The organism is Sporofaciens sp. St.21A7, assembly GCF_059728535.1.
On record NZ_BAAGFN010000002.1, the window covers coordinates 286,635 to 342,447 of the forward strand.

At 42.6% G+C, this 55,813-nt stretch carries 59 protein-coding genes and 2 pseudogenes; 7 read left to right on the top strand and 54 right to left on the bottom strand.

Features of this window, described 5'->3' with window-relative positions:
* Positions 1–86 precede the first annotated feature (86 nt).
* Positions 87–800: a hypothetical protein gene (locus AC6I3O_RS28040; RefSeq protein WP_497854087.1), complete on the bottom strand. Its 714-nt coding sequence runs from the start codon at positions 798–800 to the stop codon at positions 87–89.
* A gap of 572 nt (positions 801–1,372) precedes the next feature.
* On the opposite strand from AC6I3O_RS28040, the gene AC6I3O_RS28045 reads away from it, so the two are divergent.
* Positions 1,373–1,741, top strand: a complete 369-nt coding sequence (locus AC6I3O_RS28045) for a helix-turn-helix domain-containing protein (RefSeq protein ID WP_125126797.1) — start codon at positions 1,373–1,375, stop codon at positions 1,739–1,741.
* Positions 1,742–1,953: 212 nt separating this feature from the next.
* On the opposite strand, the pseudogene AC6I3O_RS28050 reads toward AC6I3O_RS28045, so the two are convergent.
* From AC6I3O_RS28050 to AC6I3O_RS28080, 7 genes and pseudogenes are all read right to left on the bottom strand, one after another.
* Positions 1,954–2,127: pseudogene (locus AC6I3O_RS28050) on the bottom strand (AraC family transcriptional regulator); the annotation flags it as partial.
* A gap of 131 nt (positions 2,128–2,258) precedes the next feature.
* Positions 2,259–3,845, bottom strand: coding sequence for a hypothetical protein (locus tag AC6I3O_RS28055; RefSeq protein WP_497854091.1), 1,587 nt, complete (start codon positions 3,843–3,845; stop codon positions 2,259–2,261).
* Entirely contained in the window at positions 3,829–4,554 is a 726-nt protein-coding gene (locus AC6I3O_RS28060; protein WP_004068827.1) for an ABC transporter ATP-binding protein, read from the bottom strand. The genes AC6I3O_RS28055 and AC6I3O_RS28060 overlap by 17 nt, the downstream gene beginning before the upstream one ends.
* Positions 4,555–4,612: 58 nt before the next feature.
* Positions 4,613–5,734 (bottom strand): helix-turn-helix domain-containing protein, encoded by a 1,122-nt coding sequence (locus AC6I3O_RS28065; RefSeq protein WP_497854093.1) that lies wholly within the window; start codon positions 5,732–5,734, stop codon positions 4,613–4,615.
* A gap of 619 nt (positions 5,735–6,353) precedes the next feature.
* Positions 6,354–6,743: a pentapeptide repeat-containing protein gene (locus tag AC6I3O_RS28070; RefSeq protein ID WP_044989570.1), complete on the bottom strand. Its 390-nt coding sequence runs from the start codon at positions 6,741–6,743 to the stop codon at positions 6,354–6,356.
* Complete coding sequence (locus AC6I3O_RS28075; protein WP_497854095.1) at positions 6,688–7,569, bottom strand: hypothetical protein; 882 nt, start codon at positions 7,567–7,569, stop codon at positions 6,688–6,690. Before AC6I3O_RS28075 ends, AC6I3O_RS28070 begins: the two co-directional genes overlap by 56 nt.
* Complete coding sequence (locus tag AC6I3O_RS28080; protein WP_497854097.1) at positions 7,526–8,626, bottom strand: NACHT domain-containing protein; 1,101 nt, start codon at positions 8,624–8,626, stop codon at positions 7,526–7,528. Before AC6I3O_RS28080 ends, AC6I3O_RS28075 begins: the two co-directional genes overlap by 44 nt.
* A gap of 146 nt (positions 8,627–8,772) precedes the next feature.
* Between AC6I3O_RS28080 and AC6I3O_RS28085 the strand changes: the two genes are divergently transcribed.
* Genes AC6I3O_RS28085 through AC6I3O_RS28095 form a run of 3 tightly spaced genes read left to right on the top strand, consistent with a single transcriptional unit; the run spans position 8,773 to position 11,835 of the window.
* Positions 8,773–9,426, top strand: coding sequence for a TetR/AcrR family transcriptional regulator (locus AC6I3O_RS28085; RefSeq protein WP_004068832.1), 654 nt, complete (start codon positions 8,773–8,775; stop codon positions 9,424–9,426).
* Between the two features lie 28 nt (positions 9,427–9,454).
* A complete protein-coding gene (locus AC6I3O_RS28090) occupies positions 9,455–10,804 on the top strand; it encodes an MFS transporter (RefSeq protein WP_497854099.1) in 1,350 nt (449 codons plus the stop codon).
* Positions 10,805–10,836: 32 nt separating this feature from the next.
* Complete coding sequence (locus AC6I3O_RS28095; protein WP_004068836.1) at positions 10,837–11,835, top strand: alpha/beta fold hydrolase; 999 nt, start codon at positions 10,837–10,839, stop codon at positions 11,833–11,835.
* Between the two features lie 48 nt (positions 11,836–11,883).
* Here AC6I3O_RS28095 and AC6I3O_RS28100 read toward each other — a convergent pair whose 3' ends face one another.
* The 21 genes and pseudogenes from AC6I3O_RS28100 to AC6I3O_RS28200 form a co-directional block, all read right to left on the bottom strand.
* Complete coding sequence (locus tag AC6I3O_RS28100; RefSeq protein ID WP_497854101.1) at positions 11,884–14,037, bottom strand: penicillin-binding transpeptidase domain-containing protein; 2,154 nt, start codon at positions 14,035–14,037, stop codon at positions 11,884–11,886.
* Positions 14,038–14,175: 138 nt separating this feature from the next.
* Complete coding sequence (locus AC6I3O_RS28105; RefSeq protein ID WP_331496446.1) at positions 14,176–14,313, bottom strand: winged helix-turn-helix domain-containing protein; 138 nt, start codon at positions 14,311–14,313, stop codon at positions 14,176–14,178.
* 18 nt (positions 14,314–14,331) lie between these two features.
* A pseudogene (locus tag AC6I3O_RS28110) lies at positions 14,332–14,706 on the bottom strand (GyrI-like domain-containing protein); the annotation flags it as partial.
* A gap of 185 nt (positions 14,707–14,891) precedes the next feature.
* Positions 14,892–15,365 (bottom strand): tRNA (N6-threonylcarbamoyladenosine(37)-N6)-methyltransferase TrmO, encoded by a 474-nt coding sequence (gene tsaA, locus AC6I3O_RS28115; RefSeq protein ID WP_497854103.1) that lies wholly within the window; start codon positions 15,363–15,365, stop codon positions 14,892–14,894.
* A gap of 119 nt (positions 15,366–15,484) precedes the next feature.
* A complete protein-coding gene (locus tag AC6I3O_RS28120) occupies positions 15,485–16,297 on the bottom strand; it encodes a MerR family transcriptional regulator (protein WP_016220573.1) in 813 nt (270 codons plus the stop codon).
* 120 nt (positions 16,298–16,417) lie between these two features.
* Entirely contained in the window at positions 16,418–16,969 is a 552-nt protein-coding gene (locus AC6I3O_RS28125) for a DUF3795 domain-containing protein (RefSeq protein ID WP_497854106.1), read from the bottom strand.
* Between the two features lie 84 nt (positions 16,970–17,053).
* Positions 17,054–17,470 carry a pyridoxamine 5'-phosphate oxidase family protein gene (locus AC6I3O_RS28130; RefSeq protein ID WP_300701184.1) on the bottom strand — a complete coding sequence of 139 codons (417 nt, stop codon included), beginning with the start codon at positions 17,468–17,470 and terminating at the stop codon, positions 17,054–17,056.
* A 107-nt stretch (positions 17,471–17,577) separates the two neighbouring features.
* Positions 17,578–18,132, bottom strand: coding sequence for a GNAT family N-acetyltransferase (locus tag AC6I3O_RS28135; RefSeq protein ID WP_497854110.1), 555 nt, complete (start codon positions 18,130–18,132; stop codon positions 17,578–17,580).
* Between the two features lie 278 nt (positions 18,133–18,410).
* Positions 18,411–18,935: a cysteine hydrolase family protein gene (locus AC6I3O_RS28140; RefSeq protein WP_497854112.1), complete on the bottom strand. Its 525-nt coding sequence runs from the start codon at positions 18,933–18,935 to the stop codon at positions 18,411–18,413.
* Between the two features lie 64 nt (positions 18,936–18,999).
* Positions 19,000–19,605, bottom strand: coding sequence for a hypothetical protein (locus AC6I3O_RS28145; protein ID WP_497854114.1), 606 nt, complete (start codon positions 19,603–19,605; stop codon positions 19,000–19,002).
* 21 nt (positions 19,606–19,626) lie between these two features.
* Positions 19,627–20,091, bottom strand: a complete 465-nt coding sequence (locus AC6I3O_RS28150) for a DUF3788 domain-containing protein (protein ID WP_497854116.1) — start codon at positions 20,089–20,091, stop codon at positions 19,627–19,629.
* 86 nt (positions 20,092–20,177) lie between these two features.
* On the bottom strand, positions 20,178–20,519 hold the full coding sequence (locus AC6I3O_RS28155) for a DUF8612 domain-containing protein (RefSeq protein WP_497854118.1): 342 nt from the start codon (positions 20,517–20,519) through the stop codon (positions 20,178–20,180).
* A gap of 154 nt (positions 20,520–20,673) precedes the next feature.
* Positions 20,674–20,850 (bottom strand): hypothetical protein, encoded by a 177-nt coding sequence (locus tag AC6I3O_RS28160; RefSeq protein ID WP_497854120.1) that lies wholly within the window; start codon positions 20,848–20,850, stop codon positions 20,674–20,676.
* Positions 20,851–20,935: 85 nt separating this feature from the next.
* Entirely contained in the window at positions 20,936–21,589 is a 654-nt protein-coding gene (locus tag AC6I3O_RS28165) for a hypothetical protein (protein WP_497854122.1), read from the bottom strand.
* A complete protein-coding gene (locus tag AC6I3O_RS28170) occupies positions 21,534–21,857 on the bottom strand; it encodes a hypothetical protein (protein WP_497854125.1) in 324 nt (107 codons plus the stop codon). The genes AC6I3O_RS28165 and AC6I3O_RS28170 overlap by 56 nt, the downstream gene beginning before the upstream one ends.
* A 172-nt stretch (positions 21,858–22,029) precedes the next feature.
* Positions 22,030–22,200 carry a SymE family type I addiction module toxin gene (locus tag AC6I3O_RS28175; RefSeq protein ID WP_497854128.1) on the bottom strand — a complete coding sequence of 57 codons (171 nt, stop codon included), beginning with the start codon at positions 22,198–22,200 and terminating at the stop codon, positions 22,030–22,032.
* A gap of 331 nt (positions 22,201–22,531) precedes the next feature.
* Entirely contained in the window at positions 22,532–22,855 is a 324-nt protein-coding gene (locus AC6I3O_RS28180; RefSeq protein WP_497854130.1) for a helix-turn-helix domain-containing protein, read from the bottom strand.
* A gap of 562 nt (positions 22,856–23,417) precedes the next feature.
* The gene (locus AC6I3O_RS28185; RefSeq protein WP_497854133.1) at positions 23,418–24,302 is read right to left on the bottom strand and encodes an ATP-binding cassette domain-containing protein; all 885 of its coding nucleotides are present in this window, start codon (positions 24,300–24,302) and stop codon (positions 23,418–23,420) included.
* A complete protein-coding gene (locus AC6I3O_RS28190; RefSeq protein WP_497854136.1) occupies positions 24,292–24,984 on the bottom strand; it encodes a hypothetical protein in 693 nt (230 codons plus the stop codon). The genes AC6I3O_RS28185 and AC6I3O_RS28190 overlap by 11 nt, the downstream gene beginning before the upstream one ends.
* Positions 24,981–26,063, bottom strand: coding sequence for a hypothetical protein (locus tag AC6I3O_RS28195; RefSeq protein WP_497854139.1), 1,083 nt, complete (start codon positions 26,061–26,063; stop codon positions 24,981–24,983). Before AC6I3O_RS28195 ends, AC6I3O_RS28190 begins: the two co-directional genes overlap by 4 nt.
* A gap of 85 nt (positions 26,064–26,148) precedes the next feature.
* Entirely contained in the window at positions 26,149–26,364 is a 216-nt protein-coding gene (locus tag AC6I3O_RS28200; protein ID WP_497854141.1) for an ATP-binding protein, read from the bottom strand.
* A 232-nt stretch (positions 26,365–26,596) separates the two neighbouring features.
* Here AC6I3O_RS28200 and AC6I3O_RS28205 point away from each other — a divergent pair, with 232 nt between their 5' ends.
* Positions 26,597–28,183 carry a transposase gene (locus AC6I3O_RS28205; protein ID WP_288124265.1) on the top strand — a complete coding sequence of 529 codons (1,587 nt, stop codon included), beginning with the start codon at positions 26,597–26,599 and terminating at the stop codon, positions 28,181–28,183.
* Between the two features lie 20 nt (positions 28,184–28,203).
* On the opposite strand, the gene AC6I3O_RS28210 is transcribed toward AC6I3O_RS28205, so the two are convergent.
* The 5 genes from AC6I3O_RS28210 to AC6I3O_RS28230 form a co-directional block, all read right to left on the bottom strand.
* Positions 28,204–29,181, bottom strand: a complete 978-nt coding sequence (locus AC6I3O_RS28210) for a HAMP domain-containing sensor histidine kinase (protein ID WP_497854143.1) — start codon at positions 29,179–29,181, stop codon at positions 28,204–28,206.
* Entirely contained in the window at positions 29,154–29,843 is a 690-nt protein-coding gene (locus tag AC6I3O_RS28215; protein ID WP_497854145.1) for a response regulator transcription factor, read from the bottom strand. The genes AC6I3O_RS28210 and AC6I3O_RS28215 overlap by 28 nt, the downstream gene beginning before the upstream one ends.
* A gap of 148 nt (positions 29,844–29,991) precedes the next feature.
* The gene (locus AC6I3O_RS28220) at positions 29,992–30,840 is read right to left on the bottom strand and encodes a hypothetical protein (RefSeq protein ID WP_497854147.1); all 849 of its coding nucleotides are present in this window, start codon (positions 30,838–30,840) and stop codon (positions 29,992–29,994) included.
* Positions 30,841–30,889: 49 nt separating this feature from the next.
* Positions 30,890–31,666, bottom strand: coding sequence for an ABC transporter permease (locus AC6I3O_RS28225; protein ID WP_497854150.1), 777 nt, complete (start codon positions 31,664–31,666; stop codon positions 30,890–30,892).
* Entirely contained in the window at positions 31,659–32,585 is a 927-nt protein-coding gene (locus AC6I3O_RS28230; RefSeq protein WP_497854153.1) for an ATP-binding cassette domain-containing protein, read from the bottom strand. Before AC6I3O_RS28230 ends, AC6I3O_RS28225 begins: the two co-directional genes overlap by 8 nt.
* Before the next feature lie 409 nt (positions 32,586–32,994).
* Between AC6I3O_RS28230 and AC6I3O_RS28235 the strand changes: the two genes are divergently transcribed.
* Positions 32,995–35,985, top strand: a complete 2,991-nt coding sequence (locus tag AC6I3O_RS28235; protein ID WP_497854156.1) for a tetratricopeptide repeat protein — start codon at positions 32,995–32,997, stop codon at positions 35,983–35,985.
* Positions 35,986–36,112: 127 nt separating this feature from the next.
* Here AC6I3O_RS28235 and AC6I3O_RS28240 read toward each other — a convergent pair whose 3' ends face one another.
* The 11 genes from AC6I3O_RS28240 to AC6I3O_RS28290 form a co-directional block, all read right to left on the bottom strand.
* A complete protein-coding gene (locus tag AC6I3O_RS28240; protein ID WP_160284469.1) occupies positions 36,113–36,373 on the bottom strand; it encodes a hypothetical protein in 261 nt (86 codons plus the stop codon).
* Between the two features lie 4 nt (positions 36,374–36,377).
* Entirely contained in the window at positions 36,378–37,028 is a 651-nt protein-coding gene (locus AC6I3O_RS28245; protein ID WP_497854159.1) for an ABC-2 transporter permease, read from the bottom strand.
* Positions 37,025–37,885, bottom strand: coding sequence for an ABC transporter ATP-binding protein (locus AC6I3O_RS28250; protein WP_334638627.1), 861 nt, complete (start codon positions 37,883–37,885; stop codon positions 37,025–37,027). Before AC6I3O_RS28250 ends, AC6I3O_RS28245 begins: the two co-directional genes overlap by 4 nt.
* Positions 37,878–38,249: a GntR family transcriptional regulator gene (locus tag AC6I3O_RS28255; RefSeq protein ID WP_497854193.1), complete on the bottom strand. Its 372-nt coding sequence runs from the start codon at positions 38,247–38,249 to the stop codon at positions 37,878–37,880. Before AC6I3O_RS28255 ends, AC6I3O_RS28250 begins: the two co-directional genes overlap by 8 nt.
* 222 nt (positions 38,250–38,471) lie before the next feature.
* The gene (locus AC6I3O_RS28260) at positions 38,472–39,149 is read right to left on the bottom strand and encodes a hypothetical protein (protein ID WP_497854162.1); all 678 of its coding nucleotides are present in this window, start codon (positions 39,147–39,149) and stop codon (positions 38,472–38,474) included.
* A gap of 14 nt (positions 39,150–39,163) precedes the next feature.
* Positions 39,164–39,841 (bottom strand): hypothetical protein, encoded by a 678-nt coding sequence (locus tag AC6I3O_RS28265; RefSeq protein ID WP_334638629.1) that lies wholly within the window; start codon positions 39,839–39,841, stop codon positions 39,164–39,166.
* An 88-nt stretch (positions 39,842–39,929) separates the two neighbouring features.
* Complete coding sequence (locus AC6I3O_RS28270) at positions 39,930–40,619, bottom strand: ATP-binding cassette domain-containing protein (RefSeq protein WP_334638630.1); 690 nt, start codon at positions 40,617–40,619, stop codon at positions 39,930–39,932.
* On the bottom strand, positions 40,603–42,087 hold the full coding sequence (locus tag AC6I3O_RS28275) for a hypothetical protein (RefSeq protein WP_497854165.1): 1,485 nt from the start codon (positions 42,085–42,087) through the stop codon (positions 40,603–40,605). The genes AC6I3O_RS28270 and AC6I3O_RS28275 overlap by 17 nt, the downstream gene beginning before the upstream one ends.
* A gap of 25 nt (positions 42,088–42,112) precedes the next feature.
* Positions 42,113–42,439: a hypothetical protein gene (locus AC6I3O_RS28280; RefSeq protein WP_160284463.1), complete on the bottom strand. Its 327-nt coding sequence runs from the start codon at positions 42,437–42,439 to the stop codon at positions 42,113–42,115.
* A 154-nt stretch (positions 42,440–42,593) separates the two neighbouring features.
* Positions 42,594–43,199, bottom strand: a complete 606-nt coding sequence (locus AC6I3O_RS28285; protein WP_497854167.1) for a DUF2461 domain-containing protein — start codon at positions 43,197–43,199, stop codon at positions 42,594–42,596.
* A 120-nt stretch (positions 43,200–43,319) separates the two neighbouring features.
* The gene (locus AC6I3O_RS28290; protein ID WP_302144327.1) at positions 43,320–45,146 is read right to left on the bottom strand and encodes a transposase; all 1,827 of its coding nucleotides are present in this window, start codon (positions 45,144–45,146) and stop codon (positions 43,320–43,322) included.
* Between the two features lie 363 nt (positions 45,147–45,509).
* Here AC6I3O_RS28290 and AC6I3O_RS28295 point away from each other — a divergent pair, with 363 nt between their 5' ends.
* On the top strand, positions 45,510–46,748 hold the full coding sequence (locus AC6I3O_RS28295; RefSeq protein ID WP_004074370.1) for an IS110 family RNA-guided transposase: 1,239 nt from the start codon (positions 45,510–45,512) through the stop codon (positions 46,746–46,748).
* A 323-nt stretch (positions 46,749–47,071) separates the two neighbouring features.
* Here the strand turns inward: AC6I3O_RS28295 and AC6I3O_RS28300 are convergent, their stop codons facing one another.
* The 9 genes from AC6I3O_RS28300 to AC6I3O_RS28340 form a co-directional block, all read right to left on the bottom strand.
* Complete coding sequence (locus AC6I3O_RS28300; RefSeq protein ID WP_497854170.1) at positions 47,072–49,396, bottom strand: ABC transporter permease; 2,325 nt, start codon at positions 49,394–49,396, stop codon at positions 47,072–47,074.
* Positions 49,393–50,127: an ABC transporter ATP-binding protein gene (locus AC6I3O_RS28305; RefSeq protein ID WP_334638633.1), complete on the bottom strand. Its 735-nt coding sequence runs from the start codon at positions 50,125–50,127 to the stop codon at positions 49,393–49,395. Before AC6I3O_RS28305 ends, AC6I3O_RS28300 begins: the two co-directional genes overlap by 4 nt.
* 793 nt (positions 50,128–50,920) lie before the next feature.
* Positions 50,921–50,989 carry a hypothetical protein gene (locus AC6I3O_RS28310; protein WP_497854195.1) on the bottom strand — a complete coding sequence of 23 codons (69 nt, stop codon included), beginning with the start codon at positions 50,987–50,989 and terminating at the stop codon, positions 50,921–50,923.
* Between the two features lie 26 nt (positions 50,990–51,015).
* Positions 51,016–51,837 carry a GNAT family N-acetyltransferase gene (locus AC6I3O_RS28315; protein WP_160284460.1) on the bottom strand — a complete coding sequence of 274 codons (822 nt, stop codon included), beginning with the start codon at positions 51,835–51,837 and terminating at the stop codon, positions 51,016–51,018.
* A complete protein-coding gene (locus tag AC6I3O_RS28320; RefSeq protein ID WP_497854173.1) occupies positions 51,837–52,784 on the bottom strand; it encodes a GNAT family N-acetyltransferase in 948 nt (315 codons plus the stop codon). The genes AC6I3O_RS28315 and AC6I3O_RS28320 overlap by 1 nt, the downstream gene beginning before the upstream one ends.
* Before the next feature lie 18 nt (positions 52,785–52,802).
* Entirely contained in the window at positions 52,803–53,099 is a 297-nt protein-coding gene (locus tag AC6I3O_RS28325; RefSeq protein ID WP_497854175.1) for a DUF3784 domain-containing protein, read from the bottom strand.
* 560 nt (positions 53,100–53,659) lie between these two features.
* A complete protein-coding gene (locus AC6I3O_RS28330; protein WP_160284459.1) occupies positions 53,660–54,229 on the bottom strand; it encodes a nucleotidyltransferase domain-containing protein in 570 nt (189 codons plus the stop codon).
* Positions 54,222–54,731: a GNAT family N-acetyltransferase gene (locus tag AC6I3O_RS28335; protein ID WP_160284458.1), complete on the bottom strand. Its 510-nt coding sequence runs from the start codon at positions 54,729–54,731 to the stop codon at positions 54,222–54,224. Before AC6I3O_RS28335 ends, AC6I3O_RS28330 begins: the two co-directional genes overlap by 8 nt.
* A gap of 97 nt (positions 54,732–54,828) precedes the next feature.
* The gene (locus tag AC6I3O_RS28340; protein ID WP_497854197.1) at positions 54,829–55,014 is read right to left on the bottom strand and encodes a GntR family transcriptional regulator; all 186 of its coding nucleotides are present in this window, start codon (positions 55,012–55,014) and stop codon (positions 54,829–54,831) included.
* Positions 55,015–55,813: the final 799 nt, after the last annotated feature.

Consider the following 55,813-nt stretch of genomic DNA (forward strand, 5'->3'; position numbering starts at 1 on the left):
TACTATAACATAAATGTAATACAAAAATCAGGATAACTGACCGTTTTGAGACATCTGGACAGCTCCTGATTTTTATATTTCTCCTACTATTTTAATTCATCGTAGACAAAACCGGCAATCAGTCCTTTTCTAATCGCTGAATCCTCTCTGCTCATACATATTTTATATGCCTCTTGATTGTCCATCCTATCTCTTTTCCATTCAAAATGACCCATTTCATACACAAAATACTCATCCTGACTCGTAGTAACCAGGAGCCTGCCACCATTTTTCAGCAGCATATAGAGATTCTGCATGATGAATTCCCGGTATGGATGGTAACACTGCTCATCAAAATATCTCAGTGAATATACCACTTCTATTTTGTCAGCATTCTCATCCCTGCAAAGCTTTAGAGCTGTTCCCTTTTTGGGCAAATCCTCAATAGACTCCGACATCCTCCTGAGAATATATAAGTGTTCCTTCGTCTCCTGATCCAAAATCTTATTATAGTTCGCTACTTCCCGAACAGTCTCAACCTCTTTCATAACGCGGATAATCCAAAAATCCTTTAAATCTTCTCCAGCCCAGTTCCATACATAAGGCTCTATTGTTTTCCAAAAGTCCATAATATCAAAGTAATGCTCATTGGGTTGTGCTGCCTTTTCATCTTTAAAAAAGAACTGAAGACATTCCTCTTCCTCTGCCTCCTTCCTCAGTACGCTTGAAAAAAAAGCATCAACAGATTCAATCGCATTTCTTACGCTGTTAAAATCCGTTTCTCCACCTAATTTACCAGTAAATCTTCCCGTCAAATCCATATTAATGTCTCCTGTACCTTTCATATCTGCGCCACAAATTGGTTGAAATTATATCAGATACCAATATACGATTCCAGCAGTTCCTGCTAATTACCATTATTTACCATATAAAAAGCAAAATTTTCTTTCCATCTATTTCTTTCCGGATATTTCTTTCGGCAAGTTGCAAAAAACACCTCAGACACAGGTAAATACGGCAATCCCCGCTATTTAGCTTAATTAAACATATCTATATTTTTACATCACGATTTCCTATCATTCCGCCAACTGCAAACATATATCTGTCTTTTTATATGGTATACCTTTATATGAATACTTTCAATAAAAAATATAAAATATCTCTTATTTTCGGAACCTCATGGATAGATTTTATTGTTTTACTGCTTAAATAGCCCTTGTAAAATTATTACTGCTTATTTGCCTGTCATCTGCAAATTAAATTCCATGAATAAAATGTATTCTGTGATAGAACTATAACTCATAGAATGATTAACTTTATAATTTTATTATAATATAGTTTTACAAAGGTTACAATGTACAGAAATACTTATATCAAAGGAGTACCCCCATCCATGGAGCTTAATTTTAAAGCCATAGGTAAGAGAATCAAAATAGCAAGACTTAAAACCGATCTGACTCAGGAAATTATGGCAGAAAAGATAGGAGTTACACCTCAGCATGTCAGCAATATTGAAACCGGTAATTCCAGCGTCAGCCTGACAACGCTTATTGCTATAGCAAATCTTCTAAAAGTGTCGGTCGATGAGTTGATATGTGATACGGTATTGAAAACTAAATATGTATTTAGCAAAGAAGCAAATGAAATCTTTAGAGATTGTAATGAATATGAGATACGCGTTTTGGTAGAAATACTGAAAGCGGCGAAATATTCCATGCGTGATGTGAAAATGTTTGAGGCCAGAATAAAAAATAATGAATAAAATCGAAACAAAGCCGGCAGTAGGGAACTCCCTGCCTGCCGGCTTTGCTTATACCTCATCTTCCCAAATTTATTTTTCCTTTTCAGGCAGCAACGGTTTCACCCAGATTTCCATATACGCCATATCTTCTGCATCCCGGAAATACTTTTCTACCGAAAATGGTTCTGTAGTGAGGTTGTGCCGAGGCAGCCATGTGCTGAATAGATATTTGTTTGCCTGGGTTTCGCATACTCCTGGACCGGTTTTCTGACCAGACGTTTAAACAGACGCTGATAATAAAATTGGGACAAGCCAACCATATCGGCAAGCTCCTCTGTAGAGATTTCTCCTGATAAATGTTCCTCGATATAATTCAATGACTGGTCTATAGTTTCCCATGCGTGCATTGCGGCACCTCCTTTATTTGATGCTCAAATCATACCACACTGTTTTTTATCAGGCTTTTCACCCTATGCCCTTTTTCATCACAGCTCCCATATACAATATTGCATGATGTCAGATATCAGTCCTGTTCTGCTCAAAGTTCCCGCAAATCTATGCGGTTATTCTTTCGATACATCAGACATGTTATCCCCAGAAGCAGCACACACAGAACAGCCCGATATCCCCCGGAATATCCTTCCGGAACCAGACAGGCGCCCGCGCCGCCAAGGATTGCAAGGACAGCCCCGCCCATGCCGCCAAGTACGGCTGAAGCGCTCTGTTTGACCACGCTTACCTCATTCTCCCAATCCAGAACCGGGAAATGCAGATTAACGGTAATCCCGTATACACAGGCAAACAGCAGGATCACCGCCGGAATCACCATCATCCAGAAGCTATCCTGTAATCCCGGCTTTAATGCAAGGATCAGGAAAACCTCCGACACAAGGTAAAAAGGCAGAATCAGGATCAGATTCATCAAAAGCTTTGCGTCCAGGACTGTCCGTGCCGGCAGCGGCAGGCTTTTGGCAAGCCACCACTCCTTCCCTTCCATGGAAACAGATGTGGCTGCAGTTGTCATCATACAAAAAGTGCCTGCCAGCAGAAACGGTGCGATTACTGCCAGATCAACCGGAACCGGCAGGAGCTCTTTCACCCTCGCCGGGCCTGTAAAAAGAAGCGCCCCCGATATGACACAGCCCATAAGCGGTCCGATGATCGTATTGGATACATAAATACTCGATGAGAAATACCGTCGGAATTCCTTCCTGCACAGGGAAACCAACGCCGAGTCTGCTTTCAAATCTCCCATCTGATAATCATGCCTTGCCGCCGTTGTATACAGATTCCGGCAGATGGACTGAAAACAGGCGGATACGGCCGCCGCCGCCGCGGCAAATACAGACAGAAATAAACCTGTATACATCAAGCACCGGCTGATTTCCCCATCTACAATCGCCGTCCCAAGCAGCACAGCCGGAGGATAGAATCTCTCAAGCATAGCCGAAATCATTCCGGACAGTTCCTCCATAATCTCCAGACTTTCCATCCCTTCCACTGATGTAAGACGCGAAGAACCATACATAATGGCAAAAACAAATACTATCGTAAGCGTTGACGCTACCAGGCTTTTATGCCGCATCCTGGAAGAAATTCCCGTAACCAGAGCCCCAATAAGGATCGCCCCTGTCATTGGCAGTAACGGCACTGACCATATCCCAAGAAACGCACACAGATAGAATGACACATCCGGCCTCATCTGCCATGCATACACTGCAATCCCCGGAAGCAGTACCAGGGCAGCCATCAGCAGATTTTCCGTATACATGCGCAAAAACCGTCCAAGCACTACTGCGCCTTTCCTTACAGGCAGGGATACTACCATATCATATCCCTGTCTCCGGAAAATGATGCTTCCCGCCTTTAAGATTCCAAATACAAAAATGAGCATGCTGGATATGGCGATGACATAAGCCGGAACATCTTCTCCTGCTCCAATCTCCACCAGTCCCCAGGAAAGGCCGCCCACATAAAATAGCAGCATAATAATCAGGAGTATCCAGAGGACAGAAAGCATTACGGCCCTCTTCTTTTTACGCTTATCTTTCGTGAACCGTAAAATATTTATGCCAAGGAGATTACATAGCTCCAGCCTGGCCATAATCCTAATCTGCGCCAGCATTATTTACCACCTCCATAAAAATGGACTCCAGCGTATTGCCCTGCTTTACAACCTCCTCCATGGTGCCTTCGGCAATCAGGCGTCCCTCCTTGATCATCGCTACCTTGTTACAAAGCTTCTCAGCCACCTCCAGCACGTGGGTGGAAAAGAATATGGCGCCCCCGCCGGCGCAAAGTTTCCTCATCCTCTCTTTCAGAATAACGGAAGCTTTCGGGTCAAGCCCCACAAAAGGCTCGTCCAAAACCAACAGCCTTGGTTCATGCAGCAGCGCAGATATAATAGCAAGCTTCTGTTTCATACCATGGGAATAAGAAGAAATCAGATCCCCAAAGGATTCCGTTATTTCAAATTCATCCCCGTACCTTTGGATCCGTTCCTTCCTCTCTCCTGCCGGAACCTTGAAAATATCGGCAATAAAGTTCAGATACTGGATGCCTGTCAGATACTCATACAGATCCGGATTATCCGGAATATATGCCGTCATCTGTTTGCACACAAGCGGGTCATCATGAAGGCTGATTCCTCCGATCCGAATCTCTCCCGCATCATATCCATGGATCCCGGCAATGCATTTCAGCGTTGTTGTCTTCCCGGCTCCATTATGCCCGATGAATGCGCAGATATCACCCGGCATCACATGAAGGCTCAGATCCGTGACGCCCTTGCTGCCGCCCTTATAGTGTTTCGTCAAATGATTGATAATAAGCATTGTTTTCCTCCTGTTTTACGAGAGCAGTCTCTGTAGCTGCTTCGCATCTGCCAATCTTCTATGTGTCAGTTTTTGCAAAATGCTGCAGTATTTTCTGGAAATCAGCATTCTCTTTCAGAGCCTCAAAAGCTGGGTGGCTGAATGCTTCCTGCAGATTCTGAAAAACGAATTTCCTGCTTCTTGGAGCCATTTCTCCCAATGGAAGGGCTTCAATCCATGCGTCTAAACGGTCAAAATATTCATCTCCGTGGAGTACAACCTTCTCTGCCCGTAAGAGCCCGTCAACACATTTCTCAAAAAGGAAGAGGGCCTTCAGCGCTTCTTCCTCCTCCCCGACCGCTGCATACATGACTGCCGCCTGATAATGGAACTGTGCAGCAAGATTGGGATGGAGCTTCTCCAGCAGGTAGGCTTCCATTACATTTCTGATCCTGCATACTGTCTTTTTGCACCGCTCTATGTCATCTTGATATAAAGCCAGGGATATCGCGGCATCACTGACCAGGTTCAGAATATCCAGCCATTCCCTTGCCTGGATATAACCTCTTGCCTTCTCATGTTCCCCCGCCATCTGATATGCCTGGACCAGTATGGCTCCGTCCTGCCCTGCAAGACGGGCGGGGTCAGAAGAAGGCTCCAGCATAGTTATCGTTTCAGCCGCTTTCCCAAGCCATAAGCTGATGCCAGCCTTCAAAACCAAAGCATCACTGCATATGCTTACATCGCTGCAGCTTTCCAGAATATGGTCGCACCATGAAGCCGCCTCCTCCAAAAGCTGTTTTTGTTCCTCTTCTGACTCTGCCAGCATGTAATGATTCAGGTACAATACAGTAAGCTGCATCAAAAAGGCATGGCAGGAATAGTACCTGTGGGCCAGAGTGCGGGTCTTTTCAATGGCCTCATGAAAAGGAAGCCTGGCAAAATCCTTTACAAGCTCCGCATAGAAGTAGCGGATCTGCTCTTTGGAGAGCTTTGCTTTGTACCCGATCAGCTCGTCTATCGTTGTGCCAAAATAGGCAGAAAGTTCGAGCAGAAGCATAAGATCCGGTGTGCTTTGGGCATTTTCCCACTTGGATACTGCCGCCTTACTTACTCCGAGGAAGTCTGCAAGCTCCTCCTGGGTAATCCTCCGCTCGCGCCTTAGCCGGATAATATTGTCCGATAAATTTAGTCTGTCCATACTGTTATTGTTCTCCTTATCCTCTATTGTATTACCTCTTTTCTTCATTATAATAAAAAGGGGATTCCCTATCAATCGAACTGTATTCCACTTTTTCGCAAAAAAGTCAACCGGGGAGAAACTTCTTCTTATTACTAAAAACACTGGAGTAATTATTTTATGTTTGATGTGATGACAGAAATAAATTCACTAACAAAGATTGAATGAAGCAACTTTTTCATCTAGTATCCAACTAAAAGTAAATATATTTTGACAAAAAACAGAAGTGGAATTGTTGCACATTCATCCACTGATAAAGTACCTAATTCCACCTCTGAGTTTTTCATATATTGCAGTCTTGCATGCATATTGACTTTACCTCAAAAGCCTTTAGAGCAGAACTTACAATCCATCTCGCCTGACTTCACTCCCCGTATTCATCATCTGTTGAAAAATTCTCAATAAATCTACCAAAGTTGGTGCTTCCTTCTATCGTATTATCAGATGGCAGCTTTTCCTTTAAGGTTTAATAAGGATTGGATTAGTTCCGGGTCGGGCAAGGCGTCTATCCAGTCCCTCTTTGTAAATCCTTGCTCACTCAAATCTCCAACCTCCTGTTAAACTCGTTTTAAAATCTGACTCACTCTTTCACTCCGCCGTCCATCGAAGCCGATCCTTCATCCGCAGCCTGCAACAATTTCTTTAAATGTTCCATCTGTTCCTCATTTACATTAGAACAAAATCCATCTGGAAGAGTTGTTCCAGAGAGAATACAGTTGTCAAACTTACTACCCTTAATGTTTGCTCCTGCCAGACTTGAAAACCTAAAATCCGCATTCTCAAAATTACAGTTTACCAGCATCGCATTTGAGAAATCTGTACTTGCAAGAATCGTATCCGAGAAATCACAGCTCAAAAACTTTGAATGATTAAACATCCCATACCGTAAATCTGCCTTTTTCATATCAAACAAATTAAAATTGGCATATCCTGCAACCGGAATACTGTAACAGGCTGCGTTTCCCATCATACCGGTAATCATGAACCGCACCATGGAAGAACATCTTCTCAAAAAAATAACCTAAAAACTGGTACTTTAATTCCTGCCGGATAAATTCTTCTTCCTCGTTAGATAACATCTTATACAAAGATCTGTAATAGATAAACTCAGATACCTTATCACTGACATCTGAATCAGCAAACAGACGGCTGAAAGCACAGATAAATGCTTCAATGACCGTACTACGCTTCTGCTCATCCCTCATGCATTCTTCATCAAAAGACTGATAAATGGTTTCAAGCTCATAAAATATCTTTTCACACAGGAAGAAATCTCTTATATTATTGTGATAAAATTCAGCAACGCCTCTTTTACCATCATTTTTCCAATAATTACAAAGCGCATAACACCGTCTTACAATCTGCCCTGTCTGTTTTGATTCCAGCTGCAGGCCGCGTATGATTTCCCCGATATCATCCTGTGTTACATACAGCTTCTTATTCCCGGTCGCATACATTTTATAAGCAATCTCAGCGCCAACCCGATACAAAACATCCTTATACCTGCTAATCATATGTGTATAGGAATCCCTTGAAAACAGCTTGTTATACTCCGTGTTGCTCAGCTCCACAGAAAATATCTGATGGTATAAGACCCATGGATTATCCCATGCCTCATCCGTAATCTTCCCTGCCGCAAGCATATATAGAGCCAACGGGGTATCACAGATTCCATCCGAAGAATCGTCCTCAATCCCAAGGATCCGATCAAGCCGCGGAAATTCTTCCCGGTCACACACCTTCCGGTATTTTTCAATCCATTCCTCCCGCTTTCCCGCATTGAAATGCTTTAACAATACATAGGCGATGCCGGTGCCGATTCCCTCCTCTTTCAGTTTTAATACATCTATAAATTTGGGCCTCGTTGTTATGATAATATGGCTTTCCGAGAATCCTGATTTCGCTCAAAATCTGCTCCGCAAAGTCCGTCATTCCGTCAATCATACATAATTCATCAAATCCATCCAGAAATAAGACCGATTTCCCTGCCTTTTCTGCAAACGCTTCATACGTCTCAAATCCCAGCTCTCCCAAAATGCCCTTAACCGGTGCTTCTATAAACTTTTTGCTCATAGTCAGATTCCTCAAACGGACACAAAACATTGCGCATCCGTCAAATATGCCGTTTTCGGATTCTTGCATGGCCTTCTCATTGCCGAAAGCAAGATGTGAAATCAAGCTGCTTTTTCCTACACCAGCATCACCTTCCATCACCATAACACGGTTTTTCCTATCCGCCGGAAACTCAGCCAGAAGCTTCTCAATATCTGGCCGACTTTCCCATAATCTCATGGAACTGCGGGGTGCAATATCATAATCCGGCCTGACATATGTATCCTTCAAAGTAATAGCCCTTTTGTCTTCTGCCTTATGCAGAAACAATACACTTCCGTAGCTTTTGACATAACCATAGTAATCCTGGTTACATTCTGACTTTTCTTTTCCCTCCAACATCCGGTATATATCATCACACACGATAGAGGCATGGAGACTTCGTAGTTCCGGATCATTCTTTACCAGCCTATCCATATGGCGGTAAATAAAATCCACTTCTTCCGGCGTAACGATACTGTCCGCCTTTTCACCATACTGGACAGGGGGAAATACATCCTTTCTTGGAAGGAAACCTTCCATCAACCACTGCGTATAAAACTCAATGTTTTTCTGCCATATAAATAGACTGCTATTACTGCATTGATACTCCTTTTCATATATCTCCTGTGCAGTCTCAATCACATTTGTAATCCTGTCCTGCAGGTTTTCTTTTGTAATATAGTCAAATATCCCCTGTATCCCATTTGTAACAAGACCAGTTACGATACTGCTGATATAACCATATATCTGTTCATTCATCTCTCGTTCCTCTTTTCAGGATGTTTTCTGCTGATTTGATATAAATGTTATCATGCAGGTATAGAAAAAGCAACTTTCATTGACATTAATCAAAAAAAGTGATAGTATAACTATCATAAAATCCAGACAGACAGGAGAGATTCTTTATGGGAGAATCTATGATTCGGAAACAGCAGATGGAGCGGCGCACGCAGCAGATACTTCACACTGCTCTAAAGCTGTTCTGTGAAAAAGGGATTGAAGACACATCGGTGGAGGAGATTGCGAAAGCCGCCGGTGTCGGACCAGCTACAATCTACCGTTATTTTGAAACCAAAGCCCAGCTTGCGATCTCGGCAGGGATTGCATACTGGCAGAAGGTTGCAGGGAAATATCTGGAGTCCCTGTCCCAAATCGCATATCAGAAACTAAGCGGACTCCAACAGATGGAATGTATTTTCCATATCTTTTCAGAGATTTTCCAGGAGGAACTTCTATTTCTGAAATTTCTCCAGGAGTTTGATATCTTTGTCCAAAGATATCACATTTCAAAAGAACGGCTGGGCGAATATGAAGAATACATTCTGAATCTGAAGCCTTATATGACAAATGCCCTGGAAAAGGGTCTCAGGGACGGAAGCCTGGCCTTTTCATATACAGCAGATGAAATATATTTTTCCGTGACACATACGCTGATAAGTCTGATGCAGAAGCTGTCCTTAAATGGGCACATCCTTTCATCTGACGAGCGGGTCGGCCTGGCATTGCAGGTAGAGATTGCGGGCAATCTGCTCCTTAAGGGCTTGGCAGCAAAAGAATGATAACATAGAGGGAACAAGGAGGATACATATGAAATCACTATCTACAGGTAAAATATGGCTTTTCGCAGCCGGACAGTTTGGATGGTCTTTACTGTCTGGTCTGATTTCTAATTGGCTGGTATACTTTTATCAGCCGGATGAGGTGTCTGTGGCACAGGGACAGCCGCTGTTTATTCCCCAGGGGTTGGTTATTCTCGGAATCTTTACGGTAATCGGGGGCATTACTGCCTTCGGACGGCTTTTTGACGCATTCACAGATCCGTTGATCGCATCGCTTTCAGACCGCTGTACCTCTGAAAATGGCCGGCGAATCCCATTTTTGAAATGGGCGGCCCTGCCTCTTTCTGTGTCTACCGTACTGATATTCTGGTCCCCGGTCAACAGGAACAGTTGGGCCAATGCCATTTTCCTGTTCGTAATGGTACTGGTATATTATCTGTCAATTACAGCTTACTGTACACCGTATAATGCCCTGATTCCGGAGTTGGGGCACAACCAGCAGGAACGCTTAAATATTTCCACTGTAATTTCTTTTACTTTTATTGCAGGAACCGCAGTCGCCTATCTGGCGCCGGTCATCTGGGGAGCCCTGATCCCGGTATTGGGCCGTATAGGTGCTATCCGCGCAACATTCACAGTTATGGCTGTCATCGCATTTTTCTGCATGCAGATACCGGTCTGGTCCATCCGCGAAAAAGAATATGTCAATACCGTCCCTTCACAGGATACTGCGTTTTCTTCTCTTGTTTCCACATTCCGCAACGGAGAATTCCGGAAATTCGTAGGCTCAGACATCCTGTACTGGATTGCCATTACCATGTTCCAGACAGGCCTTCCGTTTTTCGTCACCAGCCTGCTGAAGCTTCCGGAAACAATGACCACGCTCTATTTTGTAGGCATGACGGCATTGTCACTGATATTTTATATCCCAATCAATAAGCTGGCGCCGAAGCTTGGCAAGAAAAAACTGATAGTTGTGGCATTTGTAATCTTTTCGTTATCCTATCTTTATACCGGATTCCTTGGAAGGATCTCGTTTATTTCCGCCAATGCGCAGGGCCTGCTCCTTATGATTGCGGCTTCGTTGCCCATGGCGGTCTTTGGAATCCTTCCGCAGGCAGTAGTCGCCGACATTGCCCAGAGCGATGCGAAGCGCAGCGGCAGCAACCGGGAAGGCATGTTCTATGCCGCAAGGACTTTTGCCTTTAAGCTGGGCCAGAGCCTCTCTATGCTCCTGTTTACAGCGGTTTCTACAATTGGGAATGCATCGGGGACTGGATACCGTATTGCAGCATTTTCAGCCGCATGCTTCTGCTTTTTAGGTGGAATTGTATTCCTGTTTTATGATGAAAACAAAATCAACCAGGATATACGGTAACTGTGCAAATGGTTACAAAGGAGATTCATAAAATGGATAAAAGAACAATTCATAATCTGATCATACCGGCAGAAAAATATGCGGAAAGGATGGAGTCGATGGTTCTGCCCTATCTTGCAGAGAGGAAAACTGAAAATTACTGTGAGCGGGAAAAGGGAAAAAAGATTTTTTACCTGCGCTGCCTTGCAGACCATCCGCAGGGGATTGTCATCCTGTCCCACGGCTATACGGAGACAACCGATAAGCATCTGGAAAATATCTATTACTTTCTCCGCGGCGGGTATCATGTCTTCATGCCGGAACACTGCGGACACGGCCGCAGCTACAGATTATGCAGTAATACTGAAGATTTTTCTCTGGTACATATTGATGACTATAAAAGATATGTAGAGGACCTGCTCTTCGTAAGCCGCATTGCGGCACAGGAATTTCCCGGCCTTCCCATATGCCTGTACGGCCACTCTATGGGCGGCGGAATCGCCGCATGTGCAGCCGCGCAGGATCCCCGGCTCTATTCCAGGCTTATCCTCTCTTCACCAATGATACGCCCAAACACTGCTCCGACCCCCTGGCCATTGGCATGCCTCGTTGCAAAGGTGTTCTGTATGGCCGGCAGGGAAGAACGCTATCTGCCGGGAAACCACCCTTATGATGGAACGGAGCAATATGCCGACAGTGCGTCCGCTTCTCAATGCAGATTCCTGTATTATCAGGAAAAACGCAGCAAGGAGCCGTTATTTCAGATGAACGCAGCCTCCTATGGGTGGCTTTGGCAGGCGCACCGGTTAAACCGTAATCTTCAAAAGAAAGCATGGCGTCGGATTTCCTGCCCCACAAGGATTTTTCAGGCAGAAAACGAGACCTATGTTTCTAAAAAGGAACAGGAACGGTTTGTGAAAAAATTATGCAGAAGGAAACGTATAGATGCAAAGCTTATCCGGGTAAAGGGGAGTAAGCACGAAATCTTCAATTCCGATCCGAAAACCTTAGAAGCGTATTGGGATAAAATTTTATCATATTTCAAAGCATAACAAGCCGCCCCCATTTATGCGGAAGTTTTAGAACGGACAGTAAACCACCTACTGTCCGCTCCCCCAATATGCATCCAGCGCGTTCCTGTCTTTACTGACTACATACCCGCTGCCGCCGATTTCTTTTACATTCTCCACCATACTCACGATCAGCAGTGAATCCTCCGCGTCCTTTTCTGCGGTAAATACGGCGAACCAGCCGATCTCTGTCCCTTCGGTGTCCTCCACAGATGCCTTGATTTCTGCTGTCCCGGTTTTTCCGGCCAGCACGATGTCCTCACGATGTGCCGCATAGCCGGTTCCTTCCGGGTTGTTCACCACCTTTTTCATGCCTTCCAGAACCTGCGCTGCAGTTTCCACCGAAAAAATCTGCGGAAGCCAGATTTCAGCACCGGTATTGCTGCCCGCGTCCATGTCAGCTTCATCTTCATATACCAGCCGCGGCTTCAATGCATTTCCCCCATTACAGAATGCTGTATACAAGCCGGCCATATGCAGTGGGTTGACCAGGATCTGCCCCTGGCCATAGCCGCTGTCCGCAAGCTGAATCTCCGATTCGATATGCTCCGTATTGGAATACTGTGATGGGGGCATCACGATCTCGAAGGGAATCTGCTCCCCAAACCCCATGATGTTCAGCTCTCGTTCCAATACATCTGCACCAATCCCCAGCGCCGCTTTTGCAAAGTAAATATTATCCGAATAGATCAGAGCATTTTCCATGGTCACAGGCTCATACGCATGAAGCGTCGTTATATAATAGTCTCCCCAGGTAGCGTCCTTCTGCCAGCTCAGCCCCTCATTTCCAAAGTCCTCCTGCCAATCGACCGCACCTGTTTTCAAACCGATGGACGCAATGACCGGCTTTAACGTAGACCCGGGACACCAGATCTGCCGGAAACGGTTCAGCAACGGTTTTCGTTCATCCTCATTGAGGGCATTCCACCGGGCATCAGACAGGCCCAGGATAAATTCATTGCTGTCAAAGGAGGGTGTACTGACCAGTGCCAGTACCTCTCCCGAGCAGGGATCCATCGCAACGGAGCAGCCTGGATCTTCCTGGAACTGCTGATACAAAGCTTCCTGGAGCTGCGTGTCGATGGTCAGCCGGACGTCCTGCCCGTTTTTCACCGGGAGATTGGCCAGTACAGATTTTTTGCTGCCATCCTCCCTTTCTATATAAATGCTGCATCCGTCCTGCCCCTTCAATTCCTTTTCAAACAGTGCTTCCAGGCCGCTTTTGCCGATCACGCTGTTTTCGTTGTAACCCTCCCCCGCATGCTCCTCCAGATCCTCGGCGGTCACATTTCTTACATAGCCGGTCAGATGCCCGGCTGCAGCACCGAATGGATATGTCCGCACCTCCACGTCGCTGATCATGACACCCGGGATGGCAAGCAGTACATCTTGCCGTGCTTTCTCCGCAAGCACATCTTCCTTCGGATCCAGCGCCATCAGATCAAGCTCACTGACCTTCGGAACCGTTTTGAGCGGAACGAAGGAATCCTCCGTCACCCAGGCTGCGTCCAGACAGTTCCGGATTGTTTCCGGATCCATGTCCAACAGCCTGGATAACTGATGTAAGGCATTTTCCCGATCCTCCAGCCTTCCAGGTACGAGTCCCACTGATGAGGCGGTTCCAGGCCCGGCAAGCATCCGTTCATTCCGATCCAATATTTTCCCCCGCTCTGCCGGGCTTGATTCGATACGCACCTTGTCTTCGGAAGCCAGTTCCGGGAAGATCAGGCCGTCATGCCAAATGATTTTATATCCATCCTCCGTATCTGTAAATTGCATTTCGTTTTCAAACCGGAGATTACCGGCAAAGGTGTCAAAGGACATCTGGTAAGCTACGCTATCCTGTTCCCTGCTATTATTTCTGTCATTTTCCAGAACCTCGACCCGGACATTTTCAATCTCTATTCCCTCATAAATGGCAGAATTCCGTTTTATAAAAGCTTCCTTGTCCGTATATGCGGAATGGGCCGGATCCGTCATCCGGTACATTTCCTCATAATTATGCTGCCCAATCTGTTCCATATATCTGACAAGAAGCTCTTCCGGCGTCTCCCGGCCGCTGCCCCTCATGAAATAAACAATCCCGCAGACTGCTGCAAATGCTGCGGTTACAGACAGGACAGCCGCAGCGATGTGGATACGCTTTTTATTCCTTTTGTAAGGCTGCCTCCTTTTCCTTTCCATATCTGCCTCCATCCTCCTGAAAATATTCCACCTGTACGGTTGGATGTTCCATTGCGTCTGTAGATACAATACCTTTTATTTCATATATCTTACACCTGTAGTATTTATGTGTCAAGAAAATCAGAACTCATTATTTGTTCAACCAACGCCAACAACGCTTTTGATGTAGTCCGGGGAATCCGGCGTGATTTTCAGTTTCTTCCGCAGATTGCTTACATGGTTATTGACTGTCTTACAAAAGTAACTTCTTTCCTTTTGAATAGAGCGAATTCCAATCCATCCCTATTTTCCTCCTTAGCTTTTATTTTTCAGCGACAGGGGCTTAACCCAAATTTCCATGTAGGCCATATCCTCCGCATCTCTGTAATACTTCTCTGCAGAGAAGGGCTCTGTGGCCAGACTGTGGTGCTGCAACCATGTACCAAAAAGGTACTTGCTGGCCTGATCCAAAGCTACCGTCACCAAATTCTCAAAATTTTCTGCTTCGACTCTGCAAACGATGTATTCTCCTGCCAAGAGTTCTCTCTTAACAAAACCATCTTGCAGCCGGTCCGGAATATTTTGGACAAGGCCGCCTGCAAAATAAGTGAAAAGGTTTTGTGCAGTACCTTCCGCATGGGACATTCCCATTTCAACAGTAGTATTTAGATTGGCTGCGATTGAAATTCTGTTTCTTCAAAACAGAAGATAGCTACTCTCGCCAGCGCTTCTGTCATAAGTCGGTTGCCTTGATAGGCAGTAGAAAGGCGAAATGCTACTTTTGCCATGCGGCCATTTTCAATGAGATACACCCACATATCCCCGATGACTTAGGCTTATTCTGCGCATAATCCTGTAATTTCATAAGCCACCTCTTAAAATTTGAATACCTGTCCCCAATCAAAATAGCCGGACGCTTCTGTACTTTTCGGCCATTCGCTGCACCATACGGGAACACCAGGCGTTTCAACCCTGTCAAAACTCGGAGTGTACGGCTTGATGTCAAGTACGGGCGTATTGTCATTTGCGTCAATGAATGTAACACGAATCATGCCGTTGCTAAAATCAATGTTAATAATTTCGGACGCCGTTAATGCAATAGGGTTCGGACGCGCAGGAGACCGTGTTGCAAATACACCCATGACTTCGGGTGCGCCTTTATAGGGCTGTTCTGTCTGTAATTCATTCCGGTCTGCGTCGTTGTCGCAATCGCTGAACCACCAAAGGACATCGATGTGGCTGAAGCCCTCTAAGGCTTGCAGTCCGGGAATGTACTCCGGCTCTAACTGAATAAATGTTCCATTTTCATCATTTTTTACTTCGCCAATGGCTTTTAATTGATAGGTCATATTTTTCCTCCTTGCTTTTGTTGGTAAAACCAGTATAAGACCTCACATCATGTGAGATGCAATAGGGAAAAATAAAAAATGCCCTACATTTTTAGCAGGACATTTCAAAGTCTATACAATCATGCGTGTTCCAGCGGAATCTGAAGCTCAATCAAATATTTTTCAGAGTTATTCTCATTCCACGGACCTCTATGCACGATTTGGCGCATCGGGTTAGACATTTTGTATTCGCTGTTTGTCTGCAACCATTCGGCAAAGGTAAGGTAGGCACCTTTTATATTTGCAAAATCGCCATAAACCATTGTGCAAGCCATATACGGGACTGGTTCTGTCATGTGGAAACAAAACGGCTCTTTTGTCTTTCCCATTTTCTTTACCGGGGCGCATAGCTCAATATCAACATCTGTCTCTCGAAATTCTGTATCGTAATAAATGGAAAATGTATTGCCCGTTATTTCTATTTTTTGCGCACCTGTAAAAGTAGAAAGTTCTTTCCATAAGTCGCCCTCGGAATAGTAGTTTGGTACAACTTTCCGCAAGGATAGCACCTGATACGCGGGGATCGACTTAACGGAGATGTTATAGTGCAGTTCTCCTTTACCACCCTGTATTTCACTTTTTGCAAGTTCGATCTTCCGCAGTTTTTCTCGTTCGGTCTGTATTGCATTTTCTATCTCTATGCGCTTTTTGTCAAGTTGTGCAAGAAGTGATTGCTCGTCCATCGTCAGGGCAAGCGCAATTTCCGAAACATTTAGTCCACTATCCCGCAAATACAGAATCTTATTTAGACGCGGTATTTGCTTTACTGAATACAGTCGGTGTCCCGTCCACTTGTCAACCTCTGCCGGTGTCAGAAGTCCTACCTCGTCATAGTAGCGAAGCATACGAATAGATACCTGCACCAGCTTTGAAAATTCACCTATTCTAAACATTTTATCACCACCTATCTATCATTATATCCATAGTTTTTGATACTTCAAACAGAAATTCGCATTAAGTAATATAGATTTATTTTGGCTAACTGATAGTGATGTGGCGCTTTTTCAAATACATTATCTCTTTTTCTTGTGTAGCTTTAAATCAATATTTTTCGTTGCCGCTGCATCCTGTAGTAATCCAGCAACAAAAGCGCTTTTTTCTTTGAGCGTCAGTGTTTCCATATCAGGTTGACGGTCGATTTCTTTAAGTACCGTTTGCAGTTCTTGCAACTCCAGCAGGTTGACGGCTACGCAAAAGAGTGTCTTTTTGCGGCCATCATTATAATTGGATAATAAAACCTCCAGAATGTTGGCCTTCTCCGCCTGCTCTGCATTATAAGCGTCTATTCCAAGGCATTTGGCCTTTTCCATATCGGATTTTCGATTTCGATGTGTTATAAAGGAATCAAAATCGTCAATATGATCGTATTTTTCGCAAGGGTATTCGCTGCATTGGAAACAGTATTGGACACTGTCGTGCTCCATGCTGCACCTTGCGATTTTACAAGACTGGTTCCCCTCACCGCCGCCGCAGCCAGGACAATATTGATTCAAAAACATGGGGCAAAGCCCACAATTCAAACCGCAGAGGGAAAATAATTTGTTTTGCCGGTTAAATCCTTTCATGGAGCCTCCTTAAGCAGCCTACCTGCAAACGGTTAGGATAAGCTTTAATAATACTTGACCTAACACAGTAGGAAATTTGAAAATTTAAAACTCATATCTTGTACCATGCGAGAGCAACAGGCCATCTGTCAATTCCACACGCAGAATGATGGTGTTTTCATCGTTAAAATCAGTATGACCGTTATCAATCCATTCAGCAAAGACTTTTTTCAGCTTTTCAGCAATTACACCATTCTCTTTTTTCCCGAAATAACCCAGACAGACGCCGTTCCCGTGTGCTGTAAACCACTCGCCGGCGATTGCAACAACAGGGTTATCTTTTATATGCTTCATTTTATTTGAGAGTGCATGGGTAATGACATAAAATGCTCCATTTTCGTAATAGGCATTGACGTATCGCACATAAGGCGTTGCATTTTCCGTTGTTGCTAATGATATAATCGTATCTTTCCCGAAACGCTCAATCATGACCTGTTCTGCTTCTTGACTAAATTCTTTCATTGAATTATTCTCCCTTCATTAGCCTTTTGTAAGATTCCGCTTTTTGCATTTCTCCTTTTAAGCCCGAATTTGTTTTTTATTGTGTTTCTCTCTGATAAACTGCACTGTTAATCTGCCAAAATCTTTACCATTTTGTACTCATCTCTATAGCTACCATCATCATATTTAAGAGCACGTAAATTTTTCCCTATTTCTCTGAACCCAAATCGCTCATATAAATTCTTTGCGCGGGTATTTCCTTCAACCACTTCCAGTTCAACTTGTTCATATCCCATATTTTTTGCTAGGTAAAAAGCATAATCCATCATTGCAGAACCAATACCAAGGTTCCAATAATCTTTCTTAAGCGCTATTGCAAAATCACATCTATGATAAACACGCCTTAAACTGCCAATAGATTCAATTCCACAATTTCCTGCAATAATACCTTCCACTTGCGCCACCATCATTATTTCACGTGGAGTATTTCTTTTATTTTCTAAAAGCTGTTCCTCTGCTTCAACGGTATAAGTAACCTCATCCCCATTTCTAAGAAGAAATGGAGTCTCCGAAGATACCATTTGAAGATATTCTATCATACTTTCTGCATCTCTTATCTCGACAGAGCGAAGTGTGCAAATGCGGCCGTCTTTTAAATTTATTTCCCTCTCTTCAAATATCATTTTGTCCTCCTCCGTAATTTCCAAGAAACATTAATGAATATAATTTGTCTCTCCATTATTATAATAAAATAGATGCCCAAAGGGTAATTAAAGCATCGTATAATCAATCCATGTCCGATTATCAAAGATAAAATAGAGCAATTTTTAATCTACAGAAGCAAAAATACTCCGATACATGCTGTCTTCACAAAATTCCGATTTAAAAGATACTAATGTTTGCATTAACTGACTTCGTAAACTAAGTAAAGTATCAACTGCAAATTCCAGACAACTGGAATTTATCTATTCATCAATTCAAGAGTTTTTTCAAATGAAATACATTCTGCGTATCTTCCATTCCACATAAACTCATTATAATATCTATAAGAATTTTCCGCTGTCATATATGCATTATCAAGCGTACTGTTTGTATTTGCTGGAACAATCATTTTAAGTCCATGCTCAAAACCACATTTCACTGTTGCATCTATGCAGTAATCTGTTTGCAGCCCTACAATAATAATTGTATCTTCGTCTTTTTCATGTAGGTAATCCAACAACCCTGTATCTCTAAAAGCACTGTTTACATTTTTATCAAAAACTCGCTCATTTGGCATTGGCTGAAATTCTTCGTATATTTCATAGCCTAATGCGCCTTTAGTTAATTTCTGCCCAACACCATCATCATGTCTAACATAAATAACTTCTATATCGTTATTGCGTGCTTCTTTGATTAGTGCTTTAATACGATATACAAAAGTTTGAAATTTATATAAGTCATTATTCATAATTAAATTTTGAGTATCAGCAACTAGCAATATCATTCTATTACCTCCACAACTTCTTATTTATCTCTTCGTAATAATTCATAATAGTGCTACATATTGATTATTTCTCTATTGAAACAAATGGTGGAAAACTATCAGAACTATTCACACGTTGCATTGTATTTATGTCATAGTCAAAGCTTTTTCCATTATATTCATAATGTAATTTTCCATCTTCACAGTAAAAACGATGTTCTGATTGAAATGCCACAGGCTTAGATTGTCCGTCTTGTATTGGCTGATCACGATACAAAACCTGATCTTCTGAAAATTTTAATACATTGTTTTCGAGACAGATGTCATATATGCCACTAACCACTGCCTCTGCTGCTACATTTCTTCCAGAAGCTGAAATCATTCTAAAACAACCTGTCATTGTATCTGTACTTTTACGCTTAGCTAATTCAAAACGAAATAATGATACAGCACTAAAATCTTTTCGCAGTTCTTCTCGTTGTCCATCAGCTCCCATAAGCCATATCTTTTCATTTGCAACTATAAACATATCTAATTGAAATCCGCTTTGTGAGTATTTTAGATTAGAAAAAGAAATCTGATCCGAGTATACACCCTCTAACGCACCATCTTCTAGTTTGTAAACCAATTCCTTTGTAAACAGCGTTCTTCCATTTACATTTTCTTCGATAAAATCTATAATTTTTTTCATCCTCAAGTCCCTCTTAACCAATTATTTTCTATTTGGCTTTCTTTTGATACATAATAACTTCATGAAATCATCAAACATTGAAGTATCTACCGGCTCAAACATGACCCATTTTCCATCATGATAAGTTTGAGCTTCGTCATATATTTCTTGAACTTCTTTTGAGTAATTTCCCCTATCCGCTTCAAATTTTAATCGTTCGTCTTTCCCTAAGATAATCATAAAACCCACACAGTTTTCTCTTGCAAATAACGCGCATAACGTTTTACCGCATCGACGATATTTATATTCATATTTCCATGCTTTGCCGCCTTTATTCCACAAACAATCCATGTCATATTGTTCATCAATGAAAGCACATAACTTCTTCCATACGTTATATAAAGATTTCCCGTAATCCTGAAACACCTCTAATCCAAACAGATCCTCATAAAACTTTCTTGCAGCGTTAATATCTGCCACCGATAAAAGCATACATACATGTTTCATACAAATACTCCTTTCAAACTGTGGTTTCATATTTGGAAAATGAGAGCCGAAACGCCCTCATCCTTCCTTCACATTTTTCATAATAACTAAATCAACCAAACTGGCACATACCAGTTTTTTTCGTCCACAGGCAACAAATCGTTGGCCATGCAAATAACAAGAGATAAGCTACCAGGCCGGTATCTAAAAAGTGAAGGAGCGGCATTTTTACAATGCGTTTCAACGCGTTGTTGTGGTATGGCTGCACAAGAGCAATGATATGGGACGATACCAAAAAATTCCTCATAGACAACAGGCTTTGAGGTATGTGTGGCCACAATCGTCATAAAATTGTAAAACTGCATCTCATCGGCAACCTGTGCAAGATCACGGATATCTCTCTGCAGGTATGTATCCACATAGGAACGGTAATAGGTCTCCCAGTCCATATTTTCATTCGCATAAAGCTCCGACACTCTGCTGTTCAGAAATATTGCTATATTCTCACTGGAACAAGTTATGGAAACAGTCCAACTCTCCAAGAAATTCATCACCTAATCCAAACTATTCTGAAATAAACATGCAGATTCCGACCTCATATAGTTATTTTTCCAGCATCAGCAAGTAACTGTCCAGCCTTGCATTCACATAACCTGCAAACAGCTTTTCCATTGCACCAAGATTATGCTTTACGTGGTATTCATCAAATGCATTGTAATACGAAATCCGGTCTGCAAACTTAATGTCAATTGGCGGATATCCTGCTTTCATTAATTCCAAATTTACAAGCAGTCTTCCAATTCTGCCATTTCCGTCAGCTTATGTCAAGTATGGGACAAAGATTTTGAATATTTTTTATGAAACACTATGCTTTTTTCAAATGACCCATCAACATATAAAACTTAAAATGACAATAACTCTTAAACACAGATGGATTAACAGACATAACTCCTGCAAGCAAATCGGGATATAGGTATTGCTGATTATCCAAATATAAAAGTAGCTTATATTTTTCTATATTAATAGTATCTTCCTCATAGCATGTATAATATTGAAACTCGGAATAAAACCTTAACTTTTCTTCATCACTTATTTGATTAAATATATTTATAAAATTTACTTTTACATATTTCTCATCAAGCATTTCCAAATAATTTCTTTCGTAACTTTTTTTGCGAATTTTTTCATATGCTATTTTTTGAATTTGTTCAAATACAACATTTATATTTTCTCCGTTATATCCATGACATTCTTTTAAATCACTAACTACTTTTTTTATATCTATTTGATATTGAGTTGTAATAATATCTGCATCCTTATAATCCAAAATTTTTAAACTATCCATTATTTCATTTTTACGTTCCTCATTATCATTCTTATTAATTACTTGGCAGTATTCTTTATATATTTCACCAGAATAATCATCTGACAGGAGTACATATACTTGAAACGTACTAAAAAGTTCAATATATGCATAAAGAAAGTTTCCACCTCTTAACCTCCTCCAAAGGCTGCTCATCCGGCCACCACCCATATCCATACATAAGCCGGACCAACTTATCAATACTATAAGCCCCGCCCATGACAATGGCCTGCTTCCCGTCCAGGTCAAACACTTCCCCGTCCTTCGCAAACAACAGACTCGGATACTCTTCTTCCCAATACACCACGCCGCCATGCCACACCTTCTCCTGATATCCTTCAATAGCCTCCGGCCTCCGTTCATGGTTCCCATGGATCGCAAAAACCATAATCGGCAGAGCTTCCAAAAACTCCTTCTTCCTCATATCCCGGATCCCCCCGCTGAAATTAATCCCGGCAGGCACCCTAATTATACCATATCCTCACCGCATTTCGCCTAAAATCTTTTCATAAAAATCCCCAAATTTCCAGACCACTTCCAGTCTGTCCTCCCCCATCACCTTCGCGCTCTCAATCAAAGAAGCCATCACCCGCTTGTCATACCCCTCCAGATGCAGATACTCCCGAATCCGCAGGGCCTCCCGGTACTCTCCCCACCCCGAACCCCAGCTCTTCCAGCCACAGCCCCTTCAACATGATCGTAGGCGTCGGCTTATAATTACGCCCGCTCTGCTCATACACCTTAATCTTCCGAACATCCTTCTTCATCTATATCCCGTCCTTTCTACCGGCCCGCAGACCGGACTGTCCATTGTTTCTCTGTCACTGAACTAACCCTGGGATTTTACAGAAACCGCTCCAGGCGCAACAGCCCGTGCCTCTCCCTGTAAAACAGAACTATTTGTTTCCGAATGAAACGATATGCCATCTATAAAAATCAAAAACTCCGCTACACAAAAACTTCAAAATCATCACAACAATATGGGCGCTGTAAGTTCCCCGGCTTTCCGTAAATAAATCTCATTTGTTCCCATGGTACAGAAACACAGGTTTAACCCTCCCATGGCGCCCGGTTCACATTAAACCCGACCGAAACCTGTCAACCAATATTACAACGCCCCCTTCCCTCAATTGCATTGGAATTATAAGTATACTCAATAATGAATTCCTCAGTCAAACGTTCCCATTCACCCTCAGTCAGAGGACGTCTGGTATCCAGTCCTCTTTTCTTCCTGTCTATAGCTGTCAGTAAACTTTCTGTTGCTTTAAAACGTCCGTCCTCTGGTTTTTTCGCATTTGTTGAAATCATCCAACTACGCCCTTCTCGTGTGGCTCCTGAAATTTTTCCTTCCGAGCAAAGTAGACGCACCCGTCTGTCAGAAATCCCCCACTTTTCTGCTGCCTGCTTTACCGTTATATACATAAAGATCGCATCTCCCTTAATAGTATATTCTATAATAAAATGTTATTCCTCTCCGATTTTATAAGGGGCATAGGCGGATATTTTATTATTCCGAAAATTATTCCAAAAAATAAATTCGAGCATATTTTGATTTACTGTAAAATGCCCCGGACATTGCTCCCTTTTCCAATGCTTCAGGATTTCCCCATTTTAAGAGATAAGCTGCCAAGCCGGTATCTAAAAAGTGAAGGATCGGCTACACAAGAGCAATGATATGGGACGATACCAAAATAGAAAGCCATTGATATCTCTCTGCAGGTACGCATGCTTGAAATACTGCGAAAATAAGACACTCAATCTCTTTTGGAAGAATAATCGTTCTAAATCTGAAAAATACGATTCTTTATGTCTTAATAGAGTAAAGGCATCTATTGGTATCTTCCAATAGATGCCCCTTTTCCAAAATCAATAAACTCTATCTTTATTCATTTTTGAATCGCTCAAATAACCCATATATATCTTCCAAGCACAATTCCAACTTATCGTATACTTTTATACTTTATTCATATGGAAGCCCCCTCGCTCAAGAATGCCTTTTATCATCTTTTGCATACAAACTGTAAATGTAGGCATCCTCCAATGTCGGTTCGCATGATTCGCAAGGAATCCCCGGAATCCCTTCACTTACAAAGCGTACCTCTATTCCCTTCGCCTTATAAATTTTTGAAGCTACTTTATATTTTTTCTGAAACAGGGAAAATTCCTGTTCATTGAGAAGAGTACAGCAAAAAACATGGTTTTGTGCATTTTCGATCAGTTTGCTGATCGTACCATTATAGGTAATCTTCCCTTTTCTCATAATGCAAAGCTGCTCACAGGTAGCCGCCAAATCCTCTGTTACATGAGTAGAAAACAGCACAATCTTATCTGCCGCAAAATCAACCAGCAGGTTACGAATACGCTCCTCCGGATCCAGTCCGGTTGTCGGTTCATCAACGATCAAAATATTCGGTTCATGCAGTAATGCCTGCACCAGACCAACCCGACGTTTCATTCCACCGGATAACTGCTTATTCTTTTTATGCTGATGCTCTAATAATCCCGTCCTTTTCAAATAGAAGTCAATCTGTCTGGTATAAGTCTTTTTCCCCATTCCGCACATAATTCCTACATATTCCAAAGATTCCCGAACAGTCATATTCGGATATAATCCCAGTTCCTGCGGCAGATAGCCAATTCTCTTTTTGATTGCCTCATAATTCTTTTTTTCCAGCTTCAGTCCGTTTATCTTCACTTCTCCTTTTGTGGGAGTAAGCAGCGTTACAAGGATTTTCATTAATGTTGTTTTACCAGCCCCGTTTTCTCCCAACAACCCATAAATTCCATGTTCAATCGTCAGATTTATGTGATTTAAACTTTTAATCCCTTTTTTATATTCCATAACCAGATTTTTAATTTCAATTCCCATGCTTTTTCCATCCTTTCTTTCTCTGTTTCGGTTGTCTCCGAATCAAAAACACATTGATTCCAAATAGTACAATGCCAACTGCTGCATATAGTTCTCTGCTCGGATAATATGGGAGTAGAATTCCATCCTGTGCCTCAGAACTATGGAGCAAAAACAGTTGAAAATAATCTGGCAAATGATCCATAACCGAGGATGTCATAAGTAGCCATAAAACTAATGTTCCGCCAATGCCAATCCCCATGTTTTGTGTCAGGTTTGTCAACGTAAACCCGAAGCTGCCCACAAAAATAATGCTTGCCAGGGATGCAGCAATCACATTCCCATATAGAACTGACTCCGGAGTGGCAGATACGTGGATTGGATGATACCAAAGTATAAATCCCCAGTACGCCAATGTTGCTAATAGAAGCAGATAGCTTATGCCAATCAGATTTCTCTGTATTACTGATATAATTTTTTTCCGTATTCCATAACGGTAATAACAGGAGATACGCCCACTGGTAAATTCCTGATAATAAGTATCCGCAAGAAAAATCCCCGCAAGTAGTGCAATATACGTTTCCACTGTCACTATAATTTCTGTGGTTGACTGAATCGGTCTTACTAGCACAATAATCCCCATAAACAAAAATGAATAGACCATTTTATACACTGGCAATGCGATTTTCATTTCGTATTTCATACTGACCGCCTTCTTTCCCATAGTTTTATACTTCCAACTAATGCAAAAACCGTCAAAAATATCAAAAAACACAGATTGAATATACCGCCTTTGGGAAACTCATTTGTTCCAAATACAGACGGAAATCGGGTAAATAATGATAAGGGTTTTGCCTGATAACGGTACCCATACCACGCAACCAGCGTTGAATCATAGGAACCCATATTACAATATAGATAATACAAAAGCATGGCCGGTATTGTTGGTACGGAATTACAAAATACAAGGGAAATCAAAATCATCAAACTTCCGGTTGCTAAAATACTTGGAATATGAAACATCAAAATCGTCATCCAAAAGTCATAAAAATTAACGCTTAATCCATATTCTGCCCCTGCTTTCATAGTCAAAAAATCCATAATCAAAGTCAATGGTACGGTTGCCCCAAACACGACACTAATTCCTGCTACAAGTTTTCCAATCAGGAATTCCATGGCAGATAGTGGTTTTACATGAATCAAGGCATAAATATCTTTTTTCATATCCCGGTACAGCAATAATACAAATACAAGCATAGCGAACAAAATAGAACTGATGCCGAGATAATCTACGTATTTGTAGGAGACTTCTTTTGTATAAGTCTTATTCCCGTTTTCTCCAAAGGCCTCCTGCAAATAAGCATCCATTTCTTCTTTTGTAGCAGAATGATATGCCTTTTCGGCAAACGTACTTCGTACACCTGCAATTTTGTGTTGCTCTTTAAAATACGATGCGATTTCTGGAACACTCCACTTCTTTACCTTCTCAATTTCCAGTTTTGCTTCTTCATCCGTCCAACTACAATCCGTAACCAGATACTCCTGTAGCTTTTCTAATGCAGTTTGGTATAATTCATCCTGAGAGGTTGGAATATACCCGTCAATCACGTCTCCATCCTCTGAATACGCCGCTTCTGTTCCGTGCTTCTGAAGATTATCATAAAAGTTCCAATAGGGACTGACTCTCCAGAATACAATCATTACCATTAGCAACATACCAAGATAAACCAGCGGATTTCTCAACAAAATACCAATCTCTTTTTTTATCAATTTGCCATTCATCTCATTCGCCTCCTTTTTCTGCTTTTACCTTACCTTACAAATGACTACAAAAAAACAAGATTCGGAAATTTCCGAATCCTGCCATCTATTTTATTCTGAATTGTGCTTTTACCACTGCCCCGCCAACCCCCTGGTTCCCAATGCTTAATTTACCTCCATGCTTTTTGCATAAGTTATCACAGAGATATAAGCCCATGCCATAATGGTCCCCCTCGCTCTCATCCAACTCATGATAGAAAGGTCTGCGCGCTGATTTCAGGGCTTCTTTTGAAAAGCCTATACCATCATCGTAAACATTCATATATAATAAAACTTTCCCAATTTACCGGACTATAGAATAGACCCGCAAACTCACCCAAAACTATATAATACATTCAAAAACTAGTTATTAAAAGCAATAATCCCTAAAAAATGGCCATTTTTAACCGTGCTACACCTGTTAATCCATTTAGATTTTTGTAAAATTGTGTATAAAAATCTATTATGTATAGTCCTAATGTGTTATAATAGGACTATATAAAGGAGTGATTTTTATGCCCGTACCTGCTGATATCAGAGCAGTTCCAAGACCGGTTAATACCATAGTGGATGACAACGGCCGGGATGGCCCCAAACGTTATGCTGTCAGGCAACGTTCCTCTTCTAAATATGTTCCCGGTGGCAATCCCCAGCCGCGAAACGGCAAGGTGGTCGGTCACATCATTGATCATAAATATGTGCCAATCCACGAGTCGAAAGCAGGAACTTCTGCAGAACCGGATATGCTGTCCTATGGCGCTTCCGCACTTGTTAAGTCTGTCACGAAAGACCTTGTGTCAGATCTCCTTGCTGTGTACGATCCATCGGATGCTTATGCAATGATGTCTATTGCGACCCTTAAAGTGATCAAGCCGGCTGTTACCGCAAACCGGATGGCAACACATTACCATAGGACATTCGTCTGCAAAGATTATCCCGGAGCAGCAATGTCCCCGAATTCTATTGGAAACCTTCTGCAAAGGATTGGGATGGACGGTTCCAGGCGCAAACAGTTCTACCAGTTACGTATTCAATCGACTTCCGCCGACCATCATGTGGCGATTGATGGCACGCTGAAACAGGATAACAGCAAGGTCAATGATCTTTCTGCCTATTCCCGTAAGGCAAGAGTAAGGGGCTGCAGTGAAGTGTCTGTCCTATATGCTTATGACATCGAGCGGATGGAACCGGTTTGTGCCGAAGTATTTCCGGGAAACAGTATTGATGCCAGTTCCTATCCGGCGTTTATCCGTGATAATGACATTCGCAAAGGGATCATTGTTGCTGACAAAGGATTCCCTCCAAGCAAAATCAAAGCAGAATTGCAGGAGCGTCCGGATCTTCATTTCCTTACGCCGATCAAACGGAATGATGCCCGCATATCGGATAATGATATGCTTTCCTTCGAAGGAGTACTAACTGGCATTGCCGCTCATATAGTTTATAAGAAGAAACAGATCAAGGGCGGCCGATACCTATATGCATTCAAGGATACGAAAAAAGCATCAGCTGAAGAAGCAGCCTATCTTGCGAACGCTCAGAAGAAAAATACCTTTCTCCCAGAGAAATACGCAAAGAAACAAGCTGTTTTTGGTGTAATCGTTCTTGAATCCGACCAGGACTTAGATGCGAAAACGGCATACTTTTGTTATGAGGACCGCTGGCTTCTGGAACTGGTATTTAATCGGTATAAAAGCGATGAATGCCTGGATCATACCGATGTGCAGAATGATTATTCCGTCATCGGCGGTGAGTTTGTGAACTTCCTGTCTACAGTTGCCACCTGCCGTATCATACGAAAGGCGCGGACGGCAGGATTATTTGACCATATGTCCTATGGAGAACTGATGGATGACCTATCATCAGCCTGGCGTAGAACAGATGCCCCGGAAGAACCGGCAACAGATGATGGATACTGGGTTCACACACTGCAGATTGTATTTGAGGAACTTGAGGCCTTGGGTCTGTCAAAACCGATACCAAAGCCAGCACCCAAGAAACGTGGCCGTAAACCCAAGCCCAAAGATCAGTATGAGCAGAAGCCAAAGCGCCCACGTGGTCGCCCTAGAAAGAATTCATCCCAGTCTGTCAGTACTCTATAGTCCGGCAGATTGGGAAAGTATTAATATAACCAAGACTCTATATCTAAAAGTTTTAACCATATTCCTTTTTTTGCATAACGCATGGCGTTTGCAGCAATATTTTCCAGAATTTCTAAGTATATGTCAAAATCAAGCTTTACTTCTTTCTGTTGTATCGTTTCTTGGATAGAATATGTTTTTCCATATTTTTCTGACAATGTGCTCAGTATCGTTTCTGATTTTTTAAGAATAGTTGCACTATCAATCAATTTCTGATCTACTTCCCGTTCATCTAAGCGATTGATTTTTTTCATTGTATCAGCAAAATTTTCAATCCTCTGTGTCTGCTCTGATAATTCCTTTAAAATTTCTATAACTTTTTCTTTGGAAAGCCGCTCATCTGGATAATATCGGCTTAAATACTCCACATAGCCTTTCAACACAGACAATGGTGTCCGTAAATCATGGGAAAATGCTGCCCTGATTTGTTTTTGTTCTTCTATCATTTTCCACATCATCTGGTTATTATCCCTTAGTTGCAGGCGCATCTGCTCAAAAGCGTCACACAACTGCCCCATCTCATCTTCCTGTCCATACTCAACATAAAAGTCTAAATCCCGTCTTCCAATTTTTTCTGCACTATCTTTCAAAATTTCCAATGGTTTTTTTAATCTATGCCGGTAGAATCGGTCCAAAACCAGAAATACACTAAGAAAAGAAATGAGAAGCATACTCCATGTCTGAAGCCAATCCAACACTTCTACAAACCATTGATCTACTTTTGACAGGCTACTCTTATTTACACTTGGAATTGGTGGTAACTCCCCAAATTTTTTAGAATATGCATTTTGAAATCCATACAATTCCTCCCTGTTCTCCGTATAATTCAACCATATCCGCTGTTCCGCCTTATACGCTAAATCTTGTATCAAAACTGACAAAAGTAAAGAGATGATTAGTGCAATCACCAGATGAAAAAACAAGGATGTTTTTATTGATTTTTGTTTTGCAGTGTCCACTTATATCCACACCCCCAGACAGTTTCTATGTATTCCCGCTTAGAGACATCTTTTAGTTTATTTCTGATCCGTCGAATCAACTCTGTAACTATCTTATTATCTCCGGTTCGTTCCAACCCCCACAATTTTTCATATATTTGCTCACGGTCAAATGTCTGACCCGGATAACTCGATAATAACTCAATAATATCAAACTCAGATTTTGTCATAAGAATCTCCTGATTATTACAAAAAATCTGACGGCTGCTGTAATCAATACACAACCCAACATCAAATCGGAATGTTCTTTTCGCACTCTTCCGCTTTTCTCTGCGAAGATGCGCCTCAATCCTTGCCAGCAATTCTTTGAGAGAAACGGGCTTTACAATATAATCATCACCACCTGTACGCAATCCGGCAATTTTATCCCGTTCTTCAATTCGTGCCGTTAAAAAGATGATCGGGCAATCCAACATATCTCTTATTTTCCCACAAACTTCCACCCCATTCATCCCCGGCATGTTAATATCCAATAAAATCAAGTCCGGATTCTGTTCAGCTTTCCTAATGGCTGTTTCTCCGTCATAAGCACTCAGCACCTGATACTGCTCCATTTCCAGAAAATCTTTTATCATCTTCGCTATTTTTTTATCGTCATCTACAACAAGTATCTTGTCAGACATGCTGCACCTCCTGTTACATTTCCTCCTGGAAGAGCCAGCGGGCGTATGGAAGAAACCCCATTTGCCGTCTTTTTCCTGCATGGAAATAATCTGTTTTGCCCACCTCGTATCTTTATGCATGATATGTGCTTCATACAAATACGGATTATCATCGTATGCCCGACAACACAGAGAGCAAACTTGAAATACGTTCTGTACAGTCTGCTTCTCGCGTCTCCTGTTTTCTCCAGTCATTGGAAAGCGGGAAATATACCTTATCATTCACTGATTTCCCCATATCCCACTTACCATTTTCTTTTTTCAGCCCGTTTAACCAATCCGCAACAAACTGAAGCTTATCTGCCGCATATCTGTATTTGGATAAAAGCTCAACAGCCGCAAGATAACGGCTGGCCTGCCTGCTTTCAAAAACCTTGGGCAAGAACAGGATTCTCTCGCTATATATGTAATAGATTCCACCCTCTTTGTCTAAAACATAGTCCATCAGAGCTTCCTCAGTTCTTCTGTCCAGGCAATTTACCAAAAGGGATATTTGGTAAAAACACGTAAAATCAATAAGCCTTCTGCCCATTGGCTTAACTCCAAAAATATCCTGATAGGCAGAAATATACTCTTTATGGTGATATACACCACCTTGGAATGCAGAGGAAATCACTGCTGCCCATTGGCCGGCTACTTTATTGGCCGCCGGATATCCATCCGAAAATCTTCTGATCCATACGGCAAGCATAAGGGAAACAAAGAGCTCCCAGTCCAAAAGTTTTTCCCTGCGATCCGGGATCTCTGCCCTTCCAACAAGACAGTTATTCATATAGGAACACGCCTTCTGGATACATATATCTTCTATTGTATAACCCAGACGTTCCAGCCGCCGAAGTGCCTGCTCCGTTGTAATCGGCCTTCTGGAAGAGCCAGAGGGCGTATGGAAGAAACCCCATTTGCCATCTTTTTCCTGCATGGAAATAATCTGTTGTGCCCACCTCGTATCTTTATGCATGAAATCTCCCCTCCCCAAGCTGCCTGTTGCCTCCATGCTCAGACTGTCTTTATCCAATATCGGTTTTACGGAAATGTGCAGCGCCTAATGCCAGCGGCAACAATAACCAGATAACCGACATCAAAATTCCACGGAATAAAAACTCCAGTGGAAATGCTTCTGTTGGACAGTCTGCCATAAGGTTCAATATCCAGTATCTGCTGATTGATATATTCAACCGCAGCACAGAAAACAGTAAATCCAGTCCCTGTACCAGCAACGGGGAAAATATGATCACTGCCATCGTAATCCCAATCCCGGCTGCCATATTCCGGCTCCACTCACAAATGGCAATGACAATACTGCTGACAGCAGCTCCAAAAAGCAGCTGGAGACCAAAATAGATCAGCAGGTTCTGGAAAAATAACCTGTCCCCCTCCGGCGTTCCGATGAGGACTAATCCGATTATCAATATCACAAAGAATATAATCAGATTCATGATCAGGGTAACTGCCATTCCAAACAAATGCTTTGCCAGAAATACATTCATTCTGGAATAGCCTTTGCCGACTACATTTTTCATTGCTCCATGCGTATAATCGCTTACCATCCATATGCAAAGGAATATCATCCCAAACATCGTTACAAGCCCTCCGCCAGCAAACTGTGCCGCCATACCGGAAATGCCGGTCTCCTGCAAAACATCCCCGCCGGCGCCCATTGCCTGGCCTGCTGCCGTCATGGTCAAATAGACAAGAAGTATCATGCCTGCCGCAGATAAAAGGCATATCCAAAATGCTTTATTCTTCTTCCATCTATACCACTCACCATACAAAAGATTACGCATTGAAACCACCTCCCGGCAGGGGCCTCTCGCCCATTCTCTCCATAAAATAGCTTTCCAAATCCTCTCCGGCCAAACGGCTCTCTTTCAAGGCAATTCCATTTGCCGCGACTGCATAGTTGATTTCTTCGGTCGTGTCCAACTTTTCAAAAACACATATGGTATGTGCATCCGCAACCGTACTTGAGATACCCAGTTTTTCCGTCAGAACCGCCGCTGCCCTCTGTGCGTCATCCACTGTAAGCTTCAGATACCGCCTGCATGTTACGTCCAGCTGATCAGCGCCAATCTCTTCAATCAGTACGCCGTCCCGTAAGATACCATACCTTGTCGCAATCTTTGACAGTTCCCCTAAAATATGGCTTGTAATCAATACCGTCACATGTTCCTCCCGATTCAGTTTTAATAATAAATCCCGGATTTCCCTGATACCAGACGGATCTAATCCGTTTATTGGCTCGTCCAAAATCAGAAAATTGGGCTTTCTTATCAGGGCAATGGCTAATCCAAGACGCTGTCTCATTCCCATGGAAAAATTCTTTACCTTTTTCTTCCCGGCCGATTCAAGCCCTACACACTCCAGCATACGATCTGTGACTGCCTTATCTGTAATGCCCAGATTCCTCCGGATGATTTCCAAATTATCCTTTGCGCTTATGCCGGGATAACCGCCCGGCTCTTCAATCAGACTTCCGATATACTTTCTCTGCTGCTCTAAATCTGTTTTGCCGAAGAGCTCCATCTGTCCGCTATCCGGTGAGGCAAGCCCTAGCACCATACGCATGAAAGTAGTTTTTCCTGCGCCGTTCTTCCCAATCAGCCCGTATATGTCTCCCTGGCGCACTGTTACGCTCACCTGATTTACGGCTATGCATTTTCCATAGGTCTTTGTCAGTCTTTCTGTCTTTAGTATATCGCTCATATTGGCCTCCAGCTTTTCTTGTTTTCATTCCAGGCTCTGCAAGATGTATTATCTTATCATTTATATACATCTATTACAATATACCAGGCCAGTTTTGCAGATTAAGGGGCGGTTTTTGTACTCAAAAAGCAGCCACCCAGGCATAGAGCAGCCGCTTCTTCCTCTAATCATCTTTCTTATTCCTACGGTCAACATAAGTAAGAATTACAAAGATACATGAAATAATTGATACAACCTCCAAAATACTCATACACAAGCCTCTCCTTTCTCTACCGTTCTGTTTCCAACAATGGTATAATGTCTGTACAGCTATAACCTTTGCTTACGCATATACTGTAATATATTTGAGAAGTTGGATTCCAGTCAGATTATGGTTGGATTTCTAAACCTGACGAAAGGAGAAAATCTCATGGCAGATATCATCACCACTTCCGCTTTCCTTCGTACCTTATTAATGAAATGCATTGGCACTGTTATGATTGAATGGGAACAATGGGATTTCCCCCAGCCCTCCTTTGACAGAGGCTATTTTAATGACCGGCTCAAGCGCCCAGTTCCGGTAAATACCCTCACACGCCAGAGGCTGAAACGCCTTTTTGAAAATGTTTTTTCTCCCGATAACCGTAAAGGAAAATTTCAGGAGCCACAGGCAGTTGAAGCGGCAAATGCCTTTATTTCCCTTGCAGAAAAATATTTTCATATCAATCTATCCGTCTGGGAAAATAATTATACAACAGACAACAGTACCAGCCGCTCCCATCTGCTTTCCTGTCTTGATGTGGTTCTGGGAACGATAGAAGGGACCGAGTTACTGCCGTCAGAAAAGATTGCTGATTCCCTAAATAACTATATGACAGAAATCCATTCTGCCGAAAATATGCCTGCTCCCACATATCCAAAACTGCTGACCCCTGCCCCCTGCCAGCAGGCTTCCAACTTTTTTGGCCGCCAAAATACAACCTCTTTCCTGATGGAGCAGTTACTTTCCGGACATTCCTGTTACTTGCATGGGATAGGCGGTATTGGTAAAACCGAAATTGCAAAATCAGTTCTGAAACAGATTCTAAGTATGACCTCTTCCAGTTATGGTTTTACCCACATTGTATGGGTGAATTACACAGATGGAGATTTCGCCCTTTCTCTCGTGCGCGCCCTGAATCTGGATGGGACAATCAATAACATGGAACAGGCATTCCAGAAGGCCGTTTCCATCATAAACCAATACCATGAAAATCTGTTGCTTATTATAGATAACGTAGAAAATGCTGATGATGAGCACCTGCTTGGACTCTGCGGATACCTTAACTGCCGTTTTCTGATTACGATCCGCTGCGAGGGATTCCCGTCTTTTACCAAAATACCTGTCCCGGCGCTCTCTGAGAACGATTGCATGACTTTATTCTATTCCTATTACTTTGGCCAAAAAGACGATATCATGCTTAAGAAAATTATACAGCTTGCAGACCGCCATACCGTTACCATTGAGCTTCTTGCAAAAATTGCAGATTCGGAGGAAGTTCTCTTATATGAATTCTACGATTCTCTGGTTCAATGCGGCTTCCACATCAGTGCCGAAGAGGTGACTACGGCTCATGAAAAGATGCATTCCGAAGGCCGGATAATCGAACAGTTGAAAAAACTCTTTGCCGTGTATGGCTGCAGCCCTGAAGCACAGCATTTACTGATTCAGATTTCGACCATCCCCAATATCCAGTTCGGATTTGAAAAAGCGAAAAAGTGGTTTGACTTAAAAAACCGTACCCCGCTGAATCAGTTAGCCAAAAAAGGCTGGATAAAAAAAGAACCGCTTTATGACAATGGCCGGCAGCATTATCTCTATTACATGCACTCTGTTATAGCATCCGCAATCCGCGCCCAATTTACAGAGAAGCTTTATCAGGCATGTCAGAGCTTCATTTATGAAATTACATTGGAAATGAAGGAAATCCGCTCCCAGAATGACGCGGCTAAAAAGGAATTGATTCAGTTCAGCTGGTCACTGAATGATATTTTCCAGGGGCAGTTCCATTCAGAAAACGACTGCGGCTTTCTGTGGGCTTTGGCTGAAATCTATCGGGATATTGGTTATTATAAACGTGCCGTTCCCCTGCTGGATCTGCTTTTTAAGCTTTATACAGAGTTGTACGGAGATGACTGTATCCAGCTTGGTTCCGTCTTCAACAGCAAAGGGATGATTGCATATAACCTGTCCCATTTTGATGCAGCACTGGATTTTTATCAAAAAAGCCGTGATATTATAGATGAACATATTACCCCTGAAGCAGTTTCTTCCTTGGCAAAAATAGAACTTGCAAAACTTGACCTGAATATTGGAAAAACATATTTAAAGACCGATTATCACAAGGCAGGTACGTTCTTTGACCGTGCCTATGACGTGCTGCTTTTGGAAGAAGGCAGGGAAAGCCAGCTTACACAAAACGCCCTTGCACATAAGGCAATGTTTTTAGAGGATACCGGCCACTTGCTGGAAGCAGAAAATATATATGAAGAAATATATAATCAAAACAAAGAAGATACGGATGATTATGACACACTGTTGCTGCGCGCCTCCGTTGCTCATCATATCGGGAATATATACTCGGACTATGCCCCTGATAAAGCAATGCCTTTCCTGATGGAAGCGAAAGATATTTTATGGAATATCCTTTCCCCTACCCACCCGGATACCCTGGATGTCCTGAATTCTATCTGTTCTCTTGAACTTACGACAAAGGACAATTACCCGGAAGTCCTGTCTGACCTTCAGCATCTGCTGGAATTATTCATAAAGGCATACGGACCAGATGACCCACAGGTAGGAACCATCCACAACAATATCGGACTCTGCTTTTATTACATGGGACAGCCTGCAGAGGCTGTCAGGAATTACAGAAAAGCCATACAGATCAACATATCTGTTTATGGCGAAGACCATCCCTCAACAGCATATATTTATAATAACATCGGCGCGGCATATTCAGAAACAGAACATCCTGAAAAGGCTATTCCGGAACATGAGCATGCCTTAAAAATCTATAAAACGGCATATCCTGACAAACTCAATCTGGATTTTGCCCTTACTCACGCAGATCTTGCAGGCGCTTATTTATTGGAGGGAAGCGGGGACAAGACAATGGAACATCTAAATGAAGCATTTGACATATATCAGAAAATGCTTCCGGAAAATGCGCACCAGCTCATTTATCCATACTGTACCCTCGCCAATCTCATGACCACACTGGGAAACTATGAGACTGCCATTACCAGCTATTCTCACACCATCTGGCTCCTGCTTGAAAATGGTTATACGGAGGATTCCCCTGCGGTTCAGGAATTTGCTGTCAAAATAAATGATTTACAGCAAATACAAAACAGCGAGGAACCCGATAGCAGTTTATAAGTTTTTATTATTTCTTATACCAAAACGGCGGCTTTTATTTTTATAAATTCAAGCTGCCTAATACCTGTACAGCACACAAGGGCGGCATATTCATTGATAACTGATATTTTCACTCCCCACTACAAGCTTAAATCCCTAATATGTTGTGCACAACCGTAAATATTTCAGCTTCCATTTGCTCACATTTTGTATAGTCGATAATATTACTTTTTTCCCATTCTGCAAAGGCTTCCAGTTTTCCTAATATCAAATCGGGAACGATAACTTTGTTACAACTTGGACATTTATAAGCAGGAACATTCATAGCCTTTTTCGTTATACCGTTGTTTTCATAATCAAAGGTTATAAAGAAATCAGACATACGCATTTTACAAGATTTGCATTTCATATAATCAACCTCTTTTCCTGTTACGATAAGCAATAATGGAAATCTTATATGAAAGAAATTGGATAATACAGCTTACTACTATACCAACCACAATCAAAATACTTCTATGAGTTTGTATAAACTCAATAATGCCGGATAACGCTGGAACGAAAGCTGGTATCGCCACCAAAGCCATCACTGCAACAAACGGAACCATAGACCAAACCTTTGCTTTTGTATAGCCCATTTTGAAATATATAGGCATTTGTATTCCCGTAATAGTAGAGAAAACTAAAAATGACGCACTAAATCCAAGCACAATTTCAGATAACTCTATTGTTCTGTCTTGAAAAGTTGCAAAGCCAAAATGCAAAATAATCACTGCGAGGAAGGATATGAAATAGTTTAGAAAGGAAAAAACATATCGTCCCAGCACTATGTCTTTCAAACTAACGGAAACCGAACCATATAGGCGGTCAAGGTTGTTCTTTTCTTGTATGGCAAAAATGTTAGATGACATAAGAGCCACAAACCATGCACCAGTAATACACAATATTGTAACAGATGACCCCATGAGGCCAAACATCATCACGACTAGCGCCAATGATAAATACATGACAAGTTGTGATTTCATTGTAAATAAATCCAGTTTTGTAATCCTCAAAAAACCTGTCATTTTCTCGCACCCCCTTTACTAATGCTGATAACAATATCGTCAATCGTTGCGGTATCAAGGACGCAATTCTTATATCCTGCCGCTTCTTTTGCGCTGATAAGCCCCTCAAAGCCTATATCGGTTTTACGCAAACCGATGATGCTTTTTTCAAGTTCGGCTGTTAAATCTCGCGGTCTGCCCTTAATAAACCGGTAACTGCTCAATAAATCCTCCATGCTGCCAGTAAAAATCAATTTCCCACTATTCACAAGTGTAATGTAGTCGGCAACGCGTTCTAAATCTGTTGTGATGTGAGTGGAAAACAAGATGCTTCTTTCGCCATCCTTTATATATTCTTGCAGGATTTCTAAAAACTCACTTCTGGTCACAGGGTCGAGGCCACTTGTCGGCTCGTCAAGTATCAGTAATTTTGCATTATGCGAGAAAGCGCAAGCAAGCATTAGCTTCATTTGCATACCTCTTGAAAACTCTCCCAGCTTTTTACTTTGCGGCAATTCAAAACGATTTACCATTTCGTTGAAAACATCATGTTTCCAACCTTCATAAAAAATAGATACTGCTTTTTCTGTGTCCTTTACCGTCCAGCTATCCACATAAAACATGCTATCAAACACAACACCAATATCCTGCTTGATGGCGTTTTCGCTTTTTACATTATCATTTCCGAAAACCAAAATCTCTCCAGCGTCCTTTTCCAGCATATTGAGAATAAGCTGTATCGTTGTTGTCTTTCCTGCTCCATTCGGGCCGACAAGCCCCATGATATACCCTTTGGGCAAGGAAAGGCTGATATTATCAAGCTTGAATCCAGAAAAGCTCTTGCTTACACCCATTAACTCCAAATAATTATCAATCATTTTCTACCTCCAACAAAAGCCGCAACAGGCTGATAATTTCATCATTAGTCATTGCAGCTCGCCCTGCTGATTGTATCGCTCTCGTGAGGTTTAGCTCCACATCACGGATAAGCTGTTCGCGTATTAAATCTGAGCCGCTTGACATAACAAAAAAACCTTTACCCTGTCGGCTTGTTATAAATCCTTCTTGTTCCAATTCGTTATATGCCCTTGTAGTCGTCAGCACACTTATTTTCAAATCTTTTGCCAACTGCCGAAGTGAGGGTAACATTTCATCTTCGATCAACTCGCCGGACAATATCTGCTCCTTTACCTGATCTTTAATTTGCGCATAAATCGGCAAGTCAGAACTGTTTGATATCACGATGTGCAATTCATCATCCCTTTACTATACTGTACTTTATATAACAAGTACAGTATAATCAGAAATAGCAGTTTTGTCAAGGGGATGTCTGAAAGTTCATGGTTGGCGAATAAGCAATTAGAAGTTATAATAGTCCCTTTTCGCACAAAAGCAAACAGAGCGAAAAGCCCATTTGAAAATAGGTTTCCCACTCTGTCTGTAATAAACGCCTCTTCATACGAATTATTGGATCAACGAGGAAATAACAGCTACAAACTCATCTTGTGTCAAGCCTTCCACTATGAATCGGAAACCGACATTATGAAGCAGGAACTCAGCAAAATAATATTCGTTATTCGTATCCTGTCCGATTGCCACCTCGACATTGTTGATTATGGATTTTTCGTCATATTCATCCAGAAAAACACAGTCACTCGTGGGCAGAGAGCCCTTTTGAATTTCAATATTTATTCCTTTTGAGAACGTTTCGTTGGAATAATTCAATATATTAAAGTCAAAATAAATCTCTCCTGTACCGCCGTTCCGTTTGTAAACACCAAATTCTTCGTCCTCCCATTCCTTAAGGTCATCGGGAACGGTCGGAAAAATATTGATTCCATAATACTTGTTTATTTCCGCCTTGCTCATAACCACAAAATCATCCTCATGAACATCAAATTTGATTTCGTCGGACGGGCTCCAGTCGATCTGATGAACAATGATTTTGTTGTTGGCGGCCATATTGCCAGGGGATTCGCCCTTGCTTTCAACAGAGGTCTCTTTTACACCCAGATTTAATGCGCCTGCTTCGGTCTGTTCAGGCAGTGCGGTCAACATTCCGCTACGCCAAACCCCGAATCCCGTCAGCGCAACCAGGCAGGCACAACAAGTAGATGCTGCCATTCGGATAATCGTCTTCACCCCCCTTCTCCTCACTATTCGCTCACCACCAGATCTGCCAAATAATCCTCCTGTACCGCAGCTTTCCTGGCATGTACCCTTTTCAATGCTTCTTTTTCCTGTTCTTCCATCAGCTTTTCCATCCTTTCATGGCGTTTCTCCCACCATGATTTTTCATTGTCTGTGTTAAGCGGCGAATCATCTTTAACAGGTATCCCTTCCCCGTAGCACTGTTCCGGCGTTGCTCCGATGACCTGGTTCCCAATCATCTTAGAACCCATGAGACCGGTACTGGAATACATGTTCCTTACCATACCCAATACTGTTTTCTCCCACTCCGGATCATTTTTCATTCTCTCAAAACATTCTTCCGTAATTGTCAGTGTTCCTCCCACGCAGGTAGAGCGATACCATCCGCTGACGGGCATTTGCGACATTTCATTCATGAACCACTGTTTGTATTCGTCCATGGTCATTTCTTCTTTGGATTTCTTAGATACGCTGTTGTCATATGTAAAACCAGAATAATTCGGCGGTTGGGAGACTACCATATCCCCCGCCCATGAAGATGAACCGTTTTTTTGAGCCGCATTCTTTTTTTCCGAAGCCCCCAGCGCCTTCTGGGCAAAATTTTTCGTACCTGCCGCTTTCTTTCTGCTGCATGCGTAGTCATATGGGTTCATCCCTATGCTGCTTAAATTAGTAATACTCATACCTGTCTCCTTTCCTGTAACGTAACAGTTCAGCCTTCGTCAGAACTGTTACCCTGCAACACCAGTGTTACACTGAACTTGATTTACTCTATATTGTTGCCTTCGTCTCCCCTGAAACCCACCTATAATCATTTAATTCTTTAGCAGACTTAATATTATGCTCCCCATCAATTTGGATTACCTCATCGCAAAAACCACGCGCCAGCTCCAGATTATGAACCGAGAACAAAACCATAGCTCCCTCGTCACGCCGCTCTGCCAATATTCCCTTTAATGTCGAGATACTCTCCGGATCAAGCCCGTTAAACGGTTCGTCCAAAATAAAATTCCCTGCCCCGGACAACAGAGCGGCGGCCATGTATATTTTCTGCTTCATCCCCAAAGAATAGTTCGCAATATATGCATCCAGCGCCCCATCGAGCTTAAAAGCCCCCATCAATCCTCTTTGCAGAATCTCCGCTTTCTCCGGTTTCTGCCGGTACAGTTGGATTATAAATCTCAAATACTCCCTTCCGGTAAGATTCAGAAACATCTCCTTGCTGTCCGGGACATAGAAGAGACGGTATTTTGATTCAAATATGCTGCTCTCAATATGATCAATCAAAACCTGCCCTGAATCCATGCATTCTGGCTGTGTAATCGCCCGAAGCAGCGTTGTTTTCCCAATCCCGTTCATCCCCACAAGGGCATAGATACGGCCGCTTTCCATCTGGCAGGATACCCTGTCAAAAATCTTCCGGCTGCCGTAGCTTTTAGACAATTCATGAATCTGTATCATAAAAATCTCCTTTGCAGAATTTCCAGTAACCGTACTCCCCCGCCGCCACTCCGGCGCCTGCCAGACAGGCGAATGGAAGAAGCGGAATAGGAACCCATTTCCCGCCGACCAGAATGATTTCCACGACTGTTAAACTTGCTGCCGTAATCAATACAATCACTTTACTTATGTTCCCATGGAGCAGTTCGTTCGTACTGTTTACGATCCTGGGCATTTTCAAATCAATACAGACTCCCAGCCACACACATACATAATTCATCGAAGTGCCATAAAACAGGAGCAGGAAGGTGTTCATAACCGGCGGCCTTTCAAAACCGATCAGGATAAACCAAAATAAAAGTACGGTAATCTCTCCCCACAGAAATCCCTGTATTGTTTTCCATAAAAACAGCCTTCGCCCGGAAATAGGAAGAAACGCATAGCAGGATTTATTGTCATCACTGGAATAGGCCGTACTGGAGATGGTGTTGACCGAACAACAGGACATCAGCAGAAACAGTTCTTCAACACAGGTTCCTTTAAGGCCAAACTGGCTGAAATTGTGTAACAGGAGTCTGGACAGGATTACCACTGTTATAATGTTCTTGATATTGGAGAAGAAAATCAGCTCCTTGTTTCTGGTAACGCGTTTCCACTCCAGCAGAAAATACGGGTGTTTAATATGAGATACTGATGGTTGTTTCTCTGTTTCTCTATGGCGGAAGCTCTGTACATTCAGATATCCCCGCACATACCAATGCTTAGCGGCAAGCTTAAGAACCGCCATTAAGACGGTCATGCCTGTCAATGCTGCGCCCCAGATCCAAAGGATACTCCGTAATTCATATCCCTGCATGGCGGCTGGACTTTGTCCGGTAATGTATCGCTTCAGAACTCCGGCACTGTCAGATAAAAATCCAGGTTTATGAAAACATGAAAAAACTGTATTTCCCGCAAGCCAGGCAAGTATTAGAAAAGAACCGTATTGAAATACAACAAAAGCATATCCCACGATATCACTGGCACAAAATCTGCTGATCAGGATCGAGAACAGGATAACTGCAATATCTAAAGCGACTGTCAGGATACAGCAGAATAGCATTGCCAAAGCCGCCTCTTTCCGGTGATGTGCTTCAAAGAGGAAAAACGGGTAAAGGAATGTGGCACAGATACCCGATTGCAGCAGGAAAACCCTCATTCCCACGACACTTAGTATCGTCCGTACCTCCACTGGATAACAAAGAATCGTTTGAATCCGGCGGTTCATGCACAACTGGTCCGGTAGCTGATAGATTCCCAAAAATGCACAGAACCAGGCCGACAGCAGCGATACCAGCACATAGCTGTTATCTGCTGCCGAAGCCGGAAGATAATGGTTCAGTATGTACCAGACTAAATATCCTATATAAGCACCTATGAAACATAGCGAAGCAACGACCACCGGATTCGCCTTATTATAAAATAAAATTTTGCATAAGATACGTTTCATAGGACAGCCTTTCCGAATACAGCCTTCACATCATATTTATATAGGAAACCATCATAGCTGCCAGAAGGATCACAAAGATGGCGCTGTTCATCTTAGACAGGCGGTTCTGCCGGATAAACAGCAGGTTTACAATCAATGCAATCACCGGGAACAGCCATACTCCCAGAACACTGGGAACCGGATAATAGGTTGTACCCGAATGCAGGATGGAAATCTGCTCCGGCAGGAAAAACAGCATAATGCCGGATAATACAAACATCAGCAGAATGATACCAAAATTTACAGCAGCCAGTTTTGCATTGTTTTCCGTAAAGTTTTCACCAAGAATGCTTTTTAATAGTCTCCGAATCATAATATACCCCTTTCTGGATTGCCACTGGATTGATTTATCTTATCAAGTGTAATCGCTCTTTACAAGGAGTAGTCCCTCTTTTGCAGACTGAGGGGCGGTTTTTGCATATGCCCTAAAACAAAATTAGGAAAATTAATCCGAGCTATAATTGTTTCTATCTTGCAGGCATCTGAAATCCGTCAAGCGCTTTGTTCAGATAATCATTAAACGGCTTCATAATACGGAACAACCTCACCGTTTCCTCTATAAAAACCTCGGAATCATTCAGTGCCTCATCTGCCACCGGATACTTCAGATACCAGCTTTTAAACTTCAGGTATTCTGCCTGCGGATGCTCCTTATCATACCCGGCAGGAACATTTTTCAGCGCCGTACCCTGTACCGCAAAATATTTTAGGAACTCAGGAGAATGAATGATTTCTCCAAACTCGTCTCCATGTTCTGCAATATAATCCCGGATCATAACAGTCGCATCCCTGAACATATTCGTAGACAATCCGCCCCTTAGAAAAGACTGTCCGCCCGGCCTGATCATGAGGTAATATCCCACTGGAACAGGCCGCTTTCCCTGAACAGAAATATGCGCACGAAAGGATGGGTTAAACGGTGACTTATCAGGGCCAAACCGGGGATACCGAACCAGCTTGAAAATACAGTCTTCCGCCTGATTATGCAGAATAGCACTGTCAAATTCCCCGATACGGAAAATGGGCGTCCGCACCAGTTCCTCAAACTGTGTGCAGGCCGCTTCACTTTCCACTTTATGTGCATGATATCATTCCCGGTTATTATTTTCACTTAAATCATCAAGATATTTTAAGACCAGTCCCATATCCATTGTCCGTATCTCCCCCCCCCCCCCCAGATTGTCCGAAAACCCTTATTTTCTGCGGTTTGTAGCCATTTTTAGCATCAAAAATGCCAGATATATTTCTCTCGAAATAAATATCTGACCTTGACAACTGAATAAAGTGTATATTGGGTTATACCAGCAGCATCCTGCCGCCATTAACTCCATCATCTTTTCAAATCCTAATAGGTTTTTCGCTCGTTTTATATTGTATCCCAGGCACATGAGCGCAAACTCCCCGGTCACTTTCCTCAGGCCTCTCAGAAGAAAGTAACTGAATCCCATCGCTCTTTTTATTGTCCCAAACGGATGCTCTGACAAACACATTCGCTCTGCCGTTTTCTTTCTGTCAGGTTTTAGGAAGAACCTCACCACTTTCTGTTTCTCAAAGTGATATTTCCCGTTTTTGACGCCCTGCTTACCTGGCATACTTCCCTCGGCTTCCAGCCAATCTTTGCACGGCTTCTCCAGACAGTCTTTCGTGAAGTCTATTTCTTTCCACTCATTTTTGCCCTTGTAACATTTATTCCTGTTTGGGCAATGCCGGCATGCGTTCTTATTTGCGTATCTGATGTTCCCGTTTTTCTTTATACATTTCTGGCGGAGGATTTCTCCATTCGGGCAATACACGAGATTCCTCTCCGGGTCCCTGACAAAGTATCCTTCCTTTGCCCTCTTCATCATTTCTTCGGGTGTCCCGTAAATTGACTCTGAAACTCCCTCTGTCTCTGGCTCGTCACTGACTTTCCTTCTTACTTCAATAACTTCTATATCTGTTATGACATCCTTGTAAGCTTCAGGAATTACGCCGGCATGCAACGCCTTTTTTAACCCTTCCGGGTCTGTGCTTTCTGTATCTGCATCAGCTGCTCCTTCGTACGGTATCTCAAGTTGATACCCGTCTTTCCCATCATTGGTTATAACATGCGGGATAATCCCGTCTTCAAGGCACTTTATCATGTCCTCTTCACTTTCATATCCCCTGTCGGCAACTGCCTCGATGACGCCTTCCGATTCTTCCCTTACTTCTTTAAGCGTAGAATCCATAAGCCCGTGGTCTGTCACCTGGTTTGTCATTTGGAAATCACGGATTAAATGTGTTTCAGAATCAACTGCTGTCTGTGGGTTATACGCTACCGCAAAACCATTCTTACTCTTCATCAGTTTTGCATCTGCATCCGTAAGTGACATCTGCGACTGGCCGCTTTCTTCCATGAGCTTTTGATAGCCCTCATATTTTGCAAGGCGCTCTCGGGCTTCTTTCACCTTTTCTTCTACCAGCTCTTTTGTAAGTTTATCGGGATCTTCTTCAAACCCTTCCTCCTTATCTGCATCATCAAGGATACGGAGGTACTCTTCAATGTGGCCATTAAGCCACTTGATCCTGTCATCCAGCTTGTTTTTTGTAAAGTTATTATTCTTGGAATTGCAGGCATTGAACTTGCTCCCATCAATGGAGGTAAACCCCCACTCTACTGCTCCGGAAAGCCGCTTGTTAAACTCGTGAAAAATCTTTTTGAGGCTGTCTATGTTATCCTTCCGGAAGTCAGATATGGTCCGGAAATCAGGTTCGACTCCGCCAAGCATCCACCTGACCTCTACATTTACTTTACAGCTCCTCGCCAGTTTTCTGGAGGATTTGATCCCATTATCGCTTCCATAAATGTAAAGCTTGAAAAGGCCCTTCGGGTCATACGGCGGCCTACCTTCCCGGGACATCTCCTTCACACCAAAATCTGAAAGGTTAAGACTATCCACAAATGCATCTATAAGCCTTGCCGTACTATCCGGATCAACCATGGAATCCCATGTAGTCACCATCATTTGGTCTCTGTCAAATCCCCGTACATAATCCATCAATATCACCTCAAAATGTAGTATTCCCAACACTTGTATTATACTACGTCTGTTGGTATGCAGCCAGAATTTTATACACTTTATTCAGTTGTCAACGAATCATGAAGGGTTATCACAGCCTATAATGAAAATAGGAGGGGGCTGGCTCCACTACTGTTTTAGCTTCCTGTTTTGATTTATAATAGTTTTAGGCAGGATTAAGTTTGGACGCACCTTGGAGGATCTGCACCCTGTTTGTCAACGTAAATGTTTTGCCCTTGAGCACAGCATATTGTCGCGCCTTTTATGGTTAGCACGAGTAGCAAAGTCCGTATCACCTCGGGCAAATCTCCTGCCCATTCTATTGCAAAGGAGATGCTCTGTATGAAAGACCTTCTGGAAATTTCCTGCGGGCTGGATGTCCACAAAGATAAAATTGTTGCCTGTATCCTGACTGGTCCTTTGGGTAAGCCGACAAACTCTGAAATCCGGGAGTTTACCACATTAATCCCGGATATGATTGCTTTACGGGACTGGATCGTTTCTCAAAACTGCCATCATGTCGCTATGGAAAGCACAGGTATTTACTGGATGCCTATTTACGAAATACTGGAAGAAGCATTTGGCGGTGATATTACCTTGCTGGTTGTAAACGCACGCCATATGAAGAATGTCCCTGGCAAGAAAACAGACATGCGGGATTCTGAATGGATTTCCACCCTGTTACGTGCCGGGCTTTTGAATGGCAGCTTTATTCCCGAAAAAAGAATCCGGGAGTTCCGTGACTTAAATCGTTACCGTAAAAGTGTCATCCGTGATATCACATCCCAGAAAAACAGAGTTGAGAAGTTCCTGCAAAGCTCTGGCTTTCGCCTTTCCTCTTTTATTTCTGATATTTTTGGCGCTTCCGGCAGGAACATCATCCGGCATCTCACTGAGCATGGACAGATTGATCGGTCTGCTTTGGATTCCTGCTTAAAAACAAAGACAAGAAACCGTATAGATGAAATCCTCATGTCCGTAAATGGAACCCTGTCAGAACATCAAAAAGCCTTCCTGAAGATTCTTATGGACCATTATGACTCCTTAAAAGAACATCTTGTTGAAATCGAAAAGAGTCTTGAGGCGGACATGGCCCCATTTGCTTTGCAGGTGGAGCAGTTAAGCAGCATTTATGGAATCAGCACAACGGCTTCCTGCGCAATCATTGCTGAAATCGGCATTGATATGAAACCGTTCAAAACCGCGGAGCATATCTGTTCATGGGCAGGCCTGTGCCCCGGCAATAATGAAAGCGCCGGGAAACGGAAAAGCACATCTGTCACGAAAGGCAATCCTTACATAAAAAGTATGCTTTGTGAAATTGCCTGGGTAATCGCGGGAAAACGAAATACCTATCTGTCCGCCTGGTATTGGAGAATCAAACAGAAGAAAGGGGCTAAAAAAGCTATTATTGCCCTTGCACGAAAACTTCTTGTAATTATTTACACCATGCTAAAGCAAGGCACTCTTTTCGATGAATCCTGTTTTGAAGCCAGACGTAAAAGCAGCGAACAAAAACAGCTTTCCCGATACATACGTGAATTAGAGAAGCATGGCTACCATGTGGAAGCGCAAGCCTGATTTTTTGTAATACCAATATTTCACTGACGGCAGCCATTTATATGACTGCTTTATCGTGATACTTCCATGATTGTTGAAAACATTTGTTGTCAAGGTTCAGTTCTTGGCTACGAGTTTTATTTTCGTAGCAAGGTACGCATTCTTCTATATAAGTCATCTGCCTTTATGACAGATATCTCTACCATGATAGTTATATCAGATTAGACTGGGTTTTCGGACGGTCTGCCCCCCTTATTTCTTTACAGCTCTTTAATCGAAAAGAACATATATCCCTCTCCAGTCTGCGGGCAGCCATCTTTCTTATTCCTACGATTTTGTTCCCCCTATAGTTCATTAATCGTATCCGTAATCGCCATATTTCGAATCCGTTTTGTAGGAGCGTATACTGCCACGGCCGCACAGGTCACCACAAACACAGCAATAACACACAGCATTGTCACCGGCGGATGCCATACCATTCCGAAATACCGTGTGATCAGCAGAGTATGCAGGAAATAGCTGAGTGGAAGTCCGATTCCGCAGCCAGCCACGAGACCGGATACGGCATAGGTAAATGCTTCCGCCGTTATCATCCTGGTAAGCTGATCGCTGTCCATGCCCACTGCCCGCATGGCGCCATATTGTTTCGTCCTCGCCGCCACACTGATAGAAATGCTGTTAATGATATAGAACAAGGTAACCATTCCTATAATTGCCAGAAATCCATAGACGCCCACCTTTACAGTAAGATAAGTGGTATTACTTCCCTTATTGCTTTCTCTTCCATCTAAAAACATCACATCGCTATCGGCAAGCTTACTGATCTGCCGTACTGTCTCGTCATCCGCATCGCCGCCAAGCTGCACGCCGACCATTGTAAGTCCCTGCTCTCCGGTCAGTCTTTCAAAAGTTTCCTGAGAACAGATGACAAGCAGTTCACTTGGAAACAGGGCTCCCGTGACAGAACAGGTGATCGTAACCTCTTTTCCTTCAATCTGAACCGTATCTCCTACCTTCAGAGGATTATCTTTATTATAAACGGTCATAACCATATCGCTGTCTCCATAAATATCAGACAAATTTCCTTCCACCACCTCATCTTTTACGCTTTCAAATAAAAACTCATCGTAGGACTCCAGATTAATATGGTCGATTCCCTGCCGCGAAGAAACAGCCGGAACATTGTCCAGATAGGCGGTTCCGAAGGCGCTCTTAACACCGGGAATCCCCAGCGCCTTCTCTTTTACATCCTGTTCAAGTACCAGCGCATTGGCATAACCGTTCAGGGTAATATCCGGCTGCCAGGATTTCAGCGTCGGCATCAGCCCCTTTGCAAAATCCATACCAATCGAGAAACATAGAATCAGAATAATCGTAAGTGCAAAAGATGCCGTCATCAGAAACCAGTTCTTTTTAGAAGCGGTTGCATGATGAATACCCAGCGTCCTTTCTACTCTTCCAACTTCCCGTTTGATCGCACGCCGCCTCGCCGGGACGGTTTCTGAATTACCGGAAACCGCTGCAACAGGGGAAACCTTAGCCGCTCTCTTTGCAGGTGACTGCGCCGCTAACAAAACAGTAACAACACCGACCAATACGCCGCTCAGCAATCCGACAGGACTTATGGCAAATACCTGCATGGCGGCAAATTCTCCTCCGATACCATAGCGCAGGTACGCGCATATCCCCCAACTGACCAGTGTGCCTGAGATGACTCCCGCAGGTACAGCCGTCTTGCACCAGTTCAGGGCTTCCAGCCGCACAAACTGAATGATCTGCCGGCGGCTTGCTCCAACACAGCGCATCATGCCAAAGAATTTTGTCCGCTGAGATATATTACTATTCAGGCTTCCGGATATCATCAATACTCCTGCCAATAATACCATGACAAACAACACTGCTGCGATTCCATATATATTTTGTATAGATTTATTCTTGCTTTGCCCTGACAGTCCCATCGTAGCAGTATTGTCAGAAATATCCTCATCTGCCAGTCCATATTGCTCCCTGATATCTGCGGCAGTATCGGAAGACGCCTTCTGAAACTGCACATAGCAGGATGGATGTTCTCCCACTGTATTTGCCTCCATGATTGCATGATACGCCTCTCTTGTCATGTACACGGCAGCCAGATACGTCTGCCCCCTATAATATTCTTTATCATCGGAGCCAAAGCCAGATACCGTAAAAACCGTATCCCCGGCAGGCGTATGCACCGTCACCTGGTCGCCGGCCTGTACGTCCAAAGCAAGCTTTGCATTGCTGCTTAACATCACTTCATTATCGTTCTGCGGAACACTTCCCTCTTCAAGCGTATTGACAAGCTGAGTGATATAGGTGTCGTCCACGCCGTACAAGGCGGCTTTCTTTTCGCCGATATAATAGGGCTGATCCGCATCCACATTAAAGAAATCACACCAACCGATGGCCGCGACATCTGAACGCTGCGCGATTTTTTCTGCAGTCTCCTGTGAAATACCGTTGACCCGGATATGCCAGTTTCCGTGTTTCTCCTGCAGGGATTCGCTGTTTGTCCGGACAAACATATCAGCCACACTGAAAATAGCCGTAACAAGAAACACTGAGATGATAATACACAGAAGTGTCATACGATTCTGCCGCCTGTGTACACGTGCAGAGATCGGAATCAGGCTGAGATAACTTTTCATTCCCTGTCTCCTTTCCATTCCGGTCCGTGCATAACAGACGTCCCCCGGACGTCTTGCACCCTCCCAAAATCTGTCATTTCTCCGTCCGATACCTGTAAAATACGATCCGCTGTCTGTGCTATGCCCTTGCTGTGGGTGATCATGATGATCGTCTGTTCATATTTTTTTGAAGCTTCTTTTAAGAGTCCGATAACCTCCCTGCTGTTCTGCGTATCCAGGTTCCCGGTTGGTTCGTCCGCCAGGATGAGAGCGGGACGGGTAATCAGCGCCCGTCCGATTGCCACTCTCTGCTGCTGACCGCCTGAGAGCTGGCTCGGCAGGTGATGCCGGCGTTCCGTAAGATTCAATACTGCCAGCAACTCCTCCAGGTATCTCTGGTTTGGCTTCTGGTAGTCGAGCAGTACCGGAAAGATGATATTCTGTTCCACCGTCAGCTCCGGAATCAGATTAAAACTCTGGAAAATAAACCCGATATTCCTGCGCCGAAAGACGGTAAGGCTTTTCTCCTTCATCGCGAAGATATCCTTACTGCCGATATATATTTTGCCAAAGGAAGGCGTATCTAACGCGCCGACCATATTAAGAAGGGTACTCTTTCCGGAACCGGACTCCCCGACGACTGCCACAAATTCTCCTTTCGGCACCGAAAAACTAACTTTCTTCAGGGCATGTACAGCGGTATCGCCCTCTCCATAGACTTTAGAAATTGATTTTACTTCCAATAAATTCACAGATACAACACCTCTTTCTTCATATAAAAATTCGTACATCGAAAATGAATCCGGAAGTTCACTTTCCATGTACGAAAATCATAGCACGCAAATCCTACTGTAGTATTGCAATAATCCTACAATTTTGCAGGATTCTGCCTTGCGGTGTTGTCTGGTTCAATCTCGGCGGCTTTGGGATTGTTTTTGCCGATTTTCTTGGTGGGAAGATAAACGCTGTTCTTATCAAATACCTTTTGAGCTGTTCTTCACATCACCCCTACTCACCGGAAATAAACCCTGATGAAATGCTTAAACCACAGTTTAAAACAGAACATACACAGCGGAATAATTCCGCATACAAGGGAGCAAATTCGTAATAAAGCAGAAGATTTATACATAGATTACAGAAATGCGAAGATAAAGTATCCTGCTATTTTCGGCATCAAAAGCTAAAATACATTGAAAAGTACGGCTATTAAAAATGTCGATTTTTAATAGCCGTAGTAATATATCTGAAAATTCTTCCGATTTTGATTCAAGCAATCCATGTGTAGTGTCTTTCATAATAAACATCTGCTTGTACGGAGCGTTTATTTCGTCAAAATATTTCTGTGCAAGGCTAAAGTTCGTCTGATAATCCCTATCTCCGTTTATATTATAAAATGGCACTTTATAGTCAGTTTTGCCAAGTAATGAAAATTTTTCAAATTCCTTTGAGCCTAAAAACTCCAAATACACGCTGTAATCCGAAGTGATGTTATTGTAAATATCTCCAAGTGAGTAATATGGATTAAATACAACTGCTGCAATTATGTTATAATCCGTCGGGATATTCAAGAACAAGGTTACATCCGAAATATGTTCCCCAAGAATAACCAAGCAAGGTTATCTTATCCTTACCAAGATAGCCTAATAGATATTTTTGGGTTTTTCTACAACGATTGATGAACCTTTTGATTTATCGCCATTCAGCCACTGCCATTGTTCTGACAGTTCTATTCTACCATCACTTAAAATCTGTGGTACACTGTGACATTTCCCAATTCTTATCTGGTCGCTCAAATTAATATGCTGATAATAAAAATCTATTTCTCCATTCAAAGCAACCGTTCCAACTATATTTCCTTTTTTTATTTCTCCGCCATAGTAATCCGCCCATAAAATATTCTCATTTTGATGATATAAAAAAAGCGTTTGATTATCCACTTCACCATTTTCAGTATTCATCTCTGGTATAAAACATTTTCCATCATAAAAAATATCTGTATTAGGAACTGCTATATGTTTCTCCATTACTTCATAAGCTAACCTTACATTTCCATTGATAAATAATTCTTCATGCTTTAAAGTTTGATATCCCCTATGCTCATAAAAACAGGCTGCCGCAAGCGAAGCATCTAAGTAAATACTGGTGTTATTAAGAGATATTTCTTTTTCAAGACATTGCATAATATAACTGCCATATCCTTTTTTCTGAAAATCGGAAAAAACAAACAGTCTTGATATATGATTTTCCTTGCAGCTTCCTGTTCCTACTAAACAATCACCCGATAACAAAACTCTAACAAAGCCATTTTCTATATCTGCAGCAATGCTTTCCTTTGAATGAAGCCCACGGAAAAATTCAACTACTCCTTGAGGATAATATAAAGGATAAATAGCGTTAATCGTGTTCTGTACCAATTGATAAATTTGTTCAATGTTCTCTTTTTTTGCTATTTCGTATTTCATTAACACACCTCCATTAGCCAATTATGTCCTCTCCGCTTTTTCCAATGGAGCCAGTGTATACCTTCTCCATAACCTACCTTTCTGTAGAAATCATCACCGCCGCCAGTCATGTATTCTGCCCCTAATACTTTTAAACGTCTATAATGCTGTGTCAGCGCTGCCGCTGCCAATCCTCTTCTCCGATATTCCGGCACCGTACACAACGGTTCCATATAGGCAAGCTTATTCTCCGGAACCCACCACATTCCTGAAAAACACACGTAATCTTCATTTTCATCGGCAATAATGACATTATACTCATGGGTTGCGTGTGGCGGCGGCGCGACCGCACAATTCACCACACCAGTATATGCTTTATGCGGATTCCAAGGTATTTCGGAATCCGGAATATTCCAGTTTTTAAAAGGTCCAAGTTCCTCGGCGTTGAAACCATTCCATGTACATTTGGCAAGTTTCAGCAAATCACACTTAAACGGGTCAACAAAATGAAATCCCTCCGGGAGATCATAACTTAATCCCGATTTCCTGAAATCAAAGAGAAAGTCCGCATTTTCATATGATACCTTATATCCCTCCTTCTCTGCCGCCCGTATCAGCGCTTCCTGGCCTGAAAAAATCACTAATTCTCTTTCTCCGCCCAAATCCGGGAAGCTGTTCTGTGCATACTCAACCATTTCATCAGCTAGTCCTTCGTATCCAGGGCGTAAATTAAAAAAGACACTCGTGACAACAGCTTCCGTAAATACAAACCCCACTACTATATCTCCAGCCATCCAGAGCCTGTTCAAATGGAGATATTCTTTATCCATCCATTTAGATGTAAGCGCATACTCGAAAAAAGGAGCTGCCGCTCCATTAGCGAAATAAGGATCGTATATATCTGTCATAAAATTCCATACAAGATTAATATCGGTTAATATCTGAAATTGCTTTGTTTTTATATTCATATTCATCATCTCCACTAATTATATTTCATCCCTGCATAAATCATGAGCCCCAATCCACCGATAAAACAACCTCCAAATGCAATCCCCCCATCCAGTCTGTGTAATAAAATCAATAATTCCTGTAAGAATGATTCCTATTCCAATTGTGATCGCACCTTTTCCCATGAGTGCTATATATGCTTTTTTATCCGCTTCTGCTACATTCTTATAATGGTAGTTATGTATGAGATTTATCTTCTCCCATTTCCAAATAAGCCAGCCGATTATAAAAAAAACAATACCAATTACCGATAATACTATAAACTCTAACAACATTTTATACTCCTCCACCATCCAAACACCCCATATCTCTTAGCAGATCTTATTCATTCTCTGTCTTCATAATTTCCTCTGGAATCATAATTTCATACTCGCAGGTCAAATCTCCGTTCAGCACAGATCGTACCACTCTGCCCTCAAGCTCACTGTCAAGGAACGCCTTAATCCATGCCGCACTCTGTAAAGAATTCTCCTTACAGTTTTCTCATCTGCCATCGTTTCTAACCGGCTTATAAATGAATACATGTTGCGGCACTTGCAGTCAGCCTCGGTTTCCATATCCGGCAAGGCCATCTGCCAGCTTCAGCCAAAATGGTTCGCCCAGTTCCGAGCAAATCATCCTCTGCAGCCTTAACTGCCAGGTTTATTTTCGGCTGTTTCTCCTGATTCCCCGTCATCCCTTGCCAGTTCCTCCGAAAAGCCTACTCCAATATACTCTCCCACCGTACAAAGCATCCCATAGCTGTGCCGGATAGATTCCTCTGCCGTTTTTGCCTGAATAGTATGTAAGTATTCCTCACAGATCCGGAGCGGTATGTCCTTTTCTTTCTGCAGCTTCAGTAAATCCTGAACTGCATTTTCAGGCCGCGGTGAAAGTAGTCATGGTTGTAAATTGCTACGGCATCAGCTAACTGCATAATGATATGTCCGGCCAGTTTCCGGATCTCCGCAAGCGGATTCGGCTTACATATATCCTGATACAGCTTATAAGCAGCTTCGGCTCTTTTTCGTGCAGCGGCCTGCGAGACCTGCCTGTCTGCCAGATTGTGTTTCATTTTGGCCTGCAGCCGCTGAAACCGCTTTAGTTCTTCTGCTGAAGAAGAATAAATGATCTTCACATCTCCGACAAGCGGAATCAGACATTCTTCCAGCTCCGCAATGTTCCCGGCACGTTCCCAGTCCATCAGGAAGATATCATACCCTACGCCCGCAAGGATAAAAGTCTTTGCCAGCTCATACCCCCGCTCCGTCCTGGGACTAAAATAACAGTCTATATCTGATTTAGGATTTGCAGTTCCATTTATGAATGACCCATACAGCAATACCAGACTGATATCCTCTGCATATTCACGTTTTACTTTTTCTTCAATCCAAACCACTAATTTCTCGTTTATTGCCTTACTCACGTATTAATCTCCTTTCGGCCAGGATGACTTCATATGCAGCATTGTTCGTTGTTTCCATCAATGGCGTAAAACCATTTTTCAGCCAGAAATGTTCCGACTGCGGGTTTCCCTTTATCCAGACCAGCCGAACCGACTCATATCCCAGGGAGCAAAGATGTCTGCACAGATAATCAATAATCTCCGTTCCTATTCCCTGATTCTGCACCGAAGTATCTGTCATGAAAAATCCGATATATGCGATTCTCTTTTCCGGATAACCATCAATCAGATCCATGATCGCAATCAGCTTCCCATCCTGATAGAACCCGATATAATATTTATCCTCAATCACTTTGCCAGGTGGCAATATCCTCATATCCTCCTGAATGGCCTGCCGCGTAACAAAAGGCGGGCAATATTCATAGAACAGGACATTCTGGCTTTGCAGATTATATATTTCATCTATGTTCTTGTTGGTAAGTGTATGAACTTTATATTTATCTGAAAATAATTCTATCTGCATGATTGCCACCTCAGTTTTTCATTCTATCACTTACATTTGCCCAAAACAACAGGCCTTTCCATTTTTGCAGAATGAGAGGCAATTTTTGCAAACCTTTTCATCCATTCATATACTTTTGGAGCATTACTAAAATTTCCTGCTTTGAAAAACCTAACGTATCTTTACAAACTACCAAACCTTCTTGCTTCAACATTTCAAGTGACCGCCGAACCGTAGCCGGATTATATCCCTCTTGTTCTGCCAGAGTACGGATGACCGGCAGAAGTGTTCCTGGCTTATAAATAAACTCTCAATATACGGTATTTCAACTTCTTGGCAAGCTTATGGTATGGATATTTTCCGCTCATTTATCCCCCCTTTCCGCCATGGCGCAAAAACTGAAAATAAACTGAGTAAGTATCACCGTTCCCAGAAGAAGAAACCATTATTCACGAACAAATTTGCTTCTCCCTGCGCATTGAAATGGATTGGAATTACTGTCTGGAAGAAAGCAGCATACAATCGCTACTACTGCCAGCATAACCAAAAACACGATCACATCCTTCAAGATATTTTTTTCATAAGCAACACCCTCCTCGTACATTAAATAATTTTTTTACCACATGCTTTAAAATAGAGAATAACCGACAGAAACTATAAGAATAGCCGCCATCCCCCACAACACTCCCACATTCGAAGCCCTAAAAACCAATGAAGTAATACTGGTACAGCAATACATATCATTCCAATTACGCCAGATAAAATAACAGATATGCTTTGCTTTACCACTACCATCTCATTATCCCAATCAAATCTGGGAAAACAGCAGTTTATATAAGTTCCTTGTACCGCAGTAAATACCGAATAACATGCCGGTACAGCCAAAAGTGTGAATGACCAAATGGCATTAAACTGGAACCGTATCAAAACACCAGCGACAGACAACATATAGCCAATAGCATGAACCGTCAGGGTAAGGGGCAATTTTGCTTTTTATAAATGTCTTGTTTGATAGTGGTATGCTTTGTAATACCCATAAATTCCTGCCCTCCAAAGAGATTGCAGAAGCTGCCGGACAACTGATTGAAAGCATTGCTGCGATA

Bases quoted from the DNA above. Each gene is read 5' to 3' on its own strand.
- AC6I3O_RS28040 (WP_497854087.1), bottom strand. From the start codon at position 800: ATGGATTTGACGGGAAGATTTACTGGTAAATTAGGTGGAGAAACGGAT.
- AC6I3O_RS28045 (WP_125126797.1), top strand. From the start codon at position 1,373: ATGGAGCTTAATTTTAAAGCCATAGGTAAGAGAATCAAAATAGCAAGA.
- AC6I3O_RS28055 (WP_497854091.1), bottom strand. From the start codon at position 3,845: ATGCTGGCGCAGATTAGGATTATGGCCAGGCTGGAGCTATGTAATCTC.
- AC6I3O_RS28060 (WP_004068827.1), bottom strand. From the start codon at position 4,554: ATGCTTATTATCAATCATTTGACGAAACACTATAAGGGCGGCAGCAAG.
- AC6I3O_RS28065 (WP_497854093.1), bottom strand. From the start codon at position 5,734: ATGGACAGACTAAATTTATCGGACAATATTATCCGGCTAAGGCGCGAG.
- AC6I3O_RS28070 (WP_044989570.1), bottom strand. From the start codon at position 6,743: ATGATGGGAAACGCAGCCTGTTACAGTATTCCGGTTGCAGGATATGCC.
- AC6I3O_RS28080 (WP_497854097.1), bottom strand. From the start codon at position 8,626: ATGAATGAACAGATATATGGTTATATCAGCAGTATCGTAACTGGTCTT.
- AC6I3O_RS28085 (WP_004068832.1), top strand. From the start codon at position 8,773: ATGGGAGAATCTATGATTCGGAAACAGCAGATGGAGCGGCGCACGCAG.
- AC6I3O_RS28090 (WP_497854099.1), top strand. From the start codon at position 9,455: ATGAAATCACTATCTACAGGTAAAATATGGCTTTTCGCAGCCGGACAG.
- AC6I3O_RS28095 (WP_004068836.1), top strand. From the start codon at position 10,837: ATGGATAAAAGAACAATTCATAATCTGATCATACCGGCAGAAAAATAT.
- AC6I3O_RS28100 (WP_497854101.1), bottom strand. From the start codon at position 14,037: ATGGAAAGGAAAAGGAGGCAGCCTTACAAAAGGAATAAAAAGCGTATC.
- tsaA (WP_497854103.1), bottom strand. From the start codon at position 15,365: ATGACCTATCAATTAAAAGCCATTGGCGAAGTAAAAAATGATGAAAAT.
- AC6I3O_RS28120 (WP_016220573.1), bottom strand. From the start codon at position 16,297: ATGTTTAGAATAGGTGAATTTTCAAAGCTGGTGCAGGTATCTATTCGT.
- AC6I3O_RS28125 (WP_497854106.1), bottom strand. From the start codon at position 16,969: ATGAAAGGATTTAACCGGCAAAACAAATTATTTTCCCTCTGCGGTTTG.
- AC6I3O_RS28130 (WP_300701184.1), bottom strand. From the start codon at position 17,470: ATGAAAGAATTTAGTCAAGAAGCAGAACAGGTCATGATTGAGCGTTTC.
- AC6I3O_RS28135 (WP_497854110.1), bottom strand. From the start codon at position 18,132: ATGATATTTGAAGAGAGGGAAATAAATTTAAAAGACGGCCGCATTTGC.
- AC6I3O_RS28140 (WP_497854112.1), bottom strand. From the start codon at position 18,935: ATGATATTGCTAGTTGCTGATACTCAAAATTTAATTATGAATAATGAC.
- AC6I3O_RS28145 (WP_497854114.1), bottom strand. From the start codon at position 19,605: ATGAAAAAAATTATAGATTTTATCGAAGAAAATGTAAATGGAAGAACG.
- AC6I3O_RS28150 (WP_497854116.1), bottom strand. From the start codon at position 20,091: ATGAAACATGTATGTATGCTTTTATCGGTGGCAGATATTAACGCTGCA.
- AC6I3O_RS28155 (WP_497854118.1), bottom strand. From the start codon at position 20,519: ATGGACTGGGAGACCTATTACCGTTCCTATGTGGATACATACCTGCAG.
- AC6I3O_RS28165 (WP_497854122.1), bottom strand. From the start codon at position 21,589: ATGAGCAGCCTTTGGAGGAGGTTAAGAGGTGGAAACTTTCTTTATGCA.
- AC6I3O_RS28170 (WP_497854125.1), bottom strand. From the start codon at position 21,857: ATGAGGAAGAAGGAGTTTTTGGAAGCTCTGCCGATTATGGTTTTTGCG.
- AC6I3O_RS28175 (WP_497854128.1), bottom strand. From the start codon at position 22,200: ATGAAGAAGGATGTTCGGAAGATTAAGGTGTATGAGCAGAGCGGGCGT.
- AC6I3O_RS28180 (WP_497854130.1), bottom strand. From the start codon at position 22,855: ATGTATATAACGGTAAAGCAGGCAGCAGAAAAGTGGGGGATTTCTGAC.
- AC6I3O_RS28185 (WP_497854133.1), bottom strand. From the start codon at position 24,302: ATGGGAATTGAAATTAAAAATCTGGTTATGGAATATAAAAAAGGGATT.
- AC6I3O_RS28190 (WP_497854136.1), bottom strand. From the start codon at position 24,984: ATGAAATACGAAATGAAAATCGCATTGCCAGTGTATAAAATGGTCTAT.
- AC6I3O_RS28195 (WP_497854139.1), bottom strand. From the start codon at position 26,063: ATGAATGGCAAATTGATAAAAAAAGAGATTGGTATTTTGTTGAGAAAT.
- AC6I3O_RS28200 (WP_497854141.1), bottom strand. From the start codon at position 26,364: ATGAATGTTTACGATGATGGTATAGGCTTTTCAAAAGAAGCCCTGAAA.
- AC6I3O_RS28205 (WP_288124265.1), top strand. From the start codon at position 26,597: ATGCCCGTACCTGCTGATATCAGAGCAGTTCCAAGACCGGTTAATACC.
- AC6I3O_RS28215 (WP_497854145.1), bottom strand. From the start codon at position 29,843: ATGTCTGACAAGATACTTGTTGTAGATGACGATAAAAAAATAGCGAAG.
- AC6I3O_RS28220 (WP_497854147.1), bottom strand. From the start codon at position 30,840: ATGCATAAAGATACGAGGTGGGCACAACAGATTATTTCCATGCAGGAA.
- AC6I3O_RS28225 (WP_497854150.1), bottom strand. From the start codon at position 31,666: ATGCGTAATCTTTTGTATGGTGAGTGGTATAGATGGAAGAAGAATAAA.
- AC6I3O_RS28230 (WP_497854153.1), bottom strand. From the start codon at position 32,585: ATGAGCGATATACTAAAGACAGAAAGACTGACAAAGACCTATGGAAAA.
- AC6I3O_RS28235 (WP_497854156.1), top strand. From the start codon at position 32,995: ATGGCAGATATCATCACCACTTCCGCTTTCCTTCGTACCTTATTAATG.
- AC6I3O_RS28240 (WP_160284469.1), bottom strand. From the start codon at position 36,373: ATGAAATGCAAATCTTGTAAAATGCGTATGTCTGATTTCTTTATAACC.
- AC6I3O_RS28245 (WP_497854159.1), bottom strand. From the start codon at position 37,028: ATGACAGGTTTTTTGAGGATTACAAAACTGGATTTATTTACAATGAAA.
- AC6I3O_RS28250 (WP_334638627.1), bottom strand. From the start codon at position 37,885: ATGATTGATAATTATTTGGAGTTAATGGGTGTAAGCAAGAGCTTTTCT.
- AC6I3O_RS28265 (WP_334638629.1), bottom strand. From the start codon at position 39,841: ATGAGTATTACTAATTTAAGCAGCATAGGGATGAACCCATATGACTAC.
- AC6I3O_RS28270 (WP_334638630.1), bottom strand. From the start codon at position 40,619: ATGATACAGATTCATGAATTGTCTAAAAGCTACGGCAGCCGGAAGATT.
- AC6I3O_RS28275 (WP_497854165.1), bottom strand. From the start codon at position 42,087: ATGAAACGTATCTTATGCAAAATTTTATTTTATAATAAGGCGAATCCG.
- AC6I3O_RS28280 (WP_160284463.1), bottom strand. From the start codon at position 42,439: ATGATTCGGAGACTATTAAAAAGCATTCTTGGTGAAAACTTTACGGAA.
- AC6I3O_RS28290 (WP_302144327.1), bottom strand. From the start codon at position 45,146: ATGGATTATGTACGGGGATTTGACAGAGACCAAATGATGGTGACTACA.
- AC6I3O_RS28295 (WP_004074370.1), top strand. From the start codon at position 45,510: ATGAAAGACCTTCTGGAAATTTCCTGCGGGCTGGATGTCCACAAAGAT.
- AC6I3O_RS28300 (WP_497854170.1), bottom strand. From the start codon at position 49,396: ATGAAAAGTTATCTCAGCCTGATTCCGATCTCTGCACGTGTACACAGG.
- AC6I3O_RS28315 (WP_160284460.1), bottom strand. From the start codon at position 51,837: ATGAAATACGAAATAGCAAAAAAAGAGAACATTGAACAAATTTATCAA.
- AC6I3O_RS28320 (WP_497854173.1), bottom strand. From the start codon at position 52,784: ATGAATATAAAAACAAAGCAATTTCAGATATTAACCGATATTAATCTT.
- AC6I3O_RS28325 (WP_497854175.1), bottom strand. From the start codon at position 53,099: ATGTTGTTAGAGTTTATAGTATTATCGGTAATTGGTATTGTTTTTTTT.
- AC6I3O_RS28335 (WP_160284458.1), bottom strand. From the start codon at position 54,731: ATGCAGATAGAATTATTTTCAGATAAATATAAAGTTCATACACTTACC.